At 66.8% G+C, this 57,671-nt stretch carries 46 protein-coding genes, 1 other RNA gene and 1 pseudogene (1 of these 48 running past the window's edge); 40 read left to right on the top strand and 8 right to left on the bottom strand.

From position 1 onward, the window contains the following. Positions 1–472, top strand: partial view of a GNAT family N-acetyltransferase/peptidase C39 family protein gene (locus G335_RS0105960; protein ID WP_018176169.1) — the final stretch only. 698 nt of this gene lie to the left of the window's left edge; only the last 472 of its 1,170 coding nucleotides appear in the window; the start codon falls outside the window, past its left edge; its stop codon occupies positions 470–472. Next, positions 465–1,949: a RimK family protein gene (locus G335_RS0105955; RefSeq protein WP_018176168.1), complete on the top strand. Its 1,485-nt coding sequence runs from the start codon at positions 465–467 to the stop codon at positions 1,947–1,949. Before G335_RS0105960 ends, G335_RS0105955 begins: the two co-directional genes overlap by 8 nt. Positions 1,950–2,008: 59 nt before the next feature. Here the strand turns inward: G335_RS0105955 and G335_RS0105950 are convergent, their stop codons facing one another. Beyond that, positions 2,009–2,551 (bottom strand): glycine cleavage system protein R, encoded by a 543-nt coding sequence (locus G335_RS0105950; RefSeq protein ID WP_018176167.1) that lies wholly within the window; start codon positions 2,549–2,551, stop codon positions 2,009–2,011. A gap of 359 nt (positions 2,552–2,910) precedes the next feature. Here G335_RS0105950 and G335_RS0105945 point away from each other — a divergent pair, with 359 nt between their 5' ends. Together G335_RS0105945 and G335_RS0105940 are read left to right on the top strand one after the other, a co-directional pair. Next, entirely contained in the window at positions 2,911–3,588 is a 678-nt protein-coding gene (locus G335_RS0105945; RefSeq protein WP_018168253.1) for a c-type cytochrome, read from the top strand. Then, complete coding sequence (locus G335_RS0105940; protein WP_018168252.1) at positions 3,585–4,586, top strand: c-type cytochrome; 1,002 nt, start codon at positions 3,585–3,587, stop codon at positions 4,584–4,586. The genes G335_RS0105945 and G335_RS0105940 overlap by 4 nt, the downstream gene beginning before the upstream one ends. A 114-nt stretch (positions 4,587–4,700) precedes the next feature. On the opposite strand, the gene G335_RS0105935 is transcribed toward G335_RS0105940, so the two are convergent. Beyond that, the gene (locus G335_RS0105935; protein WP_026304771.1) at positions 4,701–5,471 is read right to left on the bottom strand and encodes an SDR family oxidoreductase; all 771 of its coding nucleotides are present in this window, start codon (positions 5,469–5,471) and stop codon (positions 4,701–4,703) included. Further along, positions 5,464–6,285 carry a TatD family hydrolase gene (locus G335_RS0105930; RefSeq protein WP_018176165.1) on the bottom strand — a complete coding sequence of 274 codons (822 nt, stop codon included), beginning with the start codon at positions 6,283–6,285 and terminating at the stop codon, positions 5,464–5,466. The genes G335_RS0105935 and G335_RS0105930 overlap by 8 nt, the downstream gene beginning before the upstream one ends. Before the next feature lie 396 nt (positions 6,286–6,681). Between G335_RS0105930 and pepN the strand changes: the two genes are divergently transcribed. Continuing rightward, positions 6,682–9,318, top strand: a complete 2,637-nt coding sequence (gene pepN, locus G335_RS0105925; protein ID WP_018176164.1) for an aminopeptidase N — start codon at positions 6,682–6,684, stop codon at positions 9,316–9,318. 129 nt (positions 9,319–9,447) lie between these two features. Here pepN and G335_RS14480 read toward each other — a convergent pair whose 3' ends face one another. Next, positions 9,448–9,690 (bottom strand): hypothetical protein, encoded by a 243-nt coding sequence (locus G335_RS14480; protein WP_338065499.1) that lies wholly within the window; start codon positions 9,688–9,690, stop codon positions 9,448–9,450. Here G335_RS14480 and G335_RS14255 point away from each other — a divergent pair. The 5 genes from G335_RS14255 (at position 9,580) to G335_RS0105900 (ending at position 14,520) form a co-directional block, all read left to right on the top strand. After that, on the top strand, positions 9,580–9,960 hold the full coding sequence (locus G335_RS14255) for a hypothetical protein (RefSeq protein WP_369772992.1): 381 nt from the start codon (positions 9,580–9,582) through the stop codon (positions 9,958–9,960). The genes G335_RS14480 and G335_RS14255 overlap by 111 nt on opposite strands. A gap of 148 nt (positions 9,961–10,108) precedes the next feature. Beyond that, the gene (locus G335_RS0105915; RefSeq protein ID WP_018176162.1) at positions 10,109–11,731 is read left to right on the top strand and encodes a TolC family protein; all 1,623 of its coding nucleotides are present in this window, start codon (positions 10,109–10,111) and stop codon (positions 11,729–11,731) included. After that, entirely contained in the window at positions 11,731–13,131 is a 1,401-nt protein-coding gene (locus G335_RS0105910) for a multicopper oxidase family protein (protein WP_018176161.1), read from the top strand. Before G335_RS0105915 ends, G335_RS0105910 begins: the two co-directional genes overlap by 1 nt. A 105-nt stretch (positions 13,132–13,236) precedes the next feature. Then, positions 13,237–13,608 (top strand): copper resistance CopC family protein, encoded by a 372-nt coding sequence (locus tag G335_RS0105905; protein WP_018176160.1) that lies wholly within the window; start codon positions 13,237–13,239, stop codon positions 13,606–13,608. 3 nt (positions 13,609–13,611) lie between these two features. Continuing rightward, complete coding sequence (locus G335_RS0105900; protein WP_018176159.1) at positions 13,612–14,520, top strand: copper resistance D family protein; 909 nt, start codon at positions 13,612–13,614, stop codon at positions 14,518–14,520. A gap of 23 nt (positions 14,521–14,543) precedes the next feature. Here G335_RS0105900 and G335_RS0105895 read toward each other — a convergent pair whose 3' ends face one another. Further along, positions 14,544–15,665, bottom strand: a complete 1,122-nt coding sequence (locus G335_RS0105895) for a S1C family serine protease (RefSeq protein ID WP_018176158.1) — start codon at positions 15,663–15,665, stop codon at positions 14,544–14,546. Positions 15,666–15,707: 42 nt separating this feature from the next. Here G335_RS0105895 and G335_RS0105890 point away from each other — a divergent pair, with 42 nt between their 5' ends. The 6 genes from G335_RS0105890 (at position 15,708) to G335_RS0105865 (ending at position 20,686) form a co-directional block, all read left to right on the top strand. Then, positions 15,708–16,457, top strand: a complete 750-nt coding sequence (locus G335_RS0105890) for a Nif3-like dinuclear metal center hexameric protein (protein ID WP_018176157.1) — start codon at positions 15,708–15,710, stop codon at positions 16,455–16,457. A 316-nt stretch (positions 16,458–16,773) separates the two neighbouring features. Beyond that, a complete protein-coding gene (petA, locus tag G335_RS0105885; protein WP_026304770.1) occupies positions 16,774–17,376 on the top strand; it encodes a ubiquinol-cytochrome c reductase iron-sulfur subunit in 603 nt (200 codons plus the stop codon). Beyond that, a complete protein-coding gene (locus G335_RS0105880) occupies positions 17,376–18,785 on the top strand; it encodes a cytochrome b N-terminal domain-containing protein (protein WP_018176155.1) in 1,410 nt (469 codons plus the stop codon). The genes petA and G335_RS0105880 overlap by 1 nt, the downstream gene beginning before the upstream one ends. Continuing rightward, positions 18,785–19,528 carry a cytochrome c1 gene (locus tag G335_RS0105875; protein ID WP_018176154.1) on the top strand — a complete coding sequence of 248 codons (744 nt, stop codon included), beginning with the start codon at positions 18,785–18,787 and terminating at the stop codon, positions 19,526–19,528. The genes G335_RS0105880 and G335_RS0105875 overlap by 1 nt, the downstream gene beginning before the upstream one ends. A 106-nt stretch (positions 19,529–19,634) precedes the next feature. After that, positions 19,635–20,261: a glutathione S-transferase N-terminal domain-containing protein gene (locus tag G335_RS0105870; RefSeq protein ID WP_018144481.1), complete on the top strand. Its 627-nt coding sequence runs from the start codon at positions 19,635–19,637 to the stop codon at positions 20,259–20,261. Next, complete coding sequence (locus G335_RS0105865; RefSeq protein WP_018176153.1) at positions 20,258–20,686, top strand: ClpXP protease specificity-enhancing factor; 429 nt, start codon at positions 20,258–20,260, stop codon at positions 20,684–20,686. The genes G335_RS0105870 and G335_RS0105865 overlap by 4 nt, the downstream gene beginning before the upstream one ends. Positions 20,687–20,754: 68 nt before the next feature. Here the strand turns inward: G335_RS0105865 and G335_RS0105860 are convergent, their stop codons facing one another. From G335_RS0105860 to G335_RS0105850, 3 genes are read right to left on the bottom strand one after another with little or no spacing between them, the layout of a single operon-like run. Then, entirely contained in the window at positions 20,755–22,134 is a 1,380-nt protein-coding gene (locus tag G335_RS0105860; protein WP_018176152.1) for an FAD-binding oxidoreductase, read from the bottom strand. 10 nt (positions 22,135–22,144) lie between these two features. Beyond that, positions 22,145–22,501, bottom strand: coding sequence for a YraN family protein (locus G335_RS0105855; protein ID WP_018144478.1), 357 nt, complete (start codon positions 22,499–22,501; stop codon positions 22,145–22,147). Beyond that, on the bottom strand, positions 22,502–24,361 hold the full coding sequence (locus G335_RS0105850) for a penicillin-binding protein activator (RefSeq protein ID WP_018176151.1): 1,860 nt from the start codon (positions 24,359–24,361) through the stop codon (positions 22,502–22,504). It abuts the gene before it with no gap. Positions 24,362–24,439: 78 nt separating this feature from the next. Between G335_RS0105850 and rsmI the strand changes: the two genes are divergently transcribed. The 24 genes and pseudogenes from rsmI to G335_RS13630 all read left to right on the top strand — a co-directional run. Then, positions 24,440–25,279: a 16S rRNA (cytidine(1402)-2'-O)-methyltransferase gene (gene rsmI / locus G335_RS0105845; RefSeq protein WP_196802246.1), complete on the top strand. Its 840-nt coding sequence runs from the start codon at positions 24,440–24,442 to the stop codon at positions 25,277–25,279. A gap of 303 nt (positions 25,280–25,582) precedes the next feature. Next, positions 25,583–25,934: RNase P RNA component class A (gene rnpB / locus G335_RS13640), an RNA gene on the top strand. A gap of 286 nt (positions 25,935–26,220) precedes the next feature. Continuing rightward, positions 26,221–26,661, top strand: a complete 441-nt coding sequence (gene mraZ, locus G335_RS0105840; protein ID WP_018144475.1) for a division/cell wall cluster transcriptional repressor MraZ — start codon at positions 26,221–26,223, stop codon at positions 26,659–26,661. Between the two features lie 5 nt (positions 26,662–26,666). Further along, positions 26,667–27,593 carry a 16S rRNA (cytosine(1402)-N(4))-methyltransferase RsmH gene (gene rsmH, locus G335_RS0105835; protein WP_018144474.1) on the top strand — a complete coding sequence of 309 codons (927 nt, stop codon included), beginning with the start codon at positions 26,667–26,669 and terminating at the stop codon, positions 27,591–27,593. After that, positions 27,593–27,877, top strand: a complete 285-nt coding sequence (gene ftsL / locus G335_RS0105830; RefSeq protein ID WP_018176149.1) for a cell division protein FtsL — start codon at positions 27,593–27,595, stop codon at positions 27,875–27,877. The genes rsmH and ftsL overlap by 1 nt, the downstream gene beginning before the upstream one ends. Then, the gene (locus tag G335_RS0105825) at positions 27,865–29,580 is read left to right on the top strand and encodes a penicillin-binding protein 2 (RefSeq protein ID WP_018176148.1); all 1,716 of its coding nucleotides are present in this window, start codon (positions 27,865–27,867) and stop codon (positions 29,578–29,580) included. The genes ftsL and G335_RS0105825 overlap by 13 nt, the downstream gene beginning before the upstream one ends. Further along, positions 29,577–31,118 (top strand): UDP-N-acetylmuramoyl-L-alanyl-D-glutamate--2,6-diaminopimelate ligase, encoded by a 1,542-nt coding sequence (locus G335_RS0105820; protein ID WP_018176147.1) that lies wholly within the window; start codon positions 29,577–29,579, stop codon positions 31,116–31,118. Before G335_RS0105825 ends, G335_RS0105820 begins: the two co-directional genes overlap by 4 nt. After that, positions 31,115–32,485, top strand: a complete 1,371-nt coding sequence (gene murF, locus G335_RS0105815; RefSeq protein WP_026304769.1) for a UDP-N-acetylmuramoyl-tripeptide--D-alanyl-D-alanine ligase — start codon at positions 31,115–31,117, stop codon at positions 32,483–32,485. Before G335_RS0105820 ends, murF begins: the two co-directional genes overlap by 4 nt. After that, positions 32,466–33,548 carry a phospho-N-acetylmuramoyl-pentapeptide-transferase gene (gene mraY, locus G335_RS0105810; RefSeq protein WP_018176146.1) on the top strand — a complete coding sequence of 361 codons (1,083 nt, stop codon included), beginning with the start codon at positions 32,466–32,468 and terminating at the stop codon, positions 33,546–33,548. The genes murF and mraY overlap by 20 nt, the downstream gene beginning before the upstream one ends. A gap of 4 nt (positions 33,549–33,552) precedes the next feature. Beyond that, a complete protein-coding gene (gene murD, locus G335_RS0105805; protein ID WP_018176145.1) occupies positions 33,553–34,902 on the top strand; it encodes a UDP-N-acetylmuramoyl-L-alanine--D-glutamate ligase in 1,350 nt (449 codons plus the stop codon). Next, a complete protein-coding gene (ftsW, locus tag G335_RS0105800) occupies positions 34,899–36,104 on the top strand; it encodes a putative lipid II flippase FtsW (RefSeq protein WP_018144467.1) in 1,206 nt (401 codons plus the stop codon). Before murD ends, ftsW begins: the two co-directional genes overlap by 4 nt. Continuing rightward, on the top strand, positions 36,101–37,195 hold the full coding sequence (gene murG, locus G335_RS0105795) for an undecaprenyldiphospho-muramoylpentapeptide beta-N-acetylglucosaminyltransferase (protein WP_018176144.1): 1,095 nt from the start codon (positions 36,101–36,103) through the stop codon (positions 37,193–37,195). Before ftsW ends, murG begins: the two co-directional genes overlap by 4 nt. Beyond that, on the top strand, positions 37,192–38,622 hold the full coding sequence (gene murC / locus G335_RS0105790) for a UDP-N-acetylmuramate--L-alanine ligase (protein WP_018168227.1): 1,431 nt from the start codon (positions 37,192–37,194) through the stop codon (positions 38,620–38,622). The genes murG and murC overlap by 4 nt, the downstream gene beginning before the upstream one ends. Beyond that, complete coding sequence (gene murB, locus G335_RS0105785) at positions 38,619–39,581, top strand: UDP-N-acetylmuramate dehydrogenase (protein WP_018176143.1); 963 nt, start codon at positions 38,619–38,621, stop codon at positions 39,579–39,581. Before murC ends, murB begins: the two co-directional genes overlap by 4 nt. Next, positions 39,578–40,516 carry a D-alanine--D-alanine ligase gene (locus tag G335_RS0105780; RefSeq protein ID WP_018168225.1) on the top strand — a complete coding sequence of 313 codons (939 nt, stop codon included), beginning with the start codon at positions 39,578–39,580 and terminating at the stop codon, positions 40,514–40,516. Before murB ends, G335_RS0105780 begins: the two co-directional genes overlap by 4 nt. Positions 40,517–40,581: 65 nt before the next feature. Beyond that, a complete protein-coding gene (locus tag G335_RS0105775; protein ID WP_018168224.1) occupies positions 40,582–41,304 on the top strand; it encodes a cell division protein FtsQ/DivIB in 723 nt (240 codons plus the stop codon). A gap of 23 nt (positions 41,305–41,327) precedes the next feature. Continuing rightward, positions 41,328–42,548, top strand: a pseudogene (ftsA, locus tag G335_RS13525) (cell division protein FtsA); the annotation flags it as partial. An 841-nt stretch (positions 42,549–43,389) separates the two neighbouring features. Then, positions 43,390–43,821 carry a hypothetical protein gene (locus G335_RS14345; RefSeq protein ID WP_231368456.1) on the top strand — a complete coding sequence of 144 codons (432 nt, stop codon included), beginning with the start codon at positions 43,390–43,392 and terminating at the stop codon, positions 43,819–43,821. Positions 43,822–43,933: 112 nt separating this feature from the next. Next, complete coding sequence (locus tag G335_RS13515; protein ID WP_155986710.1) at positions 43,934–44,311, top strand: hypothetical protein; 378 nt, start codon at positions 43,934–43,936, stop codon at positions 44,309–44,311. A gap of 562 nt (positions 44,312–44,873) precedes the next feature. Then, complete coding sequence (locus tag G335_RS13510; RefSeq protein ID WP_018176138.1) at positions 44,874–45,290, top strand: hypothetical protein; 417 nt, start codon at positions 44,874–44,876, stop codon at positions 45,288–45,290. Between the two features lie 989 nt (positions 45,291–46,279). Beyond that, positions 46,280–48,064 carry a hypothetical protein gene (locus G335_RS14475; protein WP_081623052.1) on the top strand — a complete coding sequence of 595 codons (1,785 nt, stop codon included), beginning with the start codon at positions 46,280–46,282 and terminating at the stop codon, positions 48,062–48,064. 666 nt (positions 48,065–48,730) lie between these two features. Continuing rightward, positions 48,731–50,506 (top strand): bifunctional ornithine acetyltransferase/N-acetylglutamate synthase, encoded by a 1,776-nt coding sequence (locus tag G335_RS14470; protein ID WP_369773006.1) that lies wholly within the window; start codon positions 48,731–48,733, stop codon positions 50,504–50,506. Continuing rightward, positions 50,406–51,536 carry a thiamine monophosphate synthase gene (locus G335_RS13505; protein ID WP_196802241.1) on the top strand — a complete coding sequence of 377 codons (1,131 nt, stop codon included), beginning with the start codon at positions 50,406–50,408 and terminating at the stop codon, positions 51,534–51,536. Before G335_RS14470 ends, G335_RS13505 begins: the two co-directional genes overlap by 101 nt. 5,818 nt (positions 51,537–57,354) lie before the next feature. Then, a partial coding sequence (locus tag G335_RS13630) for a GTP-binding protein (protein ID WP_018176133.1) occupies positions 57,355–57,671 on the top strand: 317 nt, incomplete at its 3' end.

The raw sequence follows: 57,671 nt of genomic DNA, 5'->3' as shown, positions 1-57,671 counted from the left end.
GCTGGCGGCCGCCCATCGCGGGTTCGAGGTGGAACTGCTGGTGCGCGATCGTGGCGTGGCGTTTGCCGATTCGGTGCGCAGCGTGGAGAAAAAGGAAGTCATGCAGCTGGTGCAGGAAGAGATGATCGAGGAGCTGGAGCAGCTCGGGGTCCCCGTGGTGCACGGTCCGGTGAACGTGGCCCAGCTGGCGGCACGCTCTGCCGAGGGCGGGGTGCCGGTGGTGCTGATCAGCAGCGTGCGGCTGTACACCGAGCGCTTCCCGCACTGGGTCACGGTCACCGGGTTCGACGAGCGTTTTGTCTACGTGCACGACCCGTTCGTGGATACCGAGCAGGGCGAGCGCGCGCTGGATTCGGTAAACATGCCGATCGCGCGCGCGGACTTCGAGCGCATGGCGCGCTATGGGCGCGCGGGGTTGCAGGCGGCGGTGATCGTCGGCCCACGCAAGACGCCAGGGGTGGCGCATGCCTGAGCATCGCATCCTGGTCGAGCGCCGGGCGGACTGGAAGCCGCACTTCCCCGACCTGCCGGTGATGGCCATCGACGACTACCTGCGCGGCCCGGCCGTCGACGATCCCGCCAACCTGCGGGTGATCAACCTGTGCCGCAGCCAACGCTACCTGTCGGCCGGCTACTACGGCTCGCTGCTGGCGGAGGCGCGCGGGCATCGGGTGATCCCCAGCGTGCGCACCCTGCAGGACCTGTCGCGCAAGTCGATCTATAGCCTGGACACCGAAGAACTGGATGAACGTGTGGCGCGCGTACTGGGGCGCAGCCGCCAGGGCACGCATCCGGAACGGCTGGAACTGACCGTGCTGTTCGGCCAGTGCGCCGAGCCGGCGCTGCAGGAGATCGCCGGGCAGCTGTTCGCCCTGTTCCCCGCGCCGATGTTCCGGGTGGAGTTCCGGCTGCAGGGGCGGTGGCAGATCCAAGCCCTGCGCCCGTTCGCGCTCAACGCGCTCGAGCCCGAGCAGGAGCCGGCCTTCTTTGCCGCCCTGGAGCGCTACCTCTCCAAGCCCTGGCGCCGCCGGCGCGAGGCCCGCAGCGCACGCTACGAGCTGGCTATCCTGCACAACCTGGACGAGGCCCTGGCCCCGTCCACGCCGGCGACGCTCAAGCGCTTCGTCCGCGCTGGACAGGAGCAGGGGATGGATGTCGAGCTGATCCAGGCGCGCGATCTGTCGCGCCTGGCGGAGTTCGATGCCCTGTTCATCCGCGAGACCACCGCGATCGACCACTACACCTACCGCTTCGCGCGCAAGGCCGAGGCCGAGGGCATGGTGGTGATCGACGATGCCGACTCCATCCTGCGCTGTACCAACAAGGTCTACCTGGCCGAACGCCTGGCCGCCCATCGCGTGCCCACACCGAAGACGGTGATCCTCAACCGCGAGACCATCCTGCGCGCGGAGGAGTCGATCGGCTATCCCGTGGTGCTCAAGATCCCGGACGGCAGCTTCTCGCGCGGCGTATTCAAGGCGAACGACCGCGGCGAGCTGGAATCCATCGCCCGGCGCCTGCTCAAGGAGAGCGATCTGATCCTCGCCCAGGAGTTCGTCTACACCGAATTCGACTGGCGCATCGGCGTGCTCAACCGCCAGCCGCTGTACGCCTCGCAATACCTGATGTCGCGCAAGCACTGGCAGATCGTCAACCACGACGCCAAGGGCGGCCCGCGCGAAGGCGGTTTTCGCACCCAGGCCCTGGCCGACGTGCCCGCGGCGGTGGTCAAGACGGCAGTGAAGGCCGCCAACCTGATCGGCGACGGCCTCTACGGTGTCGACCTCAAGCAGACCCCGCGCGGCGTGATGGTGATCGAGGTGAACGACAATCCCAACCTCGACGCCGGCATCGAGGACAAGGTCCTCGGCGAGACGCTCTACACCACCCTGATGCAGGACTTCGTCCGCCGCCTCGACGCCGCTCGCCGCCACCGCGCCGCCCCCTGATGCGGCTTTCCGGCGCGCTCGTTACGGGCGAGGGGTATCGAGCTTGCTCGGATTCCAGGTCAGGCTGCCTCGGGCGGCTCGTGTTGCGGGTCGTGGAGTTCGAGGTCGACCATCAGTTCGTTGGCCAGTGCCTCGAGGGCGTCCTGCAGGGTGTCCAGATCCAGGTCCTCGGGGACGCCGAGTTGCGCCTGCGCGTGGAACATTGGTTCGCCGGTCATTGAGCCCGGCTTGCAGGCCGTATCCAGGGTTTCCACGCTGACGCCGTGGCGCGAGAGGATGGCGGTGATGTCCTGCACGATCCCCGGCCGGTCGTGTCCGACCAGATCGAGCATCACCCGGTGCCAGGGCGGTGCCGGAAGCTCACTCCCGCGCTGGATCTGGACCTGTAGACCGTCCCCCTCCAGCTCGCGCAGTGCGGCCTCCAGCTGGTCCGCGGCATCCGCCTCGGCCTCCAGCAGCACGACCCCGGCAAACTGACCGGCCAGCTGCGTCATGCGGCTCTCCAGCCAGTTGCCGCCCGCCGCCCGCGCCCGCGCCGCCACCGCGCTGACCAGCCCCGGCCGGTCCGGCCCGATCACCGTCAGAATCACCGAAGTCTTCATGCTCTGTCTCCCTGTTCCAGTTGCGATCAGACGGGTCATGCTACGGCATGGTTCCGGTTCGCAGGTACCACGTCACTTTGGAGCCCTTGCCGGCACTGGCGCGATTCGGCGCTAGTTCAGCCAGTAGCCAGGCCAGTAGCCAGGGATGTGCTGCCCCATCTACGCCTTGGCGTAGGTCCCTGTGTGGGAGAGGTTTGATCTGCATCAAGAACCCGGCTGTCTCTAACCGCAGGACGTATCCTTTATGCTGAATTGAGAATATTCTTTAGTTGTTATTCCGGGGTCCGCCCGATGATCGGGGTGACCGTTCGGTGACTCCTCTTTCGGCGCATAGCGGCTCATGACCAAGGACAGCACATATGAAAAAGAAACAGCTTGCCGGAGGGTTGGCTCTCCTTCTCGGTCTCGGCCTCGCGGGGACGCCGGCACTGGCCGTCGATGGCCTCGAAGGTGATCCGCAGCGCGGGGAGGGTCTGACGCAGACCTGCGTTTCCTGCCATCAGGCCGATGGCTCCGGGCAGAACGTTCCGGGAGGCGAATCCTGGCCGCGTCTGGCCGGTCTGTCCGCAGGCTATATCGCGCGGCAACTGAAGGATTACCAGGAAGGCCGCCGCCAGAACAGCACCATGGCCGCGTTCGCCAATATGCTGGATGATCAGGCTGTAGCCGATGTCGCTGCGTACTACGCGCAGCTTCCGGTTACCCAGGCCGAGGGGGGCGACGACGTGGATGACGCCACCCTAGCGCGCGGCGAGGAGCTGGCGCGGCGTGGGGACTGGAACCAGTACATCGTCAGCTGCCAGAGCTGCCACGGCCCGGGCAATGCCGGGGCCGGTGATGTGTTCCCGGGCATCGCGAGTCAGCATGCCGGCTATATCGCCGGTCAACTGCGTCAGTGGCAGGAGGGCGAGCGCGACAACGATCCTCAGGGCCTGATGGCGGCGATCGCCAAGCGCATGAGCGATGAGGACATCCGGGCCGTCTCGGCCTGGCTGGCCCGTCAACGTGTCACGTCGGCACAAGGGGATACGGAATGAAGATTCGCAAGCTCACGCTGACGACGGGCGCGGCCGTCCTGCTGGCCGGTGCCGCGAGCGCTGCCTGGGACGAATACAAGCCCCTGTTCGCCCTCGGTTATGCCGAGCCGGAGGAGGGCCAGCTCGTCCATATCCCGCCGACGCTTCAGGATCTCGAGGATGCCGCCATGAGTCCCGAACTCAAGGACGTGGTCCGGCGCGGTCATGACCTGTTCGTCGATACCCAGCAACTGCGCGGACAGCATGTGTTCAATGACATGAATTGTGCCAGCTGCCACATGGATGCCGGGCGCCAGCCGTTCAGTGCCGCTTTGTGGCCGGCCGCGATCACGCTGCCGGACTACCGCGGCAAGAACTGGCAGGTGAACAGCCTCGAGGAACGCGTGGTGGGTTGCTTCACCTACTCGATGAATGGCAATCCGCCGGAGTACGGCAGCGACACGATGCTGGCCATCACTACCTACATGCAGTGGTTGGCCAAGGGTGCGCCGGTCTACCCGGACCAGGAGATCTACGGGCGTGGCTATGGATCGGTGGCCGAGCCGGAACAGGAGCCTAACTACGAGCGCGGCAAGGAGGTCTATGCCCAGAGCTGCGCGATCTGCCACGCAGAGGACGGTCAGGGGTTGAAGCAGGACGGCCAGGTGGTCTTCCCGCCGTTGTGGGGAGATGGTTCCTACAACTGGGGTGCCGGGATGTCGCGGATCAATACCTCGGCGGCCTTCATCAAGCACAACATGCCGCTGGGCCAGCCGAACTCGCTCAGCGACCAGGAGGCCTGGGATGTGGCGTTCTACATGAACAGTCACGAACGCCCGCAGGACCCGCGCTACACCGGTGATGTCCACGAGACCCGCGAAAAGCACGCCAATTTCCACGGGCGCACCCTCTACGGGACCGTGCGCGAGGTGGACGGGCACTTGCTGGGCGATCACGACAACACCGGCGAGAAGGACTTCCTGCGCCCGGAGATCCTCCGCTCGCGTACCTTCGACTGACGCGATCGCCTCCCGGCTGATTCACTGGGAGGACATCAACGCCCTGGAACGCTGGTCGTTCCGGGGCGTTTTCGTTTCCGCCTTTGGGCCGGCCTTTCCCGTTCATGGATCGGCTCATTCGGTATAGATCATGCGGCGGGTCATGCCGCCGTCGACGGTCCAGGTCTGGCCGGTGACGAAGCCGGCGTCGGGGCCGAGCAGGAAGGCGGTGAGGGCGGCGATGTCGGCGGGCTGGCCGACGCGCCCGGCCGGGTGCTGGGCGTGGTCCTGTGCGGACAGGGGCTCGGCCTGTTGCTGGTCGGGGCTGCGGGCGTCGATCCAGCCGGGGCGGATGGCGTTCACGCGGACGTCCGGCCCGGCGCTGATGGCCAGGGCGTGGGTGAAGGCGTCGAGGCCGCCCTTGCTGGCGGCGTAGGCCTCGGTGTGTGGCTCCGACTGCAGGGCGCGAGTCGAGCTGATGTTCACGATGGCCCCATGGCGGTGGCGCAGCAGCGGCAGGGCATGCTTGCCAAGCAGGAAGGCACCGGTGAGGTTGGTGTCCAGCCAGCGCTGCCAGTCGGCCAGGTCCAGTTCTTCCAGTGGCCCGGAGTGCGGGTCGCTGATGCCGGCATTGTTGACCAGCGCATCGAGTCCGCCGTGCCATTCCTCCGTGCGCCGAATGGCTTCGCGGACCTGGTCCTCGTCGCGGACATCCAGCGTCATCGCCCGGGCCGCGGGGCCGATGCGCGCGGCGGCCTGTTCGCATTCGGCGCCGTCGAGGTCGGTCAGTACCACCTGCCAGCCATCCCGTACCAGACGCCCGGCGATGCCGAGGCCGATCCCGCGCGCGGCGCCGGTGACCAGCGCCACCCGTGGCGTCGGGTCGTTGTCCGGTGTTTCAGACACCGGCGGTTTCGGGGAGGTTGTAGAAGGCGCGGGCGGTGGCGGTGGTGTGGGCGGCGAGGTCTTCCGGGGTCTCGTCGCGCAGTTGGGCCACGTATTCGCCGATGTGGGGGAGGAAGGCGGGCTCATTGCGCCGGCCGTTGCCGATCTTCTTGCCGGTGCCCTTGGGCAGGCTGCGCGGCAGGAGGTAGGGGGCGTCGGTCTCGATCATCAGGCGGCCGCGCGGGATGCGCGGGACCAGCGGGTGCAGGTGGTGGCCGCGGCGTTCGTCGCAGACCCAGCCGGTGATGCCGATGTGGCAGTCGAGGTCGAGGTATTCGGCCAGGGCGTCGGCCTCGCCGGTGAAGCAGTGCACCACGGCCGCCGGCACCTTGTCGCGCCAGCGGCGCAGGATCTGGGCGAAGTCGTGGTGGGCGTCGCGTTCGTGCAGGAATACCGGCAGGCCGAGGTCGGCGGCCAGCTCCAGCTGGGCCTCGAAGGCGCTGCGCTGCTGCGGGCGCGGCGAGTGGTCCCGGTTGTAGTCCAGACCCATCTCGCCCATGGCGACCACGTTGGCGTCCGCGCGGGCGAGGTCACTGAACCGGGCGGCGATCGCGTCGGTCCACTGTTTGGCGAGATGTGGATGCACGCCCAGGGTGGCGCGGCAGCAGTCCGGGTAGCGGTCGGCGATCTCCAGGCATTTTTCGCTCTGGTGGGCGTCGGCGCCGGTGATCAGCATCCAGGAGACACCGGCCTCGCGAGCGCGTTCGAGGACCTCGTCGCGTTCCTTGTTGAACGATTCGTGGGTGAGGTTAAAGCAGATATCGATCCATTCCATGCGCGGTATGCTAACGGATTGGACGCGTGGTGCCAGTTCCCGGGCCTGTCATTGCGAGGGGCCGCCGGTGCCGTGGCACAAAAGCGCGAAGCGCGTTGAACGGCCGCAGGCCGGCCCGAAGGGCGGGCCGATCGCTCTGCCAGCTTTGGGAGATTGCCGCGGTGCCTTCGGCGCCTCGCAATGACGGGGGAACAAGCAGCGTCATCGCGAGGAGCGTAGCGACGTGGCGATCTGTGGGGGTGACCCCGGCCGGGACGGAGAAACGTGGGGGTTGCGGATGGAGGTTGCCACGGCCCCTGCGGGGCCTCGCAATGACGGGGTCCTTGTCCGGGTTTGGGGTATGGACCGCGTGGGCGTGATACGTGTTGAACGGTTATTGATGATTTGGAGTTTGGAATGCGTGATGCGAGCCCCCTGGCGGTTTATCTGAACGACTATCAGCCGCCGGCGTTTGTGGTGGAGAGCCTGGAGCTGGACTTTGATCTGGCGGCGGCAGCCACCGAGGTGACGACGCGCATGGCGGTGCGGCGCAACCCGGAGGCGGTGGAGCCGGATGCGCCGCTGCGCCTGTATGGCGATGGCGTGGAGCTGGTCTCGTTCACGGTGGACGGCGCCAAGCCGGCCGAGGGTTTGCTGGAACAGGACGCCGAGGGGCTGCTGCTCCACGGCCTGCCGGAGGCCGCGCGGCTGGAAATCGTCAGCCGCTGCCACCCGGATCAGAACACCGCGCTGGAGGGGTTGTACGCCTCCAGCGGCAACCTCTGCACCCAGTGCGAGCCGGAGGGATTTCGCCGCATCACGTTCTTCCCCGATCGTCCGGACGTACTGACAACCTATCGCGTGCGCCTGGAGGCGGACCGGGTGCAATACCCGGTACTGCTGGCGAACGGTAACCGGGTGGAGGCCGGCGAGCTGGACGGTGGCCGGCATTACGCCGTGTGGGAGGACCCGTTCCTCAAGCCGTCGTACCTGTTCGCGCTGGTCGCGGGGGATCTGGCCTGCCAGCGCGACACCTTCACCACGATGTCCGGGCGCGAGGTTCAGCTCGAGCTGTACGTGGAGGCACACAACGCCGATCGCTGCGATCACGCGCTGGCCTCGCTGAAGCGCGCCATGCGCTTTGATGAGGAGGCCTTCGGCCGCGAATACGATCTGGATGTGTACATGATCGTCGCGGTGGACGACTTCAACATGGGGGCGATGGAGAACAAGGGGTTGAACCTGTTCAACGCCAAGTACGTGCTGGCCAGCCCCGATACCGCCACCGACGACGACTTCGTCGCCATCGAGTCGGTGATCGCCCACGAGTACTTCCACAACTGGTCGGGCAACCGCGTGACCTGCCGCGACTGGTTCCAGCTGTCGCTGAAGGAGGGGCTCACGGTCTTCCGCGACCAGGAATTCACCACCGACTGCACCCTGTTCGGCGTGAAGCGCATCGACGACGTGGCCATGCTGCGAGCCTTCCAGTTCCCGGAGGATGCCGGCCCGCTGGCGCACCCGGTGCGCCCGGATCACTACGCCGAGATCAACAACTTCTACACCCTGACCGTGTACGAAAAGGGTGCGGAGCTGATCCGCATGCTGCGCACCCTGATCGGGCGCGAGACCTTCCGCCGCGGACTGGATGTCTACTTCGAGCGCTTCGACGGTCAGGCGGTGACCACTGACGACTTCGTGGCGGTGATGGCCGAGGTCAGTGGGCGCAACCTGACGCCATTCAAGCGCTGGTACACCCAGGCCGGCACCCCGCGGGTAACGGCCGCGACGTCGTTTGACGGCCCCGGTGGCCAGGCGCGCATCACGCTCACGCAGGAGACGCCGCCAACTCCAGGGCAGGAGCACAAGGAGCCTGTGGTGATCCCGATGCGGGTGGCCTTTCTGGATGCGAAAGGACGGCGCATCACGGCCCACCAGAAGGGTGGCGAGGTGCAGGACGAGTGGGTGCTGGAGCTCAGCGAGGGCGAGCAGACCTTCCGTTTCGAAGCGCTGTCCGACTCGCCAGCCGCGATCTCCTGGCTGCGCGGCTTCTCCGCCCCGGTGATCCTGAACGCCAACCAGGGCGTGGACGAGCTGGCCCACCTGCTGGCCTATGACGACGACGCCTTTGCCCGCTGGGAGGCGGCGCAGACGCTGTTCCGCCGCGCGATCCGGTCACGCATCGAGCACGATGCCGCCGACACCGCGTTGGAGGCGGCGATCGAGCATGCCCTGGCGGCGCTGTTGCGCGACGAGGCGATCGAGCCGGTGCTGTTGGCGACCATCCTGCAGCTGCCGCCGACCCGCGAGCTGGCCGAGCTGTTCGAGCGCGTGGATCCGGTGCGCCTGCGCAACGAGCGCGACGACCTGGAGAAGCGCCTGTACATGCCGCTGACCGAGGCGATGCAGCAGATCCAGCCGAAGCTGGATGACGTCGACAACGGTGCGTTCACCGCCGAGGCCATGGGCCGGCGCCAGCTGCGCAACCGGCTGCTGGCGCTGCGCGTCGCCGCGCGCGACCAGGCCGCGGTGCCGGAGGCCCTGGCGCAGTACCAGAAGGCCCGCAGCCAGACCATGCGCATGGGCGCACTGAACGCGGTCAACGAACTGGACCACGAGGCGCGCCAGGTGCTGCTGGCGGACTTCGAAAAGCGCTACCGCGACGATCCGCTGGTGCTGGACAAGTACTTCGGGCTGCAGGCGGGCAGCCAGGTCGCCGGCGGTTTCGAGCGCCTGGACGCGCTGCTTGAGCACCCCGGCTTTCGCTGGACCAACCCGAACCGCGTGCGCGCGGTGCTGGGGCCGTTCATGGCGCGCAACGAACGCCACTTCCACCAGGACGACGGCGAGGGCTACCGCCGCATGGGCGGCTTCGTCGAGAAGCTGGACGCGATGAACCCGCAGACCGCCGCACGCCTGGCCCAGCCGCTGACCCGCTGGCGCAAGGTCGACACCGTGCGCAGTGAATTGATGCGAGCGGAACTCGAGCGTCTGGCCGCACTCGAAGTCTCGCGCGATCTGCGCGACGTGATCGAACGCGCGCTGGCCCCGTAGCCGATCGGGCGTTGGGGGTGAATGCAGGAGCGTGCTTGCACGCGAAGCCCCTGCCCGCGTCCGGCTTTGGCTGGGGCTTCGCGTGCAAGCACGCTCCCTACGGGGGCTGTGGGTTGTGGTAGGTTGATGTCAGGTTATAGGGGGCGCGACGCCCCTCGAGACGAGGTTCGGACCGACGTGAAGCGAGTCTTCTACCGACTGCTGTGCTGGATGCTGGTGCTGGCGATTGCCGGCCTGCCGGCGCTGGCCGCGGCCGTGGGTATGGAAGACGGTCACGCCGGGCACACGATGCATAGTGCCCAGTCCAAGGGCGACGCCGAGCACGGGGCCCACGATCACGGGCACGACGCTGCCCATGTTCACCATGCGCATGGTGACCGGGCGGGCCACGCCGCGTCGCCGCATCATGGTTCGGACCATGCGTCGTCGTCGGGACATTCCCAGGCCAGCGAGCTGCTTGCACATGCCGATTGCGTGGATGCGGCTTGTCTGGCTGCCTGTGCCGCCTGTAGCCACTGTCAGGGCATGCCGTCCATCACCGGCATGAGTGTCGTGGCGACCGAAGCGCCAGGCGCAAGCCTGCATTCCTTCCAGAGCGGTCCTTCCACGGCCGCGTTGCACCGCCCTCCAATCCTCTCCTGATCCCGTAATGCCGGCCGTTTGGCCGGTTCCTGCCCGTGTGCTGCCTGGGTGCCCCCCAGCAGCGGGTAGAAAGGCCGTGTCGTGCGCTTGCGCGCGGTTCGGAATCGAGTACGGAATCAAGGAGATTTTCACGATGCGAGCAACCCGATTGCTGCTCCCCGTGGTGTCGGTACTGTTTCTCGCCGGTTGTGCGGTTACCGCGCCCGAGCTGGACCGGTCCGATCTGATGGAGGACCTCTCGGTGCAGGGGATCGACCTGCCCGAGTCGGAGATGCCCCGACCCTCCGGCGAGCTGACGCTCGACGAGGCCATTCACCAGGCCATCTGGCGCAACCCGCGCATGCAGCAGGCTTATGCCAAGCTGGATCTGACTGCGGCCGACGTGGTCGAGGCCTCCCAGTTTTCCAATCCATCGCTGTCGCTGTCGGTCATGCGCCCCGAGGGTGGCGGTGGCAACGAGTACGGCGTTGGCCTGGCCTGGGGGATCTCCGGGCTGCTGATGCGCGGCTCGCGCCAGGAGATGGCGCGGTCCCACTGGGAATCCACCCGTCTGCAACTGGCCGAGGGGATGGTCGCGTTGGCCAGTGACACCGAACGCGCCTGGTATGACGCGGTGGCCGCGCGCCAGCGTGCCGAGGTGCAACGCCTGGAGAGCCGGGCCGCGGATCTGGGCGCACGTTTGGGCGAGCGCTTCTATGACGCCGGCAATATCTCGGACCTGCAGCGCGCCCACCTGCGCATCCGGGCGGCCGAGTCACGGCTTAAGCTCGAGGATGCCCGCCAGCGCGAGCGCGAGGCGCGGCTGCGTCTGGCGCATTTGATGGGGCTGCCTGGCGAGGTCGATGACTGGGAGCTTCCGAAAGAGCTGCCGCTGCCGCTGGCAGAGCTCGAGGAGCGTCAGGCCCTGGTGGACCAGGCGCTGGAACAGCGCCTGGATCTGCGCGCCCTGGATCATGCCCTGGATGGGCTGACCGAGGGCGTGGCCCTAGTGCGGCGTTACCGCTGGATGGGGGATATCGAACCGGGGCTGGAGTTTGAGCGTGAGGGTGACGGGACCCGCCTGTGGGGTGGGGGCATCTCGTTCACGCTGCCCATCTTCAACCAGAACCAGGCCGGTATTGGCCGCGCCGAAGCACGGCTGGCGGACGGCGAGGCGCGGCGCGAGTCGCTCGTGCAGGCGGTCACCAATGATGTGCACCAGCACTTCGAGCGTCTGGCCCACCACCGCAACCGTTTCGGCGTGCTGCAGGACGACCTGCTGCCGGCTCGCGAGCTGGCGACCGAGCGGCTCCAGGAACGCGTGAACTTCATGTTCGACGACGTGTTCGACCTGCTCGCGATCAAGCAGGAAGAGCTGGCCGCCTGGCAGAAGACTGTCGCGGCCCTGGGTGACTACTGGCAGGCCCGCGCCGCGCTGGCGCATGCCGTGGCCGGCGAGTTGCCGGGCGGCGAGCCGGGTAGCGCCGGAACCTTCGCGACCGCCCAGCTGGAGCACGAGCCGACGGCCATGGACCACGGGTCCATGGGGCATGGCGATCACGGTGCCATGGATCACGGAGGCCATGGAGGCATGGATCATGGCGACGGCGATGAAGGGCATTCCGGTATGGACCACGGGGATCACGGGGCCCATGACGATATGGATCACGGCCAAGGCCACGAAGGCCACGAAGGCCACGAAGGCCATGAAGGCATGGATCACGATGACCACGGTCAGCAGGACCAGGACCACCGCGATCATTCCAACCACGGGCATGGAGGGCATCACTGATGAAGCGCCGTAACTTTCTGATTGCCGCCAGCGCCCTGCTGCCGGCGACCACCCTGACACGGGTGATGGCCGAAACCGGCCACGAGCACCACAACGAGGGTGACCACACGCCGGGCGAACGTACCGAGCAGGGCTACATGCCGGTGCATACGCCCAATGGCTGGACCCTGCCCTACACGATGAACGACGGGGTGAAGGAGTTTCACCTGGTGGCCGAGGAGATCGAGCACGAGTTCGCGCCCGGATCGGTCGCCAAGTGCTGGGGCTACAACGGCGCCACCCCCGGGCCGACGATCGAGGCGGTGGAGGGCGATCGTGTCCGCATCTATGTGACCAACCGGCTGCCCGAGTACACCTCGGTGCACTGGCACGGCATCCACCTGCCCTCGGGCATGGATGGTGTGAAGGGCGTGACCCAGCCGCCGATCCACCCCGGCGAGACCTTCGTCTACGAGTTCGAGCTGAACCAGCACGGCACGCACATGTACCACCCGCATGCCGACGAGATGGTGCAGATGGCGATGGGGATGATGGGCATGTTCATCATCCACCCGAAGGACGGCGAGATCGAACCGGTGGACCGCGATTACGCGATCATGCTGCACAACTGGAGTCTGCATCCGGGCACCCGCACACCGGACCCGTCGGTGATGGTGGATTTCGACCTGTGGTCGATGAACTCCAAGGTGTTCCCGGCCATCGACTCGCTGGTGGCGAAGTCCGGCGAGCGGGTGCGTATCCGCATGGGCAATCTGTCGATGTGGAACCACCCGATGCACGTGCACGGGGTGTCGTTCGAGGTGACCGGCTCCGATGGCGGGCGCTGGCCACGCAGCCAGTGGCGCAAGGAGACCACCGAGATCGTGGCGGTCGGCCAGACCCGCGATATCGAGTTCGTCGCGCCGCCGGGTGACTGGGCGTTCCACTGCCACATGTCGCATCACACCATGAACCCGATGGGCCACGGCATTGCCAACCCGTTAGGCGTGGATCAGTCCGGTATCGAGGAGGAGATCCGCTCGATCCTCCCCGGTTACATGGCGATGGGCGAGCACGGCATGGCCGATCATCAGGAGCATACCGACAGTGGTCACATGACCGGCCCGGAGAACACCCTGGCGATGGCCATGGGGCAGGGGCCCTTTGGCAGCATCGGTATGGGCGGGATGTTCACCCTGATCAAGGTCCGTGACGACCTGGAGCCGGGCGACTTCCGTGACCCGGGCTGGTACTGGCATCCGGAGGGCGAGGTCGCCTGGATGGTCAGCGATGACCCGGACTTCGGCAATCCGGTGCGCCGCGGCAAGCTGGCCGGTGAGGGCTCGGATGCGCTGCCGACCCCCAGCCGCGACGCGAACGGCCATGGCGGTCACGGGGCGCATGGAGGTCACGACCACTAATCTCCGGTATGGAACCGGCCGGAGGGTCCATTCGGACCCTCCGTGTTACCCACACCTGTTTCCACGCAACGTTTGCCACACAGCAAAACGACAAGAGGACACGACATGCAGACCAAGAATACGATTCACAACACCACCCGAGCCGCCCTGGCGGCCCTGCTGCTGGCCCTGGCCATGCCGCTTCTGGCCCATGAGGGCGATTTGGGCAGCACGCCGGAGGACGGCGCCACCGTGCAGGGCTCGCCGGAGGCGATCGGCATCGAGTTCGAGGGCGCGATGCGCATTACCCAGTTCGACGTGACCGGCCCCAACGGCCGTGTGAGGATGGCGAATCGGCCGGGCAACGAGCCGGCCGAGCGCTACTTCGTGGAGCCTGCGGAGCCGCTTTCGGCCGGTAGCTATCAGGTGCGCTGGCGCGGTCTGGCGCGCGACGGGCACATGATGTCCGACGGTTTCCGCTTCACGGTGGAGGACTGATCCATGGCCTGGATGTCGGCACTCGCCGGGGTGGAGGCCTGGACCGTTGTGATGATCCTCGTGACGGCCGGGTTCTACCTCGGGGCCCTGCTGGCGACCGGGGCGGTGCTTTTTCGCCTGGCGTTTCCGGGGCTGCCCGATCCGGATCGCCGGGTGCTCGCCCGGACGGGGGCGGTCGCGGCCTGGGCGGCGATTGCCCTGGCCCTTTTCCAATGGACCCTGCAGGCCGGGTATCTCGGGGGCGGGAACGTTGCCTCCGCGATCGACCCGATGTTGCTCGGTATGGTCTTTGAGGGCGCGCAGGGGACCCGGCTGATGCTCGCGGTGACTGGCTTATTACTGGTTCAGGCGATCCTGCTGGATGCCCGGCGTCTGCCGGGGGTGGGCTATGGCCTGAGCCTGGCCGGGGTGCTGTTGGTGATGTTCGCCTTTGTGCAGGTGGGGCATACCGTGGGCGAGCCTCGTCTTCTGTTGGCCGGCTTGCTGATCGTGCATCTGCTGGCAGCCGCCTTCTGGGTTGCGTCGCTGGCGCCACTGTACCGGCTGGCCGGGCATCCTCCCGAGGGTGCGGATGCCGCGCGCATCCTGGCCCGTTTCGGGCAGGTCGCGATGGTTGGGGTCGGATTGCTGGTGTTGGCGGGGGTGGTTCTCGCCTGGTGGTTGCTGGGTGGCATCGCGCCGTTGCTGACCACCGGCTATGGCCAGTTCCTGATCGGCAAGGTGCTGATCGTCGCACTGCTCCTGCTGCTGGCGGCCGCGAACAAGTGGCGGCTGGTACCGGCCTTCGAGCGCGGCGAAGCGGGGGCACCGCGGCGTCTGCGGCGCAGCATTGCGCTGGAGGGTGCCCTGGTGGCGTTGATCCTGCTGCTGACCGCGGTACTGACCACGGTCAGCTCGCCGGCCAACGGCTGAGAAAGACCCCGGGTGGGTGTTGCCTAGATCGGGCGCTGGACGACAGTCGCCGAGAGTTCGATGTCCTCGCCCTCACGCTGGATGCGGATGTCCAGGGTTGCGCCCGGCGCGGTGCGGGCGATCGCGTTGAGGGCCTCGCGCGGGGTGTTCACGCTGCTGTCGTCGAGGTGGGTGATGACGTCCCCCGGGCGGATGCCGGCGTCTTCGGCAGGGCCTTCGCGCAGGATGCCCGCCACCAGTACGCCGCGCGGGGCATCCAGGCCGAAGGATTCGGCCAGTTCGCGGTTCATCGCCTGGACCTCGATCCCCAGCCAGCCGCGGGCGACAAAGCCTTGTTCGATGATGTCGGTCATCACGCTGCGCGCCAGGTCCACGGGGATCGCGAAGCCGATGCCGTGGGAGCCGCCGGAGCGCGAGAAGATCGCCGTGTTGATGCCGATGACCTCGCCGCGGGCATTGATCAGCGCGCCGCCGGAGTTGCCCGGGTTGATGGCCGCGTCGGTCTGAATGAAGTCCTCGAAGGTGTTGATGCCGAGCTGGTTGCGTCCGGTGGCGGAGACAATGCCCTGGGTCACGGTCTGGCCGACCCCGAACGGATTGCCAATGGCCAGGACCACGTCACCCACCTGCAGGTCGCTGGAGTGACCCACCGTGGCCACGGCCAGATCCGGCACCCGCACGCGCAGCACGGCGAGGTCGGTGTCCGCGTCGATGCCGATGATCTCGGCGGGATGGGCCTCGCCGCCGGGCAGCACGATGGCGATGGCATCGGCCTCCTCGATCACGTGGTGATTGGTGAGCACGTGCCCCTGATCGGTCATGATGACCCCGGAGCCGAGGCTGGACTGTTCCTGTTCGCCCGGTGGCAGTTGCTGGCCAAAGAACTCGTGCAGGCCGAAGCCGGACGGGCGGTCGATGGTGCGCGAGGTCATGATGTTGACCACCGCGGGTGCGGCGCGGCGTACGCCGTCGGCATAGCTGGCCGGCGCCCCGGTTGCGGCAGGCGCAGCCACCGGCGGGGCGACCCGCAGCTCGGCACCTGGGTCGCCGCGGCCGAGGATCTCGGGGAAGAACACTGCGATCACCACCGCCAGGGCGATACCGGTCAGCGCAGCTTGCAGCAGGAAGCGGGAGAAATTCACCATATGCCGAATATACCGAATCATCGCTCAACAGGGGATCCCGCCGTGGTCGATCGCGACGAACTGATGCAGGCACTCAATGCGGAACTCGAACCGGAGCGCTTCCGCGACTACTGTCCAAACGGGCTGCAGGTGGAGGGGCGGCGCGAGATCCGCCGGATCGTCAGCGGGGTGACCGCCTCGCTGGCGCTGGTGGAGGCGGCCGTGGAGACCGGGGCCGACCTGATCCTGGTGCACCATGGCTACTTCTGGAAGGGCGAGCCGCAGGAGGTGACCGGCATGAAGCGGGAGCGCTTGCGGCAGTTGCTTGCGCACGACATCAATCTGGTGGCCTACCATCTGCCGCTGGATGCCCATCCGGCACTCGGCAACAATACCCAGCTGGCGGGACGCCTGGGGTTCGCGATCGACGGCGTACTGCGTGAGGACGGTGTCGGCCAGATCGGAACCCCCGCCCGACCGCTATCGGCGCCGGATATGCAGGCGCACATCAGCAACGTGCTGGGACGCGAGGCCCTTTGCGTGGAGGCCGGTGATCACCCGATCCGGCGCATCGCCTGGTGTACCGGCGGGGCGCAGTCACTACTGACCGAGGCGGCGGCCCTGGGGGTGGATGCCTATGTCAGTGGCGAGATCTCGGAACAGACCACCCACGAGGCGCGCGAGCTTGGGGTGCATTACTTCGCCGCCGGGCACCATGCGACCGAACGTTACGGGGCCCAGGCCCTGGGGCAGTGGTGCAGGGAGCGTTTCGGCCTCGAACACGAGTTCATCGAGATCGACAATCCCGCCTGAGCGATGTCGCCCTCACGGGCCGCGCGCTGCGAGATTGTGGTGCAGAATGTGCGGTTTCGGGGCGTTGGCAGCGCCCGGAACAAGCAAATTTATAATCAACTGCTTATAAGGTTTTCGGGGGCGTGAGACCGAGTGCAATGCTCGGTCTTAAGGCGGCAATCTACTTGACCTTATTAGCGTGTTCGGGAATTCTATCGCATTTTACAGCCCGCCCAGATGGGTATTCGCGCGTGCGGCAAGCCCCTTCGCGTGCCAGCCGCGCCCTCCTTTGCGGCCGCGGGAACACGATTTCAACACGTTGTTTGGAGAGACAAACATGGCAAACCAAGGCGTAAACCGAGGCCGTCGCCGGTTCCTCGTCGCCGCGACATCCGTCGTAGGCGGAGCCGGGGTCGCCGCAGTCGCGGCCCCGTTCCTGGCGTCCTTGCAGCCCAGCGCGCGCGCTCAGGCAGCCGGGGCCCCTGTCGAGTTCGACGTGGCCGCTGTCGAGCCGGGTCAGCGTGTCAGCGTCGAGTGGCGTGGCCAGCCGATCTGGGTAGTGCGGCGCACCGACGAGATGGTTGCCGGTTTGGCCGAGGTGGCCGATCGCCTGCGCGATCCCGACTCCGAAGTGGAAAGCCAGCAGCCGGAATATGCGCAGAACGAGTATCGCTCGCGCAAGCCGGAGATCCTGGTCGTCATCGGTATCTGCACCCATCTGGGCTGCTCGCCGAGCTACCGCCCGGAGATCGGCGATCCCGAGATGGGTTCCGACTGGCAGGGCGGCTGGCTGTGCGGTTGCCACGGTTCGCGCTTCGACCTGGCCGGTCGCGTGTACCGCAACATGCCCGCGGCGACCAATCTGGTGATCCCGCGGCACATGTATCGGACCGATACCTTGCTAGTCATTGGTGAAGATGAAGACGGGGAGGCGATCTGATGGCCAGCAATCCTGATACCAAGATCCAGGGCGGTGTGCTGGGCTGGGTGGACGCCCGCTTCCCGCTCTCCCAGATGTGGAACGAGCATCTGGCGCAGTACTACGCACCGAAGAACTTCAACTTCTGGTACTTCTTTGGATCCCTGGCCCTGCTGGTGCTGGTCATCCAGGTGGTCACCGGAATCTTCCTGACCATGTTCTACAAGCCCGACGCCGAACTCGCGTTTGCGTCGGTCGAGTACATCATGCGCGATGTGGAGTGGGGCTGGCTGATCCGCTATATGCACTCCACTGGCGCCTCGATGTTCTTCGTGGTCGTCTATCTGCACATGTTCCGGGCGTTGCTCTACGGCTCCTACAAGAAGCCGCGCGAGCTGATCTGGATCTTCGGTGTGCTGATCTACCTGGTACTGATGGCCGAGGCTTTCGCCGGCTACCTGCTGCCGTGGGGTCAGATGTCCTACTGGGGCGCGCAGGTCATCGTGAACCTGTTCCAGACCATCCCGTACATCGGGCCGGACCTGGTGACCTGGATTCGCGGTGACTTCCTGCTGTCCGACGCCACGTTGAACCGCTTTTTCGCACTGCACGTGATTGCCCTGCCGCTGGTGCTGATCATGCTGGTGGCCGCGCACATCATCGCGCTGCACGAAGTGGGTTCCAACAACCCGGACGGCATCAACATCAAGGACCACAAGGACGAGAACGGCATCCCGAAGGATGGCATCCCGTTCCACCCCTACTACTCCGTGAAGGATCTGGTGGGCGTTGGCGTGTTCCTGATGGTCTTCGCCGTGATCATGTTCTTCTTCCCGACCGGTGGCGGCCTGTTCCTGAAGGCCGACAACATGATCCCGGCCGATCCGCTGGTGACGCCGGACCTGATTCCGCCGGTCTGGTACTTCACCTCGATGTACTCGGTCCTGCGTTCGGTGCCGGATCCGTTCCTGGGCGTGATGGCGATGGGTGCCGCGGTGGTGATGCTGTTCTTCATCCCCTGGCTGGATCGCAACCCGGTCCTGTCGATGCGCTATCGCTCGTTCGCGGCCAAGTTCAACCTGGCGGTGTTCGTGGTGGCCTTCGTGATCCTCGGATGGCTGGGCCTGCAGCAGGCCACCAGCGAGGTCAGCGAGATGAGCCTGCGTTTCTCGACGGTCTACTTCGCGTTCTTCTTCGTGCTGTGGTTCCTCAGCAAGGAACGGTCCATGGTCTTCAGCCTGATCGCGTTTGCCGTGGTGGTGGGTATCTACTCCTTCTACGACATCCTGCGCTTCGACCCCGATAGCGCGGGCCTGCTGATGTGGTCCTGGCTGATTCCGACCGTGTATCTGTTCGTGACCATGGTGGTCCCTGCCTTCGCACGTGGCCTGGGCCGTGACCGTGCCGTTCCGGAAAGGGTGACTTCGTAATGAAAACGCTGATTGCAACTACAGTTCTGGCCGCTGCGGCTCTGTTCACCGTCCCGGCCGCCTCGGCGGCCGGGTACGACGGTGACCTGGAGAAGGCCAACATCGACGTGAGCAACGAGGCCTCGTTGCAGCGCGGTGCCAACCTGTTCATGAACTATTGCATGGGTTGTCACGCAACCGAGTACATGCGCTACAACCGCGTGGGTCGCGATATCGGCCTGACCGAGCAGCAGGTGGAGGAGAACTTCATCTTCATCACCGACGAGGCCGGTGATCCCGTTGGTGTCGGTTCGCTGATGACCAACGCCATGGGCGAAGACTATGGCGAAGAGGCCTTTGGTGTGGTCCCGCCGGACCTGACCATGACCACGCGCATCAATGGCGAGGACTGGGTTTATACCTTCCTGAAGAGCTTCTACATCGACGAGTCGCGCCCGCTGGGTGCGAACAACGAGGTGTTCGACAATGTCGGCATGCCCCACGTCCTGTGGGAACTGCAGGGCTGGCAGGAAAAGGTCGTCGACGAGGATGGTAACGAGCGTCTCGAACTGGTGCGCTCCGGCCAGATGACGCCCAGCGAGTACGACCGGGCCGTGCGCGACATCGTGACCTATCTCTCGTACATGGGCGAGCCGATGCAGCTGGACCGTCAGCGAATTGGCCTGTACGTACTGATTTTCCTCGGGATCTTCACGATTCTCGCCTACTTCTTGAAAAAGGAGTACTGGAAAGACGTACACTAGGCGGCATGAACCGTAACCGGCGCGCCGATCAGGGATGATCGCGCGCCGGTGTTATTGACCGTCTGCCCGGCACCGGAAACCGTTCGGCCGGGCTAGGGAGAAAGCCATGGCGCTGGTCGCCAACCGTCGTTCCGTTATGACCCTGTTTTCTGCTCACGACTGCGTGCGTTGTCACCGGGTGCGCATCATCCTTGCGGAGAAGGACATCGCCGTGGATGTCGTCAATCTCGGGCCCGATGAACTGCCCGAGGATCTCTCCGACCTGAACCCGTACAACGAGGTCCCGACCCTGGTGGATCGCGACCTGGCCCTGTACGGCACGCACGTCATCACCGAGTACCTGGATGAACGCTTTCCGCATCCGCCGCTGATGCCGGTGGATCCGGTCTCGCGGGCGGCCGCGCGGCTGGCGCTTTATCGCGTGGAGCGTGACTGGTACGAGGGTCTCGATGCCGTCAACCAGGCCTCCGGCTCTGGCTTGACCAAGGCGCGCAAGATCCTGCGTGAAAGCCTGGTCAGCTCGGCCGAGATCTTCGAACTCAAGCCGTATTTTTTGAGCGACGAGTTCTCGATTGTGGACTGCGCCATCGCCCCGGTGATGTGGCGGCTTCCCGCCGTAGGCATCGACCTGACGGCGTTGCCGCAGGCGATTCAGGAATATGCCGATCGGGTCTGCAAGCGTGAATCGTTCCAGGTGAGTCTGACCGAGGCCGAGCGCGAGCTGCGCCTGTGACTTCGTCGCGCCCCTATCTGCTCCGGGCTCTGTGGGAGTGGGTTACGGATAACGGCTTCACGCCGCATCTCCTGGTCGACGCCACAGTCGAAGGGGTGATCGTTCCGGAGGCGTTCGTCGACCAGGGCAAGATCACGCTCAACGTCGGTCCGACCGCAGTGCAGGCCCTGAACATCGGTGACGAGGCGGTGGCCTTCTCGGCCCGGTTCGCGGGCAGCCCGATGGATGTCTTTGTGCCGATGCAAGCGGTGCTCGCGGTCTACGCGCGCGAGAACGGTCAGGGGATGATGTTCGGCAGCGAGCCGGGGCCTGGCCCCGACGACGACGGTCCGGGCACGCCTCCGGACGGCTCTGGTGATGACGGGGCCGGGGAGGATTCGCCGGCCCCGAAGCGCAAGGGCCCGGCACTGAAGGTCGTGAAGTAGGGCCCCTTCCGGGGCCCTTTTCTTTTCCGGTCCCTGCTGGGGAGGGGATTCCCTTGCCCGGTACCTGGCTAGGCGGGTCCGGGCGCCTTGCCCGGGTTCAGGATGTTGTCCGGGTCGAACGTTCGCTTGATGCCGGCCATCAGCCCCAGTGCCACCGGGTCCAGTTCCCGGCTGATGTAGGGTCGCTTCACCAGCCCGATGCCGTGTTCGCCCGAGAGCGTCCCGCCCAGCGATAACACCAGGGTGAAGACGCCGTCCAGGCAACGCTCCGCCGCCGCGAGTTCCGCCGGGTCATCCGGGTTCACCAGCAGGTTTACATGAATGTTTCCGTTGCCGGCATGGCCGAAGTTCACGATCTTGATCGCGTGTTCCGCGGCCAGCCGGTCGAGCCCGGCAATCAGGTCGGGAATGCGCGAGACCGGCACGACCACGTCTTCGTTGATCTTTTTCGGCGCCACCGTGCGTAACGCCGGTGACAGGGCCTTGCGCACGGCCCAGAGCGCCTGGGCCTCTTCCGGGGTGTCGGCGCTGAGGGTCTGCACGCAGCCTTCGCCCTCGGCCGCGCGCCGGATGCCGGCGGTGGTGGCCTCGATGCCGGCCTCGGTGCCATCGGTCTCGATCATCAGGATCGCGCCGGCAGCGGCGGGCAGGGGGCAATCCGGCGCGTAGGCGCGGATCATCGTGATCGCGGAATGGTCCATGAACTCCAGCGCCGAGGGGACCTCGGCGCGCGCCATCAGCCGGGATACGGCCCGGGCTGCGGCGCCGACGTCACGGTAGACCGCCTGGATCAGCCGGGTCGCCTCCGGCTTGGGTGTCAGGCGCAACGTGGCCTCGGTGAGCACGGCCAGGGTCCCTTCGGATCCGATCAGCAGACGGGTGAGGTCGTAGCCCACCACGCCCTTGGTGGTATGTACGCCGGTGCGGAATGCCTCGCCGGTTCCGGCCACGCCGGACAGGCCCAGGGTGTTGTCACGCGGGGTGCCATACTTGACCGCGTGCGGGCCGGCAGAGTTATAGGCGAGATTCCCACCCAGCGTGCAATAGGCGCTACTGGTGGGGTCCGGCGGCCAGAAGAAGCCCGTGGCGCCTGCCGCCTGCTGGATCTCGCCGTTGGTGGCGCCCGGCTCCGCGATCAGCCAGCGATTGTCCGGATCCACCTCCAGGATGCGGTTCATGTGCTCGAATGACACCACCAGTCCGCCATGGTCCGGGACCGCGGCACCGGTGGTGCCGGTGCCGCGTCCGCGGCTGGTCAGGGCCACGCCCAGGCGCCGGCAAAGGCGTACCAGCTCGCGCACCATATCGGCGTCCCGTGGGAAGGCGACGGCGTCGGGCACCGCGTGCAGCTTCGAGTTGTCGGCACCGTAGGTCCAGCAGTCCGCGGGATCGAGCAGACGATCGCCGGGCGCCAGGAGCTGTTCCAGTTCGCGAGCCAGAGGGATCATCGGTGGGCGCTCACGGGGTGGATGCCTGGATGGCGTCCTGCAGCCACTCGATCCGGTCCTGGCCATCCAGGGTCATCACATCAAAGCGGACCGGGCCGTTCCAGGCGCTTTCCTGCAGGTACGCCTCGGCCACCCGCAACAGGCGTTCACGCTTGCGCCGGTCGATGCTCTCCGCGCCGCCCCCAAAGCCCGGGTGGCTGCGCTTGCGTACTTCCACCAGCACCAGGGTATCGTCCTCGAGTGCGACCAGGTCGAGCTCGCCGTAAGGCCGGCGGACGTTACGCGCACGGATCTGCAGCCCGTGTGCCTCCAGGTAGTCCGCGGCTCGCTTCTCGGCGGCCTGCCCCGAGGCACCCGGGCGAAACACTCAGGACCCTCCGGCGTGTACGTCGATGCGTCGGGGCTCGCCGCCCTCGAAGCGCGCCCAGGCCGGTTCTCTCACCCACTCGTGGTTGAAGGGGTTCAGACTCCAGGTGCCAGCGCCGCCGGTTAGCTGATGATGGGGGGCGTTGCGAATCCCGCCCTGGCGCAGGCTCAGGCGCATCGCGTCCATGCCCAGGGCGACGAACCGGGGGAGTGCCTCGGCGCGCGCTTGTTCGTCGTTCGCCAGGGGGCTCACCCGGTCGAACAGCCGGGGGGTATCGGGGAACACGATCCCGTTGAGATCGGCGTCGCGATTGGCATCCGGGCGTCCGGAATAGACATGGGGCGTGGCCATCATCGGGAGCTGGCTGGCCCGGTGGAAATGGAGATGCGGCACGATGCGCCGAACTTGCGGCGCCGTGCCGGCAATGAAGATGTGGTCCACATCCGCGCGCACCTGAGGGTCGCCTTCCAGTTCCAGCCCGGTCCGGCGTGCCACATCGCGAATGCGTGCCTCGCTCTGCTGGATGCCGAGTGCGTTGCCAATGGTGGCGTTCAGCTCCCCAGCGCTGGGCTGGATGCGAATGACGTCTCGCGGGCGCCGGTCCTCGTCGGCCAATGCCGCCCGGAAGGCACTTGCCACGCGATCGCCGAAGGCCCCTTCCGGCAGGAGCACCAGGGGGTGATGCCACCCGGCGCGGGCCGCCCGGTCCGCCACCGCACGGGCATCCTCTTCCGGATTCAAGGCCAGCGTTGTGAGTTCGCCGGGGGTCGAGACTTCCGTGCGGTTCAGCAGGATGGTCGGGAGGGTCTGATCGCTAGCGGCCACCTGGCTTACCGACTCACGCCGCAGCGGACCGATGATGCGCGCGACGCCGGAGTCCACGCCACGCCGGTACAGGGCGGCCGCGCCGTCCGGCTCGCCGCGCGTGTCGCGCACGATCAGCCGGCCGTTGCCGCCACCCTCCGCGTAGTAGGCGCGGGTGATTCCGTCGAGTATGGCGTTGCCCAGTGCGGCCAGGTCGCCCGACAGTGGCAGCAGCACCAGGGTGTCCCCAGGCGCGTCCGCGACCAGCGGGTGGCTGGCGACGAGTTCCGGCAGCAGGCTGTTGGCCGGATGCGCGGGATGGCGCTCGCGCCACAATCCGGCGGCCAGGTGCGCCTGTTCCTCGGTATCGGCGGCGCGCAGCAGTCGGAACAGGCTGACCCAGGCATCCCCATCCGGCGGGTGGTTGCCCACGATCCGGTCGCGCTGGGCCGGGCGCAGGGCTGCGAGCAGCCCCCATATGCGCTGCTGATTCTCGGCGTGTGCGTCGGGCTCCATGATCAGCAGGCGGTCCAGGCGCAGCCGGGTGTCCAGGGCCTGATACCATTGGCTCTCCTGTTCCAGCATCCGGGCGTGCAGGGCAAGCCCCTGGCGATAGACCTCCGGGGATCGCGTGGGGTCGTCCGGGTCGTCTGCACCCAGTCGTTCGCGGGCGAGCTCCCAATCCCGTTGCGCTGCTGCGAGTCGCGCCCCTAGAAGGCGGGCTTCCTGGGTGTCCCGCGCGGCGTCGGGAAGCTCGGCCCACAGGGCTTCGGCCCGGTCCAGCTGGTCCGGCGTCGCGGGGTCGAGTGCCAGCACGGCCTCGATGGCGCGGCGCACCAGGTCGGGCTCCGGCCGCGAGCGGGCCTCGCTCAGCAGCAGGCTGGCGCGTACCTCGGGAGGCAGTTCGGCCAGGTCCGGCCGCACCTCGGCGTCCGGGGTCGGCTCCGGATCCGGGCGCGGCGTGGCACAGCCCGCCACGATGGCCGTGGCCAGCAGCAACAGGGCAAGACGGGACAGGGGCCGGGTATGCCCGGCGCGTTCGGGGATTCGGGTCACGATAGCGGTTCGTCAGCGAATGAGGAGTCAGTATTGAAAGCGCATCAGGCCGTGTCAACGAACTGGGGCACGTTGTGGGTGGTGGCTACCCCGATTGGTAATCTTGGAGATATGAGCCCGCGGGCGGGCGAGGTCCTCGGTCGGGTGCAGCGCATTGCGGCGGAGGATACGCGACACAGCGCCGGGCTGCTGGCGCATCTAGGCGTGCACACGCCGCTGGTCAGCCTGCACGAGCATAACGAGGCAGAGCGTATTCCCTCGCTGCTGGAGGCGCTGAGGGCGGGGGAGTCCGTCGCGCTGATTTCCGATGCCGGCACGCCGCTGGTGTCGGACCCGGGTTTTCGGCTGGTGAGGGCGGCGCGCGAAGCCGGGTTGGATGTGCGCGCCGTACCGGGTCCCAGTGCGCCTCTGGCGGCGCTGGCGGTTGCCGGGCTGCCGTCCGACCGCTTCTGCTTCGAGGGCTTCCTGCCGCATGCCGCCGGGGCGCGCCAACGGCGGCTGGAGGCATTGCTGGTCCAGCCGGTTACCACCATTTTGTTCGAATCGTCGCACCGTGTTCGCCCGGCCGCCGCCAACCTGGCGCAGCTGGCACCGGGGCGGGAGGTCTTCCTGGCTCGGGAGTTGACCAAGCAGTTCGAGGAACACTATCGCGGCCCCGCCGGCGAACTGCCGGCCTGGCTGGATGCCGACAGCAACCGCACCCGCGGCGAGTTCGTGCTGATCCTGGCCCCGGCGCCCGCGCCCGACACGGAGGGCGAGGCCGACATGCCCCTGTCCGACGAGCACGAGCGCCTGCTCGCGGCACTGCTGCATGAACTCCCTCTCAAGCGTGCGGCCCGCCTGCTCTCCGATGCCACCGACCTGCCGCGCAACCGCGTCTACGCCCGCGCCCTCGCCCTCAAGGACGCCGGAGAATAGGACTGGTTTGGGTCCGCAATGAAGCGTGCGCAGACACGCAGCGGGTCAAGGTCAGAAGCCATCGGCAGGAAGGTTTGGAAGAACGGAAATAATCATTGTTGGCGGGGATGGCTGGCTGCGTTCCGGCATCGTGGCGATAACCCTGTCGTTCGTTGAATTGATTGCCTTCCGATCGTCCCCTCTTCCTGGGGGCTGCTCTTGACGTCCTTCGTGTCTTGGTGTGCTTCGTTGTGGACGGAGGCCCTTGGGGCAGGCCGTTGAAAAGGCTTGCGTTCGCGCACGCGGCGGCGTACAAGGAGCGCGGGAGTCGGCCAGGCAGTCGCTGCATCCTCGGATGTGGAGGAAAGTCCGGGCTCCATAGGGCAGGACGCCAGGTAACGCCTGGGCGGCGCGAGCCGACGGAAAGTGCCGCAGAAAACATACCGCCGATGGCCCGGTTCGCCGGGTACAGGTAAGGGTGAAATGGTGCGGTAAGAGCGCACCGCGCGACTGGTAACAGTTCGTGGCAGGGTAAACCCCGTCCGGAGCAAGGCCAAATAGGGGTGCATGGTGTGGCCCGCATCGCACCCGGGTAGGCTGCTCGAGGCGTCCGGTGACGGACGTCCCAGATGAATGACTGTCCTCGACAGAACCCGGCTTACGGCCGGCTCCCACTTTTTCCCACGATCAAGCCCCCGCGGCCGCCCCGGTCTGCGCGTACACGGCTGTGTGTGCGGCAAACTTGTAAGGTGATGCATTAAGTTTGAGCCTCAACGCGAGGCTTTTAATACCCTTCTCCCCGCTCTTTCGTCCGCCTCGGGGTGGGTGCGCTAAGTCTCTGTGATTCAACGCTTATTTTTCGTTTTTCGGGGTCGATTTTCTTGACTCTGGAGGATGCCCGTACCTATAGTGTCGGAAAGTGGGTCAAAGTGGGGAAAGGTGGGTAACCACCGTTATCAGCGATGTTTCGAGGCGTTAGCCAGCTCAATCTGGATGCGAAGGGCCGCCTGGCCATGCCGGCGCGGTATCGCGACGACCTCGCTGCGAGCTGCAACAGTCAGCTGGTGATCACGGTTGATCCCTCCCGCTGCCTGCTCTTGTACCCGTTCCCCGAGTGGGAGCGCATTGAGCAGAACCTGATGTCCCGCCCCAACATGAATCCCAAGGTGCGCAATCTGCAGCGCCTGCTGGTGGGCCATGCCACCGAGTGCGAGCTGGACGGCAGCGGCCGCCTGTTGCTGCCTCCGCCCCTGCGTCAGTACGCCGGCCTGGAAAAGCGGGTGGTGCTGCTGGGCCAGGGCAAGAAGTTCGAGATCTGGGGCGAGGCCGCCTGGGAGGAGACCTGCGCCCAGGTGCTGGGGGGTGACGTGGATGATGAAGCGCTCGAGTCCATCGCGTTGTGACGGACATGGAAGCCGTCTCCCACATCCCGGTGCTGCGCGACGCGGTGCTGGAGGGCCTGGCCGTGCGCGCTGACGGCTTTTACGTCGATGGCACCTTCGGCCGCGGTGGACACAGCCGGGCGATCCTGGATCGCCTGGGCCCGGACGGCCGGCTGCTGGCCATGGATCGCGATCCGGAGGCCGCCACGGCGGCCGCCTCGTTTGCCGATGATCCGCGTTTTGCCTTCGAGGCCGCGCCGTTCTCGACCATGGCCGCCACGCTGGAACGGCGTTCGCCGGACCGGGGTCCGGACGGCGTCTTTCTGGACCTGGGCGTGTCCTCGCCCCAGCTGGATACGCCCGAGCGCGGATTCAGTTTTCAGCACGACGGCCCGCTGGACATGCGCATGGATCCGAACAGCGGCGAGAGCGCGGCGGAGTGGCTGGCGCGGGCCGACGAGACCGAGATCGCGAATGTGATCTATCAATACGGCGAGGAGCGCCACTCGCGGCGCATTGCCCGGGCCATTGTGGCTGCACGCACCGAGGCACCGCTTAGCCGCACCGGCGAACTGGCCGAGATCGTTCGCCGTGCGGTCCCGAAACGCGAGCCCGGAAAGCACCCGGCCACTCGAACCTTCCAGGCGCTGCGCATCTTCGTGAACGAGGAGCTGTCCGAGCTGGAGCAGTGGCTGGCGACGATCCCCGATGTGCTCCCGCCTGGTGCGCGGCTGGTGGTGATCAGCTTCCATTCACTGGAAGACCGACTGGTAAAGCAGGCCCTGCGCAAGCCGGTGTCCAGCGTGCGCCTGCCGCGCGGCCTTCCGGTGATGCCGGAGGAGCCGGAGCGCAAGCTGCGCCCGGTCGGCAAGCCGATCCATGCCGATCGCGAGGAGCAGCGCATCAATCCGCGTTCGCGCTCGGCCGTGCTGCGTGTCGGGGAGCGACTCTGATGGTTGCGCGCGGGCTCCTGGCGGTGGCGCTGGCAACCGGGGTGTTTGCCTCGGCGGTAGGGGTGGTGGCGGCCAAGCATGAGTCGCGCCAGGCCTTTATCGACCAGCAGCAGGCATTGAGCCAGCGCGATGTCCTGAATCTCGAGTGGACGCAGTTGCAGATCGAGCAATCGACCTGGGCGACCCAGGGCCGGGTCGAGGAGCAGGCGCGCGAGCGTCTCGACATGATTCAGCCCGATTCGGATCGCATCGTGGTGATCGGGGGTCGCTCGTGGGCGCGCTGAAGCGGCAGATCAGTGGTGGCCGTCTGAAGGTCGTGATCGCCGTGTTCGCCGTCGCGAGCGCCGCGTTGCTGTTGCGCGCCGTCGATCTGCAGGTCCTGGAGCGCGACTTCCTGACCAAGCAGGGCGAGCAGCGCCAGGTGCGCACCCTGACCGAGTCCGCGAACCGCGGCATGATTACCGACCGTCACGGCGAACCCCTGGCCATTTCGGCCCCGGTGCAGACCGCCTGGGCCAACCCGCAGGACTTGATGGGCCAGCGCGAGCGCTGGCCGGATTTGGCCGCGGCGTTGGAGGTGGAGCCGGACTGGCTGGCGGAGCGTATCGAGGCGCGTGCCTCGCGCGAATTCATCTACCTGCGCCGCCAAATGTTGCCGGATCAGGCCGAGCGCGTAGCGGCCCTGCGCATCCAGGGCGTCGGCCTGACCCGCGAATTCCGGCGTTATTACCCGCATGGCGAGGCCACCTCGCATGTGCTGGGCTATACCAATATCGACGATCAGGGCCAGGAGGGCGTGGAACTGGCCTTTGACCAGTGGTTGTCCGGTCATCCGGGCGCCAAGCGGGTGCTGCGCGACCGTTATGGCCGCAGCATCCGTGATGTCGCCAGTATCCGCCCCGCGCGTGACGGCAACACCCTGGCCCTGACCCTGGATCAGCGCCTGCAATATCTGGCGTACCGCGAACTGAAGACCGCGGTCGCCGAACACAATGCGCGTGGCGGCTCTGCCGTGTTGCTGGACGCCCGCAGCGGCGAGATCCTGGCGCTGGTCAATCAGCCCGGATTCAACCCAAACAATCGCGGCGCCATCCGCTCCGATCGCGCCCGCAACCGCGCCATCACCGATACCCTGGAGCCCGGTTCGGTGCTGAAGCCGTTCACCGTGGCGGCCGCCCTGGATGCCGGGGTGGTGGACGTCAACGCCACCCTGGAGACCGGCCCGGGCACCATGCGGGTGGGGCGCCTGACCGTGCGCGATCTGCGCGACTACGGGACGATCGACCTCACCACCCTGATCGCCCGTTCGAGCAATGTCGGGGCCACAAAGCTGGCTTTGGATACCCCCGCGGATCGTTTCTGGAAGACCCTGCATCAGGCGGGCTTCGGGCAGGCGCTGGGTACCCATTTCCCGGGCGAGGCCACGGGGCGTCTGCGCGATTTCACCACCTGGCGCGAGGTCGAACAGGCCACGCTCGGTTATGGCTACGGGCTGTCGCTGTCGCCGTTGCAGATGGCGGCCTCCTACACCGCCTTTGCCAATGACGGCGAGCGGGTGCCGGTGCGTCTGGTGCGCACCGCCGACGATCTGCGCGAGTCGGCGCAGGTGATGACTCCGCGTACTGCCCGCCAGGTGCTGGCAATGATGGAACATGTGATCGGTACCGAGGGCACCGCGCGCCAGGCGGCGATCGACGGTTACCGCGTGGCCGGCAAGACCGGCACCAGCCGCAAGAGCGGTCCGGGCGGTTATACCGAGGACCGCTATTTTTCGAGTTTCGTCGGCCTGGCCCCGGCCTCCGATCCGCGTTTTGTCATGGCCGTGGTGATCGACGAGCCGGATGCCGGCGTCTACTACGGTGGGGCGGTCGCCGCGCCGGTGTTCCGTAATGTCGTCGGTTCGGCCCTGCGCATGTTCAACGTGCGCCCGGACGCGATGCCGGAGGTCCCCATGCGCCTGGCCGCGGATCACGAGGGGGCGACATGATGGCCGCCCGTGATACCCGAGGCGGGGCGGGACCGGTGCTGGGCGATTTGTTGCCGGCCGATCTCCTGCGCCCCGACCTGGCGGACTTGCCGGTCGCCGACCTGGTTCAGGATAGCCGCCGGGTCGCGCCCGGCACCGCCTTTGTGGCCCTAGCCGGCACGCACGGCCATGGGTTGGCGCATGCTGCCGATGCCGTGGCACGGGGTGCCGGCGTGATCCTGTGGGACGAGGCCGGAACCCCGGAAACATTCCCTGCTGTGCCGACGCTCCATGTGCCGGGCCTGCGGGAGCGGCTGCCGCAGATGGCGCGCGGATTGTTCGGTAGCTGGCCGGAGGCGGCCCCGCTGGTGGCGGTGACCGGTACCGACGGCAAGACCTCGGTCACGCACCTGATCGCGATGGCCCTGGAGACCCTGGGTCGGCCCACCGGTCTGATCGGCACGCTCGGCGTCGGGCGACCGGGCCACCTAGTGGATACCGGACACACGACCCCGGGCGTACTGGACCTGCATCGCCACCTGGCCGAGCTGGCCGCGGCCGGTTGTGGTGCCGTGGCGCTGGAGGCCTCCTCGCACGGTTTGGCACAAGGGCGCCTCGCCGGAGCCCCGATCAGCGTCGGTGTGCTCACCCGACTGAGTTCCGATCACCTCGATTTCCACGGTAGTCAGGAGGCGTATGCGGCAGCCAAGGCGCGGCTGTTTGTCTGGCCTGGCCTGCAAACGGCGGTCCTGAATATCGATGATGCCTTTGGACGCCAGGTTGTGGAGCATCTGCCGGCGGGCGTTCAGGCCCTGACCTACAGTGCCCTGGGCGCACCCGCCGATCTGCGCGCCCGAGACGTGGAGGCCACTGCCGAAGGGTTGCGTTTCACCCTCGAGGCCGACGGCCGGGCCTATCCGGTTCGTTCCACCCTGTTCGGCCTGTTCCAGGTCGGCAATCTGCTGGCGACCCTCGCCACCCTGCAGGGCCTCGGGGTAGAGCGCGAGGAGGCGATCGCGGCAGTCGCCGAACTCCCCGGCGTCCCCGGCCGCATGGAGCGCTTCCCGCTCGCTAACGGGGCCTTGGCGGTGGTCGATTACGCGCATACCACCCAGGCCCTGGAGGCTGCATTGCAGGCGCTTCGACCCCATGTGCGCGGGCGCCTGAGCGTGGTGTTCGGCTGCGGCGGCGACCGCGATCGAGGCAAGCGCCCGGCAATGGGCCAGGTGGCCTGCCGGGAGGCCGACGTGATCTTCGTGACTGATGACAACCCGCGCGGAGAAGACCCCGCCGAGATCCGCGCCGAGATCCTTGCCGGCTGCGCCGATTCCGCCGAATGCCACGAGATTGGCGATCGCGCAACGGCGATTGCCAGTGCGCTGGCCGAGGCCGTTGCCGGGGATGTGGTGCTGGTGGCCGGTAAGGGTCACGAGACGACCCAGGAGATCCGCGGTCAGCGCTATCCGTTCAGCGACCGCGAACAGGTGCAGGCCCGGGCGTGCCGGCACCCGCAGGACAGGCGTGGCCAGGACCACGCGATCAGGGGGGAGGGACAATGATTCGAATGACCAGCCAGGAATTGGCCGAGGCGGTCCATGGGCGCCTGCAAGGGGTGCCCGACACGGCCTTCGAGGGCGTGTTTACGGACACTCGCGAGCCGCGCCCGGGAGCGCTGTTCATCGCGTTGAAGGGGCCGAATTTCGATGCCCACGCACAGGTCGGTGCCGACCTGCCGGCGGCCGTGCTGCTGGTGGAGCGGGCGCTCGATGTGCCACAGCCGCAGATCATCGTGGCCGATACCCGCGAGGCCCTGGGCCGCCTGGGCCGCCATTGGCGGCGCCAGAGCCGCGCGCGGGTGATTGCCCTGACCGGCTCCAATGGCAAGACCACGACCAAGGAGATGCTCCGCTGCATCCTTGAGGGGGTGGGGTCGGTACATGCCACCGCGGGCAACCTGAATAACGAGATCGGCGCGCCGCTGACATTGCTGGCGATGCCCTGTGACGTCGACTACGCGGTCATCGAACTGGGCGCCAATCATGCCGGTGAGATCGGGCGCATGGCGCGCTGGGTCGAACCGCAGGTCGCCATGATCACCAATGCCGGTCGCGCCCATCTCGAGGGCTTCGGCAGCCTGGAGGGCGTCGCCCATGCCAAGGCCGAGATCTACTCCGGTCTCCCGGCCCAGGGCGGCACCGCGGTCATCAATCTGGATGATCCGTTTGCCGACTACTGGCTGTCGCTGAACGAGCATCACCACTGCCAGCGCTTCTCGCTGGAGGGTGGCGGCGAGGTGGAAGGCATGTGGCAGGCCCCGGACCGGCTGCGTCTGTCCATCCTTGGGGCCGTCCGCGATCTGCGCCTGGCCGGCCCCGGTCGCCACGTCGCAGCCAATGCCGTGGCGGCCGCGGCCGCGGCGAACGCGGTCGGTATCGGGATTGACCGAATCGTCGACGGGCTCACCCGCTGGAAGCCGGTGCGCGGCCGTCTGCAGGAGCTGTGGCACGTCAGCGGCGCGCGGATTTGGGACGACAGCTACAACGCCAATCCGGACTCGCTGCGGGCCGGGCTCGAGGTGCTGGCGGCGATGCCCGGTCGGCGCATCCTGGTGCTGGGTGCCATGGGTGAACTGGGCGCCGCCACGCCGGCGTTGCACCGGGAAACCGGGCACCTGGCCCGCGCGGTGGGTATCGAACACTGCCTGGCGCTGGGCGAGGCCGCGCGCGACAGCGCCGAGGGCTTTGGCGACGGCGGCGAGTGGTTTGCCGACCACGCCGCGCTGCGCTCGCGCCTGGAGGACCTCCTGGGGGAGGGCACCACGGTCCTGGTAAAGGGCTCGCGCAGCCAGCACATGGAACAGATCATCGAGGGGCTGGACCTGGCCTCGTCAGCGCCGGAGGTGGCGAATGCTGTTCGCGCTGACTGAATACCTGAGCCAGTTCTATTCCGGCTTCACGGTCTTTCAGTACCTGACCGTTCGCGCCATCCTCGGGGTGGTTACCGCATTGGCGATCGCGCTGTTGATCGGGCCGGCGATGATCCGCCGCCTGACGGTCGGCAATGTCGGCCAGCAGATCCGCGATGACGGTCCCGAGTCTCACCTGACCAAGGCCGGCACGCCGACCATGGGCGGTGCCCTGATTCTGGTAGCGGTGGCGGCGGCGACCCTGCTGTGGAGCGATCTGACCAACCGCTTCGTCTGGCTCGTGCTGCTGACCACCCTGGCGTTCGGCGCCGTGGGCGGCTGGGATGACTACCTGAAGCTGCGCTACGGCAACAGCAAGGGCCTGTCGGCGCGCGCCAAGCTCCTGTGGCAGACGCTGTTCGCCCTGGTCGCCGCGGGGGTGATCATGTACACCGCGCAGGGGCCGGTGGAGACGACCTTCTACCTGCCGGTGTTCAAGGACATCCAGTTCAGCCTGGGCTGGCTGTTCATCCCGCTGGTCTGGCTGGTGGTCGTGGGGTCCTCCAATGCCGTGAACCTGACCGATGGGCTGGATGGCCTGGCGATCATGCCGGCGGTGCTGGTGGCCGGCGCCCTGGGCGTGTTCGCCTACGCGGCGGGCCATGCGGTATTCGCCGACTATCTCGGTATTCCGGCGGTACCCGGCGTGGGCGAGGTGGTGATCTTTACCTCCGCCCTGGTCGGCGCCGGGCTGGGATTCCTGTGGTTCAACACCTACCCGGCGCAGGTCTTCATGGGCGACGTCGGGGCGCTCGCGCTGGGCGCGGCCCTGGGCATGCTGGCGATCATCACCCGTCAGGAGATCGTGTTGCTGATCATGGGGGGCATCTTCGTATTGGAGACGCTTTCGGTGATGCTCCAGGTCGCCTCTTTCAAACTCACTGGGCGACGGATCTTCCGCATGGCGCCGCTGCACCATCACTTCGAACTCAAGGGCTGGCCGGAGCCGCGCGTGATCGTGCGTTTCTGGATCCTGACCGTGGTGTTCGTCCTTGTCGGTCTTGCGACCCTGAAGGTGCGCTGATCCCATGACGCGAACCGGCGACAACAACCTGATCGTGGGCCTGGGGGCGACCGGCGTGTCGGTTGCCCGCTTCCTGCGTGCGCAGGGTGAGCCGTTCGCGATCACCGATACCCGCGTGGCGCCGGCCGCGCTGGAGACCGAGGGTGCCAAGGCCTGGCTGGCCGATGCCTGGGTCGGGCCGCTGGATCGACTGGACGCCTCGGGCTTTGCCCGCATCATCGTCTCGCCCGGGGTCGCACTGGAGCACCCGGTCCTGCAACGGGCGCGTGCCGCCGGTGCCCGCCTGACCGGAGACATCGACCTGTTCGCCGAGCAGGCGGGCACCCCAGTCATCGCGATTACCGGCTCCAACGGAAAGAGCACGGTGACCGCGCTGGTCGGCGAGTTGCTGCGCGCCGCCGGCCTGCGGGTGGCGGTGGGTGGTAACTACGGCACCCCGGCGCTGGACCTGCTGGAGCAGGCCCCGGACCTGTACGTGCTGGAGCTGTCCAGTTTCCAGCTGGAGCGCAGCGACATGTTGGCGCCAGCGGCCGCCGCCATCCTGAATATCTCGCCTGATCACCTGGATCGCTACGCCGATCTGGATGCGTATGTGCGTGCGAAGGCCCGCATCCTGGATCGCGCCGGGCGTGGTGTGTTGAACCGCGAGGACGCCTGGCTGCGCGAGATCGCCCTGCCGCCGGGTCTGAAGGTGATCTCCTTCGGTCTCGATGCGCCGGCCGGCCCGGACGATTTCGGGGTGCGCCCGTCCAGCGCGGATGCTCCGGACCTGGTGCGCGGTGACCAGGTCCTTCTCTCGACCGGCCATCTGCGTCTGCGCGGGCAGCACAACTGGGCCAACGCCCTGGCCGCGCTTGCCCTGGTCTGGCCGTGGCTGGAGGCGGGCGAGCCGCGCGCACGCGCCATGGCGGCCCTGGCCGACTTCGCTGGTCTGCCGCATCGCTCGCAGTGGATTGCCGAAGTGGGCGGTGTCGCCTATATCAATGACTCCAAGGGCACCAATGTCGGCGCGACCCTGGCGGCCCTGCGCGGTACGCCCGGGCCGCTGGTGCTGATTGCGGGCGGGCAGGGCAAGGGGCAGGACTTTACGCCGCTGGCCGATTACGTCCCGGGCAAGGTCCGTGGTGTGGTGTTGCTCGGCGAGGACGCGCCAATGATCGCCCGTGCCCTGGCCTCCGTGGTTCCGGTCCAGCGCGTGGACGACATGGCCGCCGCGGTTGCGCAGGCCGCTGCCTGGGCGGAACCGGGGGATACCGTCCTGCTGTCGCCCGGTTGCGCCAGCCTGGACATGTACCCGAACTATCAGGCGCGCGGCGACCACTTCGCGCACGCGGTCCGGGAGCTGGCAGCATGAGTATCTCCAGCACCCGCCTCGGACTCCCGGATCGCGGCCTGGTCGCCGGCCTGCGCGACCACGTGGACCTGCCCCTGCTGGCCGTCGCGGCGATCCTGCTGGGCATCGGCCTGGTGATGGTCGCGTCCGCCTCCATGGGGCTGGGCGAGCGTTATTTCGGCAACACCTGGCACTTCTTCCAGCGCCAGGTCATCTTCGCCGCCATCGGGCTTGCGGTGGCGACCTTCCTCTGGGTGGTCCCGCTGGCGCGCTGGGAACGCGCCGGGCCGTGGCTGCTGATCCTGGTGATGGCGTTGCTGATCGCAGTGCTGATCCCGGGCGTCGGGCGCACGGTCAACGGTGCGACCCGCTGGATCCCGCTGGGGATGTTCAACCTGCAGGTCGCCGAGATGGTGAAGCTGCTGGTGGTGATGTACCTCGCCGGCTACATCGTGCGTCACTATTCGACGCTCCGCTTGCACTTCCTCGGTTTTATCCGCCCGCTGATCGTTCTTGGGGTGGGCACCATCCTGCTGTTGCTGCAGCCGGACTTCGGCGGCGCCGCGATCATGCTGGCGATTGGCATGGGCATGCTGTTTCTGGCCGGTGCGAAGCTTTGGCAGTTCGCCGCGCTGGCGGGCACCATCGCGGCGGGGATGGCGGTCGTCGCGGTCGCGGCGCCTTACCGCGTGGCGCGCCTGACGGCCTTCCTCGATCCCTGGCAGGATCCATTCGCCACCGGTTTCCAGCTGACCCAGTCGCTGATCGCGATCGGTTCCGGCGGCTGGTTCGGGGCCGGGCTCGGCAACAGTGTGCAGAAGCTCTTTTACCTCCCCGAGGCGCACAACGACTTCCTGTTCGCGGTGTTTGCCGAGGAGTTCGGCTTCGTCGGTGTGGTGGCCCTCATCGCGCTGTTCGGAGTCCTGGTCTGGCGCTGCATTCAGATCGGTTTGTACGCCGAGCGCGCAGGGCACGCCTTCGGCTCGCATCTGGCCTTTGGCGTGGCCATCTGGATGGGCCTGCAGGCGTTCCTGAACCTCGCGGTGAACATGGGGCTGCTTCCGACCAAGGGCCTGACCCTGCCGTTTCTCAGTTACGGCGGCAGTTCGCTGATCGTCTCGCTGGCGGCTATCGGCCTGGTGATGCGCGTGTACCGCGAGGCCCAGGTGCCGGCCCCGCGCGCCGCACCCCCGGCGCGCCGCCGGCGTGGGGGTGCCGCATGAGGGCCCCGCGCATCCTGATCATGGCCGGCGGCACCGGGGGCCATGTGTTCCCGGGCCTGGCAGTGGCCACCCTGCTGCGGGAACGCGGTGCCGAGGTGCGCTGGCTGGGCACGGCCCGCGGCGTGGAATCGCGGCTGGTGCCGGCGGCCGGGATCGAGCTGCATACGCTTCCAATCGCCGGCATCCGCGGCAAGGGCCTGGTCGGGCTAGCACTCGCACCCTGGCGGCTCGGCATTTCGCTGTGGGCCGCCCTGGGTCTGATAACGCGTCTGCGCCCGGATGCCGTGATTGGCTTTGGTGGGTTTGCCGCCGGCCCCGGGGGACTAATGGCGGCCGCCATGGGCCGGCCGCTGGCAATCCACGAACAGAACGCTGTGGCCGGTCTGACCAATCGCTGGCTGGCGAAGGTGGCGGACCGGGTCTATGCCGGCTTCGAGCACAGCTTCCCCGAGCGGGTGGCGGTCACGGTGGTGGGCAACCCGGTGCGCGCCGCGATTGCGGAACTCCCGGCGCCGGAGGCGCGCTTCGACGAGCGCGAGGGCGCCCTGAACCTCCTCGTCCTGGGCGGCAGCCTGGGCGCCCGGTCGCTCAACCGCACGCTGCCCGCCGGGCTGGCGCGCGTGGCCGTGGAGCAGCCGCTGAACATCCGTCACCAGGCGGGCGAGCGCACCCTCGACGAGGCCCAGGCCGCCTATGCGGAGGCAGGTCTGGAGGCGGAGATCAGCGCCTTTATCGAAGACATGGCCGCGGCCTATGCCTGGGCGGACCTGGTGATCTGCCGCGCCGGCGCGCTCACCGTGGCCGAGGTGGCCGCGGCCGGCGTGCCGGCGATCTTCGTGCCCTATCCACATGCGGTGGACGATCATCAAACCGCGAATGCCGAGGCCCTGGTGCAATCCGGTGCCGCCTGGCGGGTCGCGGATGCCGAGCTGGACGCTCAGCGGGTCTACGAGCTGGTCGCCCCGCTGGACCGCGAGGCCCTGCGCTCGCGTGCCCTGCTGGCCCGCGCACAGGCCCGCCCCGACACCGCACGGCGCCTGGCCGATGCCTGCATGGAAATGGCGGGCGTCCGCCGGGAGGGATCGTCATGAACGCCCCGCGCCTGCCACGCCATGCGATGCGTCGTATCCGCCGGATCCATTGTGTGGGGATCGGGGGATCCGGCATGAGCGGGATCGCCGAGGTCCTGCATCAACTGGGATATCAGGTCTCGGGATCCGATCTCGGGCAGTCGGCGATGGTCGAACGCCTGAAGGGCATGGGCATCCCGGTGGTGGCGGCCCATACCGAATCGAACGTGGCCGATGCCGACGTGCTGGTGGTTTCCAGTGCGATCAATCCGAGCAACCCCGAGGTCCAGGAGGCGCGTCGGCGCGGCATCCCGATCGTGCGCCGCGCCGAGATGCTGGCCGAACTGATGCGCTTTCGCTATGGCATCGCGGTCGCCGGGACCCATGGCAAGACCACGACCACCAGCCTGGTCGCCAGTGTGCTGGCGGAGGCCGGGATGGACCCGACGTTTGTGATTGGCGGACGCCTGAACAGCACGGCGAGCCACTCGAATCTCGGCGCCGGGGACTATCTGGTGGCCGAGGCCGACGAGAGTGACGCCTCGTTCCTGCATCTGCAGCCGATGATCAGCATCGTGACCAATATCGATGCGGATCACCTGGGGACCTATGGCAACGACTTCGGCCAGCTGCGCGCGACCTTCCTGGAATTCCTGCACCACCTGCCGTTCTACGGCATTGCCGTGTTGTGCGCCGACGACCCGCAGGTGCGTGATCTGTACCCGGAACTGGAGCGCCCGCGCCTGACCTACGGCATCGAACAGGACGCCGACGTGCGCGCCCTGAATGTGCGCCAGGAAGGCGTGCGCATGTACTTCGACCTCGCGTTGCCCGGTCAGGCTGCGTTCCCGGTGACGCTGAACCTGCCCGGGCGCCACAACGTGCTCAATGCCCTGGCGGCGGCGGCTGTCGCGCACGAGCTGGAGGTCGCCCCCGAGGCGATCCAGGCCGCGCTGGCGCGCTTCCAGGGTATTGGGCGGCGCTTCCAGGTGCAGGAGCTGCGGACCGCACAGGGGGCCCTGACCCTGGTCGACGACTATGGCCATCACCCGCGCGAGATTGCTGCCACTCAGGCGGCCGCGCGCGATGCCTGGCCGGGCCGCCGCCGGATCACCATCTTCCAGCCGCATCGTTATACCCGCACGCGTGATCTGTTCGAGGACTTCGCCGAGGCCCTGTCCGAGACCGATGTCCTGATCCTGCTCGAGGTGTATGCCGCCGGGGAGGACCCGATCCCCAGCGCCGATGGCCGCAGCCTGGCGCGCGCCATTCGTCTGCGCGGGCGGGTGGAGCCGGTGTTTGTCGAGCGCGCAGAGGATGTGATCGGTGTGCTCGCGGGGATGCTGCGGCCGGACGATGTCGTGCTCGCCCAGGGTGCCGGCGATATTGGCCGTCTGGCCGGGCTGCTCCCGCAGCAGCTGGGGACCGCCGGCGAGGAGGAATCATGATGGCCGCCCGCGTTGTGGACTCGTCGATGACTCCGTTCGCGCAGGCAACGCGTGGCCGGTTGCAGGCGCAGGTTCCGCTGGCCGGGCTGACCTCCTGGCGCGTAGGCGGCCCGGCCGACTGGCTGTTCCAGCCGGCGGACCTTGACGACCTGGTCGCTGCCCTGCGCGATCACGCTACCCACGCGCCGCAGATGCCCGTGACCTTCCTCGGCCTGGGCAGCAACGTCCTCATTCGTGACGGCGGGCTGGACGGCCTGGTCGTGCATCTTTCCGGAGTGCTGAACGAACGCCGGCGCCTGGACGGCGATCGCCTGCTGCTTGGGGCGGGGTTGGCCTGCGCCCAGGCCGCGCGTTTCGGGGCCCGCGAGGGGCTGGTCGGGGCCGAGTTCCTGGCCGGCATCCCCGGGACCGTGGGTGGCGCGCTGCGGATGAACGCCGGCGCCTGGGGTGGCGAGATCTGGCCACTGGTGGAGGCGGTCTCCACGGTGGATGCGCGCGGCGAACTGCATACCCGCACTCCCGCGGACTACACGATCGGCTACCGCAGTGTCCACGGCCCCGAGGCGGAGTGGTTCACCGGCTGCGTGTTGCAGCTGGCCGCGGGTGACCCTGACGTCGGGACCCGGCGCATCCGCGAGTTGCTGCGCGAACGATCCGCGAAGCAGCCGCTGGGGTTGCCGTCCTGCGGGTCGGTGTTCCGCAACCCGGAGGGCGATCACGCCGCGCGCCTGGTCGAGGCCGCCGGTCTGAAGGGACTGCGCCACGGGGCGGCGGAGATCTCCCCCAAGCACGCGAATTTCATCACCCACGACGGCAGCGCGCGCGCCGCCGATATCGAATGGTTGCTGCGTCATGCACAGGACGAGGTGCAGCGGCAGTTCGGGGTGCACCTGGAGCCCGAGGTCCGGGTCCTGGGCCGGCCAGGGGCTACGCACGAGGCAAGCGAGGGAACGGCATGAGCAAGCGAAGTGCACAAGATTATGGCCGTGTCGCGGTCCTGATGGGTGGCTGGTCTGGCGAGCGCGAGGTCTCGCTGCACAGTGGTCAGGCGGTGCTGGCGGCACTGCAGCGCCAGGGCGTCGATGCCCATCCCCTGGACCTGACTCGCGAGACGGCTCGCTGCCTGGCCCTGGAGAACTTCGACCGCGTCTTCATCGTGCTCCACGGGGAGTGCGGCGAGGACGGGACCCTGCAGGGCTGTCTGGACATGGCGGGCATGCCCTACACCGGGACCGGAGTGCTCGGTTCCGCATTGGGCATGGACAAGCTGGCCTGCAAGCGGCTGTGGGCGGGGAGCAATCTGCCGAGCGCCCCCTATCGTCTGCTCACGCCGGGGTTCGACCCCGACGCGGTGGCCGATGCACTGGGCCTGCCATTGATCGTGAAGCCCGCGCGCGGCGGCTCCAGCCTGGGGATCACACGGGTGGATCGGGTGGCCGATCTGCCGGCCGCCTTCGAGGCCGCGCGGCTGCAGCCGGGGCAGGTGTTCGCGGAGCAGTGGATCAGCGGACGCGAGTACACCGTCGCGATTCTCGGCAACGAGCCGTTGCCGGTGGTGGAGATTCGCACCCCGGGCGGTTTCTACGATTACCACGCCAAGTACGAGGCCGACGATACCGGCTACATCTGCCCGCCGCCGCTGGATTCCAGCGCGTTGCTGGAGTTGCAGTCCATGGCCATCGCCGCCTTCGCGACGCTGGAGGGTTGCGGCTGGGGACGAGTGGACATCCTGCAGGACGAACATGGCGAGAACTTCCTGATCGAGGTGAACACGATCCCGGGCATGACCGACCACTCGCTTGTGCCCAAGGCTGCCGCGCAGGCGGGCATCGACTTCGACGAGCTGTGCCTGCGCATCCTCGATTCCAGTTTCGAGTGTGGAGGACTGCGTTGAACGCACGCCGCACAACGCGACCCGCGCGCCGCCCGCAGGCGCGGGGACCGTCGCCGCTGCGCCGGATGGCCGGCCCGGGGCTGCGCCTGATGTCGGGCATGGGGCTGGCCGCGGTGCTGGTGCTGGGCGCGCTGGCCTGGTTGCAGTTCGACCCGGATGCCTGGTTGCCGATCGAGCATGTCGAGGTGACCGGCAATCCGCAGCATGCGGATGTCGCGGCGGTGCACGAGATGGTCCGGACCCATGCGCCGGGCTTCATCGGTGTCGAGCTCGAGCGCCTGCGCGTTGCGCTTGAGGGCCAGCCGTGGGTGGACGCGGTGCGCCTGCGGCGTCAGTGGCCGGACACCCTCGTGGTGGAGATTCACGAGCCGGTGCCGGTGGCGCAGTGGGGCGAGGACCATCTGGTCGATCGCCACGGGCGCCTGTTTGGCCCGGTGGCGCTGGATGACTGGGAGGGCCTGCCGGCACTCGCCGGGACCGACGGGCGCCAGGTGGTGCTGATGCATCGCTACCTGGAGGTCTCCGCACGCCTGGCCGATGCCGGGCTCGAGGTCGCCGGTCTCGAAGAGGGCGAACGCCACGACTGGACCATCCACCTGGCGGACGGCGTACGCGTGCTGATGGGGCGCGATGCCGATCTGGCACGACTGGGGCAACTGGTCCGCGCGGCCCCGGCGATTCGCGACTATCGCGAGGCCCCGGTGGAACGGATCGACCTGCGTTACCCCCACGGGCTGGCCGTGGCCTGGGCGGATGCGGCGGAAGACGGTGCGGGGAACGCCCGATGACACGAACGACAGGACGCAGAAAGATGATGGCAAAGAAGTCGGAACCCGGTCTGATCGTCGGCCTGGACGTCGGGACCTCGAAGATCGAGGCGGTGGTCGGGGAGCTGACCGAGGAAGGCGAGATCGAGATCATCGGCATCGGCTCCTCGCCCTCGCGCGGGTTGAAGAAGGGTGTGGTGGTGAACATCGAGTCCACCGTCCAGTCGATCCAGCGCGCGGTGGAGGAGGCCGAGCTGATGGCCGGGTGCGAGATCCACTCGGTCTATACCGGGATCGCCGGCTCGCACATCAAGAGCTACAACTCCACCGGCGTGGTCGCGATCAAGGACGGCGAGGTGGTCGCAGGCGATGTCGACCGGGTGATCGACGCCGCGCGCGCCATCGCCATCCCGGCCGACCAGCGCATCCTTCACGTACTGCCGCAGGAATACATCATCGACGAGCAGGAGGGCATTCGCGAGCCGATCGGGATGTCCGGGGTGCGGCTGGAGGCCAAGGTGCATCTGGTCACCGGGGCGGTCTCCGCTGCCCAGAACATCGTCAAGTGCGTGGAGCGCTGCGGACTGCGGGTCGACGACATCATCCTCGAGCAGCTCGCCTCCAGTTACTCGGTCCTCAGCGAGGACGAGAAGGATCTGGGCGTGTGTCTGGTGGATGTCGGCGGTGGCACCACGGACATCGCGGTGTTTGCCCACGGCGCGATCATGCACACCGCGGTGATCCCGATCGCCGGCGATCAGGTCACCAACGACATCGCGGTCGCGCTGCGCACACCGACCCAGTACGCCGAAGAACTCAAGTTTCCGTGCTCCTTCGGTTTGCGCTGGCTGGCGGTTTGGGGTTTGCGCTTCGCGGTGGCGGGTGTGGTGTGTGGGGCGGCGTGGTGTCTGTGGTGCTCGAGTGTTGCCTTCGTGGTGTTGCCGGGTTGCGCGGGATTGTTGGCGCTGGTTGCGTCGTCTCTGGGGTTTGTTTGTTGTGGATTCGTTTTTTCGGCCGGTGTGTTGCTTGGCGGCGGTTCGTTTTGCATGGCCGGTGTTTTGGGGTTCGCGTCCGTGGTGTTTTGCCTTCTTGTAGGTGTGGGGGTGCCGGGGTGCTTCGTCTTGCTGCTTGATGTTTTGGAGCATCCGGTCGTGGTTGCTGGGGTGGGGCTGTTGGTGTCCGTGGGGGTGTTGCTTGCGGGGGTGGTGGGCTTGTCTTTGTTCCGGGGGTTCTCGGGTGTGTTTGGGGTCCTGGGGCTGTTTTTTTTCGTAGGGTTCTGCTTCTGGGTCGCGCTGACTTTTTGGAGGGGGGGCCGGTTTGCGGGCTTTATGGGGGTCGCGCGCAGTTTGTTTCGTACGCTGGTGTGGCGCGGCCGCGTTGATGCGGTTCGGACTGCTGTGCTCGTCTTTGCCGTCGTGGTCGTTGTGGGTGTTCTGCTTTGGTTGCTGGGGCTGTTCCTGGGTTGGGGCCTTGGTCGGTTCGTCGGTTGAGGGGGTGGATTTTCTCTGTGGCACTACGGTTGTCCGTGGTCTGGGGATTCTGGGTTTTCGGGGGCTGGTTGAAGTGGTCGGTGGCGTCGCGCATGGCGTGTTTGGGGGTGCGGGTCCGTTTTTGGGTGGTGCTGGTGCCCTGGGGGGTGGTGGTCGCGTTGAGGGCCTGCTGGAGGGGGCCGAGTTGGTGTTCGTTCTTGCCGGGCTGTGTGGTGGTTCGGGTGGCGGTGCCGGGCGGGTGGTGGCGTCTCTTGCCGGGGGTGTGGCGCTTGTTCGGGTTGCTGTGTTGCCCCGGGGGTTGTCGTTCGCGGGTCAGCGCCGCGTGCGGGTGGGGGTTTCTGGGGTGCATGCGGTGAGGTGCCGGGTCGCTTCGTTGGTCGGTGTTGTTCGCGGTGGGCTGGTTGGTGTGCTTGGTCGGTGGCCCGTTCTGCTGTTTGCCTTGCGTGGTGGCGGCGGTGTGCTGTTCGGTGCGTTGTCTGGTCTTGGCGGTTTGGTTTTTCGGGCGGTCGTGGTCCGTGTCGCTTTCGTTGCCGTGCGTCGCGTGATGCTGGGGCTGGGCATGGTGATGATGTGTTCCTGTGGGGGCCGTGGGGCGTTCGGTGCGGGGGGGGTCGTCGTGGCCGCGATTGTGGGCGCGTTTCTGGAGGTTCTGGTTGTGTCTGGGGCGGGCGGCCTGCTGGTGCCCGTGGGCGGGGGGCTGGGTGTGGGCGTCGTGGAGTTCGTGGAGTTCTGCGAGGCGTTCAAGGCCCTGGCCTCGGAGGTTGCGCCTGTTGTTGTGGTTCCGGTGGTGGTCCCCGTGTTGGCGGATGGGCTGTTGGTGTTCCTTGTGGCGACGGGGCTTGGGGCGGTCGTGCTGCAGTCGGCGGGGGGGCTTGTGTGCGTTTTCGGTGCGCCGCCGACGAGGGCGGTCGGCTCCGTTGTGGGCGTCGAGCTGGATGAGCTTGCGGTGACGCGTGGCGGGGGTGTGACCGTGGCTGTTGTCTATGCTGCGGTGCGTGGCATTGCTGTGCTTGCTCTTCGTGTGTTCCTGGGTGTGGAGGGTGTCTGAGATGGGGGGTCTTTGCAGGGGTATGGGGGTCTTTCGCTAGTGGGTTGATCGTTGTGTGCTTTATGCGGTCGGGGGGGCCTTTGCTCTCCTTCTTGGCTTTCCTGAGGGCGAGTTGCTCGATTCGTTGGTCGTTGCCGTGACGCTCGGGGTGGGCCTTCGGGCGTCCGGCGTGGTGGTGCGTGGTTGCGCCGTGTTGGTGCTTGGCCTTGGTCCGGCTGTGGTGGTTGCCGTGTTTGTGTTGGGTGGGTGCGCTGTTGCTGCGTCGGTGGCGGTTGGCGCTTTTGTCGGCATTGTCGGCGTCGCGGGGCTGTTGACGGCGGTGGTGATTGGCTTCGTCGTGGTTTTGGCCTTGGCGGATTTGCTGTGGGTGGTTGGCGGGTTGGGCCTGGTTCTCGTGCCTGTCGGTGTGATGGCGGCCGCGGTGGTCGTCATGGTGGGCCGTGCTGTTGCCTTCGTGTTTCTGCTTGCGTCGGGTGGTCTGGTGGGGTAGGGCGCGGCCAAGGGTTTCATTGTGGTCTGGCGTATTGTGGCGGTCGGTTTGGACGCGAATTGGGTTCGCTTTGATCTTTACGCGGTGTTGGCGGTCGTTTTGTGTATGGATTTGGCGCCCTCGATGTTTCCGTACGTCAGGGCGGTGGTCGTGTTGGCGTTCTTGTGTCCGTGCTTCGTGGTGGATGTGTGGTGTTTGGGGCTCTTCGGGTTCATGTGCGGTTTTTGGTCGGTTGTGGCGCATGCGGTGGGGCTTGGCGGCCGGCTGGCGCCGGGCTTGGTGGTCGGTGTTTATACTCTCGTCTGCGCGGATGGTGTGCGCTGCTTCAGGGAGTTGGTGCGGCGGGAGCTCCTCGGTGTGGTGTTGGCCCTGTTTCTGGTTGGTCTCCGGGTGGTCTTTGTGTTGGCTGGTCACCGTTGCTTTGATTCTCTGCGCCACGAGGTGGTTTGTCTGGTCGTTGGCTACGGTTGCTGCTTGGGGGCGTTGCGCTTTGGGGGCGGGGTCGCGGGGTTTCTGGTTTGCTTCGGTGAGCTGGCTTCGTCTGCAGGGGGGTGCTCTCGGGGTGTATCTGCTGTTGGTGGGTGAGGGTCTGTCCGTGGGTGTTCTTTGGGGTCCTGGTTTCGCGTGCGTGGCGTTCGAGGTGGCGGGTCCGCTGGTGGTTGTGTTTGGTGCTGGGGGTCTTGGCTCGGCTGCGGGGGTGGTGATGCGGTTTGTCGCGGCGCTCGATTCGCTTGGTGTGCTGGTGGTGTCGTTTGGTGTTGGTCTGCTGGGTGCGTATGTTTTCGATCGCCTCGCGGGCCTGGGGACGCGTGGTGTTGCGCTGTTGGCGCTGCTGGCCACGCTGTTGGGTGGGCTGGCCGCGTTTGGCGGTGCTGTGGACGAGGTTGTGTTCGCGCTTGTTGGTCGCGTTTCGGCCATCCTTGATGGGGTTGCGGCCGCGTGCCTCGCGGTTCCGTTCTGCTTCTGGGTCGTGTCTTGAGTGCGTTGGGGCTTGGCGGGTTATGAGGTTGGTAATTGGCTGTTTCGTCATCGGCTGTCTTGGGCGGTCTGGGGCGGATGGCGTTCGTGGAGTTTGTTGCCGTTGTTCGTGCTATGTCCGGGTGGTTTTTGTTGTCGTCTTCTGTTGTTGTTGGTGGCGCTGGGGGTGCCGCTGGTGGTGCTGCTGGTGCTGGTGGCGTTTGTGACGGGTTCGCTGTCGTGGTGTCGCGCTTGGGCGGTGGTCAGGTTGGCGTTCTCCAGGTCGTTGGTTGCGTTCGTGGTGTGGGTGTGCGGGCGGGCGGGGGCATGTTCGGGTTTGTGCTGGCTGGTTTGCCGTGTGGTGGTGCTGGGGCGGCGGCTGAGGCGGTTGGGTCTGCGCTTGCGGTCGGTTGGGGCCTCGTTGGGGTTGGGTGTGGCGGCGCTTGCGCCTGTTGTTTTCGTGTAGGTCGGGCCGCTGTTGGGCTGGCGGGGTTTTGGTCTGGAGCTTCATGCTGTGTTGGTGGGTGTTTTGTCGCTGGTTGTTCGTCTCGGCTCCGCGGTGGGGCCTGTCGGTTCGTTGTTCCGCCAGGAGGCGTCTCGGGAGGGCCTTTGGGCGGCGTTTCGTGCTGTTGGGGGTGCCGTCTGTGTTGGCTCGGCGTTTGGTTTTCTCTCGGGCTTTTTTGCCGGGGGCCGGCGCTTCCGCTGGGGGGTGTCTTTTGGGGGTGGGTGCGGCTTTTCCGTCGGTTTTGCGGGTGGTGGGTTGTTGGTGTTCTGTGGCGGTCGGGTCTGTTAGGTCTCGCTTGTGGGGATCGCTGTTGGCGGTGGCTTGATTCCGGGTTCGTGGCGTGACGTGTGCGTCCTGGTTGCGTGTGGTCTTGGGGTTGGTGCTGGCGGGGTGGTCGGGCCCGTGGGGTTCCCCGGTGGTGCGGGCGGTCCCGGCGTGGGCTGTGTGGTTGTGGGCGCTGGCGCTGCTGTGCGTGCCTGTCATTTTTTTCATGATCGGTACTGATCGTGTGCTGTTGTTGTTGTTGCCGCGGTGGCCTGGCGTGTTGTTCGTCTGTTGGCCGGGGCGTTTCCCTGGCGGTTCGTTTATCCTGGTTTGTTTTGCGCGCATTCTTTCGTATCGCGGTTGTTGGGTCGCTTTTGCGTTCGATTTTCGGTAGTGGGTCTTCTTGCGTCTTGACGGTCTCCGCCCGCTGGGTGGGTCGCTTCTGTTGCGTGGCCTGGTTCTGGGTGGCGTTGTGGTCGTCCGCGCTTTTTTCGAATTCACTGGGCTTCCCGTGGCGGCTGGGGGCGGGGGGGTGTCTGTGGTCGCTGCTGGCGTGGGCGTTGGGGGTGTGTTGCTCGATGTTTGCGCTGGTGCTGGGGTTGTTGTCGTTGGCGGTCGGGTTGTTCGGCGGTGTGGTTTTCGGGGGCTGTCGCATGGCGGCGTTGCGCCCGTGTGGGTGCCGGACGCTTGTCTGGTGGGTGGGTTGCTGTCTCAGTGCGTTGTGGGTGGGTGGCGTGGGTGTGTTGTCGGTGATGGCCTTGCTGGCCTGCCGCGGTGGGTGCTGGATGGGGTGGGTGTCGCGGGCGTTGGGTCTGTGGGTCGGATTTGTGCCTAGGTCTGGGGGTCTGGTGGTTGCTTGTGGGTTCTGTTTCTTTTGGCTGGGGTCCCGCGCCGGCTGGGGGGGGTTGTCTCGGTTTCGTGCGTGGTGCGGGCGGGCGGGCTGTGGCGCCGGTATTCGGTGGGGCACGTGTTCTGCGTTCTGTTTTTCTTGTCTGCTCGCTACGATGTGTTTGTCGTGGGCTGGGTGCGTTTCGCGCGCCGTGTGGTTTGCGGTGGTGGCGGGGGTGGGGTCGTTCTTTCTCGGGGAGGCGTGGTGGCTGTTGTTCATGTGCTGCTTGAGCTGCGTCAGGTCCGCGGTCTTCGCGCTGCTGTCGACCATCTGGGCCCCGGTGGCCTGTGCGGCGTGGGCGGGGTGGGGGGGTGCCTGTTTCGTCTTGGCGTGGTGCGTGTCGGTCTTGCTGTGCGGGGGGGTTTCCGCGTCGGCGGGAGCGCTGGTGTGCTGGGGCGGGTTGTTGTCGGCGTCCCGGCGGTTGTCGGCGTGTTCGAGGATTTCTTTGGTTCCTGCCCTGTGTGGGGGTTTGTGTGCCCGCGCGCTGTTCTGTCGGGGTTTCGGCTCTCTGGTCGTCTCTCGGCCGTTGGTGCTGGTGGACTTGTTTGCGGGCGTGCTGGTTTGTGGGTGGGGGTGGTGGGCGGGGCTGCTTCCGGTGGTGTGTGCCCGGTCGGGGGTTCGGATGGCGCGCGCGTCGGTGTGGTTGGCTTGGTTGCCGTTTCTGCCCTCTTTCCGCGTTTCGGCTTCGTTGGGAGGCCTTATCGGTAGGTCGGATAGGGCGGGGTGCGCGTTGCGGTCGTTTTCTTGTCTGGGATTGGTGGTGGTCCGTGGGTGCTCGCCGCTGGTGCGGGGGGGCTTGCCGGGGCTGGTCTTCTTGGCGCTGGCGTCGTGTTCTGCCGTCATCATGAGGGGTTTCCGGTGTTGTGTGGGTCGCGGTTCCCGTGTCTTGGTGTGTCGGGGCTGGGTGTCGTGTTGGTGGCGGCTGGGTTGCTGGCTTTCGTGGAGCGTGATGTTGTTCGCGGTGTTGTGCTGGGCGCGGCCCTGGCGTGTGGGGGCGTTCCTTGCCTGGGGGGGTCGCCGGCGGTGGTTGGTGCTGGTATCGAGCGTGGCGTGGCGTTGTACTGCTGTTGTGCTGTGGTGGGCGCTGGCTGCGGTACTGTGGGCTGTGTGGCCGGCGGTCGTGTGGTGGTCGGTGTGAATGCGGGCGGACTGGTCGGCGGGTCGTGGGGCGTTGATCTCTGCCGGTTGTCTGCGTATTCTTGTTTCCGCGCGCCCTGCTTCGTGACGGATCGTCCCCTGGTTGCGGTGGGGGTCGGGCTGGCCGGGTGTGGCGGGCTTGCGGCTGTTTTTTCTGTGGCTGTGGGCGAGCTTGCTGTGGGTGTTTGCATGCTGGTGTGTTTGCTGCCTTGTGCTGGGTCTGGGTTTGAGGGCTGGCTTGTGGTTTGGGAGCGCGTGGTTCTGGCGGGTCGTTGCGCCCGGGTCGCGCTCGGTGGGGTCGCCTGTGTTGGTTGTGCGCCCGCGGTTGGTGGGGTAGGGCTCCGTGGGGATTTCTCGGCGGTGTGTGATTTGTTGCTGGCGTGGCTGGTTGCTTCCGGCGTGGTCTATGTGGGGGCCGATGTGCACCTTGGTGGCGTCTTTGTTGGCCGGGTTGCTCCGCCGGTCGATGCCGCGGTGATGGCTGGAGGGCGGCTGGTGCGTGCGGTGTTTGGCGCGGGGGCTTCGGGGGTGGTTGGGGCTTGCCTTTGTGTTCCGTCCGTGGTTGGGGGGCGGGTGCTCGCTGTGCGTGTTTTCGTTGGGGGCGGTGTTGATCGGGCCTGCCGGGGCGGTTCTGTCGCGGCCGCGGGTGTCGCTGGTTTGCGGGAGGATGTGCCGGCTGCGGTGCGCCTTTATGCTGCTGGTTTTTGCGCGCGCGTGGAGGGGCTGCTTGTCAGCGATGGCGTCGCTGGTGGCGGGTATTGGGTTGGTTGTGTCTGCCCGGTGCCCCCGGAGTCTTTGGTGGGGGTGTGCCGCGTTCGGTGTTTTGCGGTCCGTGTTGGGGCGGATGCGGTCCGCCGTGGTGTGGTTGCTGTTGGTCGTGCGATTGCGGTTCCGGGCGGGGGTTTCGGGATTGCGTTCGAGGACGGGGGGGCCCGGCTGGGCTGGTGTGCCGTTCTGGCGCCAGGCGTGCGGCAGCTGGTTGAGGTCTGGGTGGGCGTGTGACGCCGCGTGGCGCGGGGCGGTTGGGTGGGGGGTGGCCCCGTGCCGACGGGCGTGGTCTCGGTTGTGGTGCCGTGAGCGGTGCTGGTGTTGTTCGGGGACGGTGTTCCGGTCTTGGTGGTGCTGGCTGTGTTGGGCGTGTGCTCGCGTGTGCGTGTGGTTGAGGTGCTGGGAGTGGCTGTGGGTTGTGCGGGGGGTTGTCTTGGTCGCGGTCTCGGCCGGGTTTTGGTGTCGCGGGCGGGGCTCTCTGGTGTTGGTGGGTTCCTGGCCCGGCTCTACCGTTGCGGCGCTTTCTAGGTGGACTTCGTTTCGCTGTGGGCCGGTGGTGTTTTCCGCGTGTGCCGCGGCGTGGGGGGTGGCGTGCTGGTTGCTGCTCCGGTGTTGTACTGCGCCTGCGGGGCCGGGTTCGCGGGGGTTCTGCGTCTGGCGGACCTGCTGGGAGGGGGTGGGGGCGGTTTGTGGGGCGGGGGCGGCGGGGGTGGTTTCGTTTTCCCGGTGGGTGTTTGGTGCGTGGCTGTGGTTGGGCTGCATCATCTGGTCGCTGCCCGTGTTGCTGGGGGTTCTGGCGGCCCGTGTTTGGTTGTCGGCGGGCCGCGGTTTGGTGGCCAGTGGCAGTTTGGTGGTGGGTGTTTGGGGTCGGTTGGGGTTTTGGCAGTGGGGGGTTACGGTGCCGGGTATCGCTTGGGGTTCGTGGTTGCTGTGCCGGGGGATGGCGTGCATGGTGGCGTTTATCTGTACCGGCCTTTCGTTGGCGGTGCGGGCGCTGTGGGGTCTGCTGTGCGCGGGTCGTTGCGCGTGCTTCTGCGGGATCTCCGTGGGCTGGGCTTCCTTCTCGAGCTCGGGCGTGGTTGTTCTTGTCCGTTGCGCTTGTGGTGCGGGGGTGGTCAGCGCGGCGGTCGGGGTCGCGTTTGTGGGGGCTGTGGATGCGGTCTGTCTTGAGTTTGTTCAGGCGATCGTCCGGGCTGGCGGGGTTGGCTGCGATTTGGTTCGGTTTTGGGTGGTGGGTGCGGGTTCGTTTGTGGTGGTTTGGCGGGTTGCCGAGGCCGTCGCGCTTTCCTTGCTGGTCGTTCCTGCGGTGTTGTGCTGGGCTGTTCTTTGGGGCGGTCTTCTGGCGGGTGTGGGGCTCGGCGTGGTTGTGGGTCTGGTGCTCGCGCGTGTGGCGTTGTGTGTTGGTGTGGTCGAGGTTGTGCGTGGCGGTGGGCGTGCCCCGGGTTCGGCGGGGGCGGATGGGCCGTGTGGCTTTGGCGTCGCGGGTTTCCCCCTTCTGGTCGCTGTGGGGCTTGGTGTCGCGTGTTGGCGTGCTTCTCGCTGTGACTTTTCCGGCGATTGCGTGGGTCTTGTTGTTGGATTCCTTTCTTGTGCCGGCTTCTTGCTTTCCGGTGGTGGTGGCGCTCGGGCTGCTGCGCGACGAGGAGTGTCTCGTGGTGGTTGCGGGTCGCGGTGACGCGTTCCCCGTGGTGGTGGTGTGGGAGTTTGTGGTGGGCCTGTTGGAGGGCGTGGATCTGCCGGCGGTGGCTCTGCAGCTTGGCCTGGACGTGGCGGTTGGCGTTTGCGTGGCTTCGGTGGTTCGGTTTGTGACGCTGGTGCAGGTGTTTGGGGCGTTCGTGGTTTGTGTGCATGTGTTGGGGTTGATGGTCTTGTCGGTTGTGCCGGTTGTGCGGGCGGCCCTGCGTCTGGTGTTGCGTGTGGCTGTGGGCCTGTTTGCGGCGTCTTTCCTGGCTGCTCTTTGCCGGCTGGTGATCGTCTTGCGCCTGCGTGTGCGTTGTTTGCTGGCGCTGTCTGCGGCGGACGTCGTGGTGGGCGCTGCCATGGGCGTGCTGGTGGCGTCGGTGGTGGGTGTGGTGGAGGCTGGCCTTGTTGGGGTTGGTGTGCCGGGTTTGGGCCGGGTCGCGTTTGGGTCCTTTGTCGCGGTGATCACGGGGCCGGCGGGTGGCTTGGGCCTGCCGGTGCTGGGGAATGGTGTCGCGTATTGGGTTGGGTCTTTTCTGGTGGTGGGGTTGCCTCTGCGCGTGCGGCGTTGGGGTGTGCTGGATGGGCTTGCGGTGTCGGTTTTCTGGGTGTTCGTCTTGGTGCAGGTGCGTGGCGGTGTTGTGGGGGCGGCGGTCCTGGGGGTGGATTTGGTGGTGGTGGGGGCGGTTCCGGCGGTCTGGGCTCTTCTGGGTGCGGTGGTGCTGGGGTGGGGGGTTTTGGTGGACTGGGTGCGGGGTGTGGCGCTGCTGGTTTTTGCGGTGTTCGGGCTGTTTTTGGTCGGCGTGCCGGGGGTGCGGGTGGCCGGGGTGGTTTGTGTTGCGTTCATTGGGGGCTTGGTGGGTTGCCTGCTGGCCTTGCAGGTGCCGCTGTCGCTGGCTGCGCTGGTGGAGGCGCGGAGGCTGATGGTGTCGTCTACCTGCGTGGTTTCGGGGGGTTCTGGGGAGTCGCTGGTGGTGCCGTCGCGGGCTGTTGTGCTTTGGCTCTCGTCGCTGTTTTGCGGGTAGGTGCCCGGGGCGGGGTCGGGCGTGACGTTGGTCGGTTTGGATGCGTTGGCGGTCTCGTGCTTGCGCTCGCTGTTGGCTTTGTCGGCGGTCGTTGGCTTGGGGTTTGGCGAGTGGCTGGTGTAGGTCGGCGCGTGGGCGGTCGTGTCGTCCCTGGTGTTGGGGGGTTGGGTGGGTTGCGGGATCCTGTCGGTGCTCGTGTGCTTGGGTTTGGCGTTCGAGTTGTTGTAGCTCGGGCTGTCGAAGTCGGCGGTCTCGGGGGTGATGGCCCTGTGCTGTCGCCGGCTGGGTCTGAAGTCTCTGGTGGTGTTGGGGTGCTCGCTGGTGTCGGCGTGTTTCTCCTGGTCCTCGTGTGCCGGCTTCTGTTTCTGCGTGGTCTCGCTGGTGCTCTCGGCCTCGATGCCGGGGTTGTTGGCGGGTGGGGTCGGGTTGGTTGTGTGGCTCTCGATCTCGTCCGTCTGCTGTCTCTTGATGTCTGGCGGGGTTTCCAAGGCGTTGGTGTCTATCTGGTCGCCCTGTGCTTCGTGGTTCTCGAAGGCCCTGCTGGAGTGGCTTGGCTCGGCGAAGGTTGTGTTCAGGGCCTGCGGGCGGGTCGGGCGGCGTTCGTTTTCCTGGATCTTTTTTTTGGCGGTCTGGGGTTGGCTTGGGTCGGCTGCGTTGGTTCGTCGGCTTGGCGGCGTGTGTTGGTTGATGGCCTTGCGGGGTGTCTGGTTTTTGGGGGGGGGTTTTCCGGCGGCGTTCGGCTGGTGTTTGCCCGTTTTGGCGTGGTTGTTTTGCGTTCTGGTCGCTGGTTCGGGGGTTGGGGATCCGGCGTTTGTTCGGTCTTGCTGGTGTTGCTTTCCCCGTGTCGTGGTGGCTGTGTGGGGTTCTTTTGTGGTTCGCGGGTGGGCTTTCGGTCGGCGGTGGTGCGTGCATCTGGCTGGGTTCCTCGTGGGTTGTGTTGTGGTGGCTCGGTTTGGCGCCCGCGTGCTTGGTCGGACCGCTGCTGTCGGTGTGCTTCGCCCGGGTGGGGTTGCGGTATTGCTGCCTGGGGTGTGGTTTCTGGTCGCGGGGCTGGTGGTTTTTCTGTATGGGGCTTCGGTGGCGGGTGTGCTGGTGCGTTCCGGGCTTGGCTTTGGGCCGGGTCGGGGCATTTGTGGCTGGTGCTGTGGGCGTGGTCTGGGTGGTGGCGGGGATGTCGTCTGCGGGGGGGCCGTGGGTGTCCTCTGGGCGCGTTGGGTTGGTGTGCTGGGTTCTGGGGTTCGGGTTTGTGGGTTTCGTCTTGGCGTGGCGGTGCGCCGTGGCTTGCGGGTCGGTGTGCTCCGGGTGTCTTGCTGCGGTTGTTTCCGTCTGTGTGTCCTGCTGGCGGTCTGCCGTTGGGCTGGCACCCTTGTGGGGGTTTGGGGGTCGGGCGCTCTTGGTGTGATCTCCGCTCGGGGTCGCGGGCGGGGGCGCTATAGGGTTCGCTCTGGCTCGGTGTTTTGGGTTCGCGTCCGCGCTGCCGTCTCAGCGGGCTCGGGAGTCGCGCGCTGGGCTGTGCGTCCGGTTGCGGTCTTCCCGGCGGTGGCTGGTAGCCTGGGCCTGGGGGCCTTGGTGGCGGCCGTTTGGGTTCCCCGGGGGCCCTGTGCTTTTTGCGGGTTGTCGTGCGGCGTGGTTGTGGGTTCGGCGATCCGGTCTGGTGCGGGGCCGGATCTGCGCTCGCGGGTGACTGTGGTTGGGTGCGGGTGCCGGGGGTTTTGCCTCGCGGGGCGCGCCATGCCCGCGGCGTGGTTGGTTGCTGGGGGTGTGGTGTTGTCCGTGGATGGCTCCGGGCGGGTGGGGTTGGTTGGGGTGTTTGGCCGTGTGCCGGTGGCGTGGTGCTAGCGGGGTGCCGTTGCCGGTGGTTTGCCGCGTGTGGCCGCGTTGTTCGTGGCTCGGCTTCGGGATGCTGCGGCGTTGTTGGGGTGGCTCTCGGGGGGCGTGTCCTTCGGCGGGGCGGGCAGGTGCGAGTGGGGTCTTTTTCTCGCGCCGGGCTCGGGTGCTGGGGTTGCGGTGATGGTTCGCGCGGTGGGTTCCGTTCGCGTGTTTGGCGGTGGTCGTTTGGCGCGTGGTGGGGTCTTGGTGGCGGGTGGGTTTGCTCTTCGTGTTCTCGTCTGTCTGGGCGGCGTGCGCTCCCTGGGTTCGTGCCGGTTCCGGTCGGTCGCGGGCGTTTCCCGTCTCCCGGGTGTGCCGATCCGCGCCGTTGGGCTCGGGTTTCTGGTCGGCTCGCTTATGTGCCCTGTGCCCTTTGGGGGCTGGGGCGGTACCTGGTTCTTCGCCGGGGGCCGGGTGGCTCGCCTTGGGGTGCTGTGGTCGGCGGCTCCGGTGGGTTGGGCCGGGTGTCCGGGGCGTTGTGGGCGTGTTCTTCTTGGCATTCCGCGGGTTTCGCTGGTGTTGGATTCGTTGATCTGTGTTGCTTGCTTCTCGGGGCCCTCTGGCGTGCTCTGTTGGGGCTCGCGGCGGTGTTGGGGTTGGGCTCTTGGCGTTGTGCGGGGGCCTGTGTTTGTTGGCGGCTTGGTCGGGTGGGTTCGGGGTCTCGGGTGTTGCCGGTGGCGTCGGCGCCCGCGGTCAGTGGATCTGCCCGCGTTCGCGCGGGTGGGGGCGTGGTCGGCGGTGTTCGCGGACTGCGGGCGGTGTCGGCCTTGCGCGGGTTCGGGGGGAGAGGGGTGGGCTTGAGGCGTCTGATGTTGAGGCTCCGGGGGGCGGGTGTTAGCCTTCGGCTGGCTTGACCGTCGGGTCTTGGGGTGGGGCTGTTGTTCTTTTTGGTGTCGGAGCACGGGTTTTGTGTGCACTCTGAGCGGTTTGGTACGCTGGGGGTGCATGCGGGGCGTTGGGCAGCGCGGCGTGTCGGCGGTGCCTGGTTCTGCGGGGCCGCGTGGGTTCTGCGGCTGTGTGTCCCCGCGCTCGCGGCCGCAGCCGCTGTGGGCGGTTCGCACGGTTGCTTGTTTGTGTTTGCCTTCCGGGTCTGGGTTTTTTCGTTGTATGTGTGGGGCTTGTCCCGCCGTGTCTGGGGTGTCGGTGGTTGTTCTTCGTGGTGGCCGTGTTTGGTGTCTCGGTGGTGTCCGTTTCTTGGGTGTTTGGGGCGGGCTTGGGCCCCCGTGTGTGCGGCCTCGCCTTCTGGGTTGGTTTTCGTGCGGCGCTCGGGGTTCGCGGTCTTCTCGTTGCTGCGTGCTCCGGTCTGGGAGGTGTGCCCTGTGTGGACGCGGGGCTGCCGCCTCGTGTTCCTTTGTCGCCGGCCGTAGGTTCTGTCTGGGGGGCCTGGCTTCTTTTTTCCACCGGGTGGTGGGTGCTTTGGCTTCTTGCGTCTCTTGATGGGTTTTGTGTGGTTCTTTGGCCGCTCTGGAGTGGCCGTGGGGTGGTTGTCTGGGTGCGTTTGGCCGTTGCTTGGGGCGCCTTTGTTGTTGTGTCGTTGTGAGGTGTCGCTGGTTTGGTGGTGGGCCCTCCCCGTTTCCGGTTGTAGTTGGTTCGGTGTGTCGGTTTGGGCTGTCGTTGTTGTTGGTGGTCTTGGCTTCCTGGAGGCTGGTCGGGCGCGCCATTGCTTTGACGCTGGCGGGGGGTCTGATGTCCTCGTTGGCTTGCTTTTGTTCTTGTTTTGCGAGGTGCGTGGAGTTTTAGCGCTTGGGGGTGGCGCGCTGGGTGTTGTCTCTGTTGGGCTTGTCCTGGTGGTTTCGCGGGGGTCCCTTTTGGCCGTTGGTGCCTTGTTCGGCGCTCCCGGCGTGTTGGGATCCGCGCGCGTTTTGGCTGTGGGCGTCGGTCGAGGCTTGCTTGCGTCGTGTTTTTTCCGGGTGTTTTTCCGGTTCTTTGCGGTTTGGGTGCCGGCGTCGCGCCGGTGGCTTGGCTGTGGTCGGCGGGGTCGCGGGGGCTCTGTTTTACGTTGGCGGGGCCCTGTTGGTTCTGGTGGTGCGTGTCTGCGGGGTTTGGTTGGTATGGAGTGTGGATCGTCGATGGTGCCGGGTCTGTGGCGTTTTGCTTGGGGTTTGGGCGTTTTCTGGGTGTGGTCTTTGGCGGGGTCTTGTTGTGTTGGGGTGTTGGCGGTGTGCCGCGGGCATCGGGGTGGGTCTGGTGTGAGGCACCTTCGTGTTGCTTTTGGCGTGTTTGGTTCGTGGCCTGTTTGTTTCGGGCGGGTGTTGCTTTGTTGCGTTTTTGTGGTCGGCTGTGTTCGGGGTTGCGGGCCCGGTGTGTGGCGATCCGGTTTTCGCTTGGCGGGTGGGGCCGGTTCCCGGGTTTGTTCGGTCTGGTCGGGTTGGCGGCTTTCTGTTGGGCTGTTTCTGATTTTGGTCTTAGCTTCGCTTATCGGTGCCTCTCGGCTGGCTTGTGGGCTGGAGGCTGCGCGTGGCGCTCTTCTCTGCTTGAGGCGTCGGCCGGGGCGAGCGACGAGCTTCTGTCGCGGTGGTTCGCGGCGGGTTCTGTTTGCTGGGCCGGTGTTGCGTCGGGCGTGGTTCGGCGGTGTCTCTGGGTGGCGTTTGTTTGGCTGGTGTGGTGTTGCGCGTTGCCGGGGAATTGGGTTGGTGGGCTGCTTGGTGCGGTTGTCGGTTACTTGGGCTGTGCGGGGGGGGTTCCTTCTCTCAGGGGTGTGGGTGGGTGTCCGGCGGCTTGGGTTTGCTGGCGTGCGTCGGGCGCTTGTTGCTTCGCGGCTTTGGCGTTGCGTCTTCTGCGCGCTCGGTGTTTTGGTTGGCTTCCTTTTGTTCGTGTTTGTTGGGTTGTGTTGTCGGCCGGTGGCTGGGTTCTTCGTCCGGGTCGTCCCTGCGGGGCGCGGCTTGGTTGTGTGCTGTGTCTGTCCTGCGGTTGCGGTTGTGTGGTTCGGGCGGTGCGTGCTGGCGGGGTCTGCGGGTTGGTCGGTTTGACTGGTCTTTGTCGCGGTGGTTGGTTGTGTGGTCGGCGTGGCTGTGTCGGCGTTTGCCGCGTGGCGTTCGTGGCGGGGGTTGTTTCTTTTGGGTTCGCTTCTCGTTGCGGTGCTGCTTGGGCAGCGGTTGGTCTTGGGCTGTCCCCGGTTGGGCTGGCGGGTGCGTGCTTTCCTGTGCGTCGGGCTGGAGCGTGCGGTCTTCCGCTCCTTTGGGGTTTGTGGGAGGTCGGTTTCTCGGTGGTGTTTGCTGGGATTGGGCTTGCTTTCCCGGTTGGGGGGCGCTTTGGTCCGCGCTCGGTGGGGTCTCGCGCGGGCGTTTGGCCGGCGGTGGTGGCGGCGGTGCCGTTTTTGTGTTCGTCGTGTGGTTGTGGGTATTCTGGCCTCGTGTTGGTGCGCCTTGTGCGTGTGTCCGCGGGTGGCGGGTACCGGTTTGCGAGGGCGCTGGTGGGCGGTTTGTTGCCTCCGGTCTTCGTCCTGGCGGTTGCCAATGGTGTGGCTGTGGTTCTGTCCCTTGGTGTGTTCTTCGGGTGTTGGTTGGCGGTCTTGTTGGTGCTGGTTTTGGATGGGTGGTTTGATGGCGTTGGGTTCCCCGAGCTGTCGTTGGGGGTTGCGTGTTCCTTTGCTTTCTCGGCCTTCGGGGTTTCGGCTGGTGCTGTGTTTCTTGTGGGGTTTTTGAAGGTCGCGGTGGGAAGCGGCGGGTGGTGCGTGGGGGCCGTGTTGTGCGGGTTTAGTTGCCTTGTTGGCCTTGTGCCTTGCATGGTGGTGGTGTGGGTTCGGTCGCTGTTGCGGGCTGCGGTTTTGGTGTGCGCGATGTTGGGCTAGTCGCTGGCGTTGGTTTGGCTGATTTAGGTTCGTGGGTCGTGCTCTTTGTTGTTCGGGAAGTGGTCCGCGGTTCGCGTGCGGTTCTGCGCTGCGTTTTCCTGTCAGGGTTCCTGCTGCGTCGTTGTTGTTTTTTGGCGTCACTGTCCGGGGGTTTGAGCTGTGTCCAAGGAAAAGTTCGAGCGTAAGAAGCCGCATGTGAATGTGGGTACGATTGGTCATGTGGACCATGGGAAAACGACGCTGACGGCGGCGATGACGGCGGTGCTGGGCAAGAAGTACGGTAGTGAAGCCCGTGCATTTGACCAGATCGACAACGCGCCGGAAGAGAAGGCGCGCGGTATTACGATTGCGACCGCGCACGTCGAGTACGAATCCGACCTTCGTCACTATGCGCACGTCGATTGCCCCGGTCACGCGGACTACGTGAAGAACATGATCACGGGTGCGGCGCAGATGGATGGCGCGATCCTGGTGGT

Source organism: Thioalkalivibrio sp. AKL8 (assembly GCF_000380525.1).
Lineage (GTDB): Bacteria > Pseudomonadota > Gammaproteobacteria > Ectothiorhodospirales > Ectothiorhodospiraceae > Thioalkalivibrio > Thioalkalivibrio versutus.
The sequence above is the reverse complement of the archived record's forward strand: the minus strand, read 5'-3'. Positions and strand labels throughout refer to the sequence as shown.

What these genes read in the sequence shown, in the direction of transcription:
- G335_RS0105955 (WP_018176168.1), top strand. Translation starts at nt 465, where the DNA reads ATGCCTGAGCATCGCATCCTGGTCGAGCGCCGGGCGGACTGGAAGCCG.
- G335_RS0105950 (WP_018176167.1), bottom strand. Translation starts at nt 2,551, where the DNA reads ATGAAGACTTCGGTGATTCTGACGGTGATCGGGCCGGACCGGCCGGGG.
- G335_RS0105945 (WP_018168253.1), top strand. Translation starts at nt 2,911, where the DNA reads ATGAAAAAGAAACAGCTTGCCGGAGGGTTGGCTCTCCTTCTCGGTCTC.
- G335_RS0105940 (WP_018168252.1), top strand. Translation starts at nt 3,585, where the DNA reads ATGAAGATTCGCAAGCTCACGCTGACGACGGGCGCGGCCGTCCTGCTG.
- G335_RS0105930 (WP_018176165.1), bottom strand. Translation starts at nt 6,285, where the DNA reads ATGGAATGGATCGATATCTGCTTTAACCTCACCCACGAATCGTTCAAC.
- pepN (WP_018176164.1), top strand. Translation starts at nt 6,682, where the DNA reads ATGCGTGATGCGAGCCCCCTGGCGGTTTATCTGAACGACTATCAGCCG.
- G335_RS14255 (WP_369772992.1), top strand. Translation starts at nt 9,580, where the DNA reads ATGGAAGACGGTCACGCCGGGCACACGATGCATAGTGCCCAGTCCAAG.
- G335_RS14480 (WP_338065499.1), bottom strand. Translation starts at nt 9,690, where the DNA reads ATGCGCATGGTGAACATGGGCAGCGTCGTGCCCGTGATCGTGGGCCCC.
- G335_RS0105910 (WP_018176161.1), top strand. Translation starts at nt 11,731, where the DNA reads ATGAAGCGCCGTAACTTTCTGATTGCCGCCAGCGCCCTGCTGCCGGCG.
- G335_RS0105905 (WP_018176160.1), top strand. Translation starts at nt 13,237, where the DNA reads ATGCAGACCAAGAATACGATTCACAACACCACCCGAGCCGCCCTGGCG.
- G335_RS0105900 (WP_018176159.1), top strand. Translation starts at nt 13,612, where the DNA reads ATGGCCTGGATGTCGGCACTCGCCGGGGTGGAGGCCTGGACCGTTGTG.
- G335_RS0105895 (WP_018176158.1), bottom strand. Translation starts at nt 15,665, where the DNA reads ATGGTGAATTTCTCCCGCTTCCTGCTGCAAGCTGCGCTGACCGGTATC.
- petA (WP_026304770.1), top strand. Translation starts at nt 16,774, where the DNA reads ATGGCAAACCAAGGCGTAAACCGAGGCCGTCGCCGGTTCCTCGTCGCC.
- G335_RS0105880 (WP_018176155.1), top strand. Translation starts at nt 17,376, where the DNA reads ATGGCCAGCAATCCTGATACCAAGATCCAGGGCGGTGTGCTGGGCTGG.
- G335_RS0105875 (WP_018176154.1), top strand. Translation starts at nt 18,785, where the DNA reads ATGAAAACGCTGATTGCAACTACAGTTCTGGCCGCTGCGGCTCTGTTC.
- G335_RS0105870 (WP_018144481.1), top strand. Translation starts at nt 19,635, where the DNA reads ATGGCGCTGGTCGCCAACCGTCGTTCCGTTATGACCCTGTTTTCTGCT.
- G335_RS0105860 (WP_018176152.1), bottom strand. Translation starts at nt 22,134, where the DNA reads ATGATCCCTCTGGCTCGCGAACTGGAACAGCTCCTGGCGCCCGGCGAT.
- mraZ (WP_018144475.1), top strand. Translation starts at nt 26,221, where the DNA reads ATGTTTCGAGGCGTTAGCCAGCTCAATCTGGATGCGAAGGGCCGCCTG.
- rsmH (WP_018144474.1), top strand. Translation starts at nt 26,667, where the DNA reads ATGGAAGCCGTCTCCCACATCCCGGTGCTGCGCGACGCGGTGCTGGAG.
- ftsL (WP_018176149.1), top strand. Translation starts at nt 27,593, where the DNA reads ATGGTTGCGCGCGGGCTCCTGGCGGTGGCGCTGGCAACCGGGGTGTTT.
- G335_RS0105820 (WP_018176147.1), top strand. Translation starts at nt 29,577, where the DNA reads ATGATGGCCGCCCGTGATACCCGAGGCGGGGCGGGACCGGTGCTGGGC.
- murF (WP_026304769.1), top strand. Translation starts at nt 31,115, where the DNA reads ATGATTCGAATGACCAGCCAGGAATTGGCCGAGGCGGTCCATGGGCGC.
- mraY (WP_018176146.1), top strand. Translation starts at nt 32,466, where the DNA reads ATGCTGTTCGCGCTGACTGAATACCTGAGCCAGTTCTATTCCGGCTTC.
- murD (WP_018176145.1), top strand. Translation starts at nt 33,553, where the DNA reads ATGACGCGAACCGGCGACAACAACCTGATCGTGGGCCTGGGGGCGACC.
- ftsW (WP_018144467.1), top strand. Translation starts at nt 34,899, where the DNA reads ATGAGTATCTCCAGCACCCGCCTCGGACTCCCGGATCGCGGCCTGGTC.
- murG (WP_018176144.1), top strand. Translation starts at nt 36,101, where the DNA reads ATGAGGGCCCCGCGCATCCTGATCATGGCCGGCGGCACCGGGGGCCAT.
- murC (WP_018168227.1), top strand. Translation starts at nt 37,192, where the DNA reads ATGAACGCCCCGCGCCTGCCACGCCATGCGATGCGTCGTATCCGCCGG.
- murB (WP_018176143.1), top strand. Translation starts at nt 38,619, where the DNA reads ATGATGGCCGCCCGCGTTGTGGACTCGTCGATGACTCCGTTCGCGCAG.
- G335_RS0105780 (WP_018168225.1), top strand. Translation starts at nt 39,578, where the DNA reads ATGAGCAAGCGAAGTGCACAAGATTATGGCCGTGTCGCGGTCCTGATG.
- G335_RS0105775 (WP_018168224.1), top strand. Translation starts at nt 40,582, where the DNA reads ATGGCCGGCCCGGGGCTGCGCCTGATGTCGGGCATGGGGCTGGCCGCG.
- G335_RS14470 (WP_369773006.1), top strand. Translation starts at nt 48,731, where the DNA reads ATGTGCCGGCTGCGGTGCGCCTTTATGCTGCTGGTTTTTGCGCGCGCG.